The following is a 57,671-nucleotide window of genomic DNA, read 5'->3' as shown; positions in this document are numbered from 1 at the left end:
ATCCACTATTTCAAACCACGGTTTTCTGGTCGGTAAGTCTAAGAGTATGGTGAAAAGGCTTGTCGGAGCGACTAGTAAAAAGACCAAATCAAACACGCTGTATGTTGTGGATTTCGATATGGAGACATTACAGATGTCCAATTGGGTTGAAGTGTCAAAAGTGGAAGGAAAGTACTTTGACGATTTTCATAACTCTTGGGTTGGTTTCAAGTATTCGCTAGATTCTTCACACGTACTGGTTTCACATTTACTGCCAGAGGAAGAAAGAGTAGACGTGCAGTTCAGCGTTGTGGTTCTATCTGGAGACGACCTTTCTGTAAAGTGGCAGCAGAGCTTTGATCTTCATCAAAAAGGAGGGGCAATTCCATTGCTACAAGGGCGATCATTTGGAGAACAGTGGGTCGGCAAGCCTGATGCTACACATCTCAACTACGAATACATTACCACAGAAATGTGCATAGACAACTCAGGGGTGGTTTATACTTGGGCCCATTTCGATTTGGGTAGAGGGGTTGAAGTTGAGGAAAGGTTTCCAGTGAAAACACTGGTGATAAACCAAGATGGTATTACGATGTCTATAGTGAATCTTCAAAACGGCCATTACCTGCCTCGCAACGATTTTGGACTTGTTCAAAGACCAGAGGGCTGTCTTCTCATTGGAGGTTTACTCACCAAGGTAGAAGAAGAAAACTTGACCGCTGCGTCGATAGTAAATAAGTCAAATGAGCACGAGCTGACTGAGGCGGACGTTTCTCTTTTTCGAGGAAAAGTCACACATCGTGCCGATGGTTCTATGATTGTCCGAGTTTCGGACAGGGGAATGGTCTATTTGGGACGGGATTTGAAGAGAAGATGGAACATAGACCTTGGCTACCACCCTGGAATGTATTATGTCAATATGTACGTTTCAGGTGATAAATGCTACGCGGTATATCAAGATTTCGAGAAAAATGCAGGAGATATTTGGATCAATAGGGCGCCAGAAACATACGAGCCAGAAAGAGGAGATGTGGAGGTTGGTATGCTCGCTTCTTGGAGCATCTCAGATATTGAAGAAGGACAGCGAGAGGTAATGTATCCCTTACGTAAACTGGAGGGTTACGCTCCAAACTGGGTAAATTATATGACGCAGTTCGGGAGCAACTACTATCGTTATGTTAGAGAAGGGAACAAAAAAGGTCGGATTATTAAAGTGAAGTTCAAATAATTAACAACTACTAAGCTGCGACCCGCGAAGAAAGCTTTTCTGGACTATTTGCTCTCCGCTCGCAAACCCTCTCAAACGTCTCGCTGTACTTCTCGTGGTTGGTCCCCAGCAGGCCACTCTGCAAATTGAAGGTAGTAGTTGCGTATAGTTACTTAAAAGCCAAATGCTTTGCAATTAATTATATCGATGAATTGGTTACCTCAAGTTCGTCAGCGATCATAGGCGAGTCAGCTATGGCAGATCGTACTTCATTGATTGTCTCGGAAGCCTTTTTCAGCTCAAATTCCATATTTCCTATTTGAAAAGGTCGTTAATGGATCGTGGCAAATCGCTGGCTTTCAGCAACTGTTCAAATTCGCTGAGTCGACCCAGTACCAATACAATTTTCAGCAGCGATTCCAACGAGATCTTCCCTGAGGACTCGAACCTTTTGAGGCTGCCAAGCGACACTCCCGATTGGTCTGCCAGTTGTTGCTGGGTCAGGTTTTTCTGTGTACGGATCTTCCTACAGCGAGAAGCGAGGTCTTTCGCAACCTGAGAAGTTGAGCTGAACATGTAGCTAAAATATTAGCTAAATGTAGTCGAAAAAAGATTATTTGGCTAATATTTTAGCTGCTCGGTCATCTGTGCTTACAGAAACAATTCAATCAGCAAAAGAGATTTAAGCAATAGCTCTTTCTTCATTAAGAGCTTTGCCCGCACGCCTTTCACAGACTTCCTCAAACATCTCATCATACTTCTTGTGGTTGGTGCCCATTAGGCGGTCCCACACATTGAAGTAGAGGCTGTAGTTGCAGCTGAAATACTTGTGATGCATGTTATGATGCGTGCTGGTGTTGTGCCAAAACGTCCATTTGCTTTTGGTGAACCCTTTCGGCAACAGTTCAAATCCCAGATGGCCGAGCATGTTCAAGGTGAACTGATAGAGCGCCCACGTAAGAATGGCAATGGGATGCAAAGGCACCAGACAGACCATGATGGGAACATAGGCTATTTGAATGAACGCTTCGGTCGGGTGGAATGAAAATGCCGCCCACGGTGTCGGGTCGGTGCTTTTGTGATGCACCAGATGCACGTATTTGAAGATGGGTTTCCAATGCATCAATCGGTGCGTCCAATAGAACCAAGTATCATGCAGCACGATCAATAACACGATTGAAAAACCGAAATAGATACCACCGAACGCATCCATGTCCATGTAGATCTTGGTGAAATCGTGTTTCTTCAGATAAAGAAGAAAAACACTTACCATGGCGAAAACGGCCACCGAAGAAATGGAATACAGCACTTCTCTGCGCACATCCTTCAGCTTTGGGTATCGCTGCTGAATTTTCATTCTGAACGTTCGGTTCTTGAAAAGCAGGTAGAAGAGAACGTACGGCACACCAGCGAACAGGACGTATCGCATCATATCGCGCGAGAAGTTGTTGATGAACTTATCGATGTAGGCCTGCCATTCCATGCTTCAAAATTACAGGATCACCACTTCACTGCCACTTTTCCCATCGATTTTCGGTTTTCCACAAATTCGTGGGCCTCGGCCAATTGGTCGGCTTTGAATTCGGCACTGACCACAGGTTTTATCTCGCCAACCTTCCACAGGTCAACGACCGCCTTCATTGCGCGTGAAAGTGCTTCCGGCCGCTCGTCTGCCACATAAAGCATGTTCACCCCGATCATTCCTTTGGAGCCGAGCAAAAGCTGTATCGGACTGTATAACCCGAAGTTGGTGGCAAGTTTCAGAAGATTGATGGCTGCCAATCCTCCCGCAACCGACTCTGCGGTCCCATAACCGATAATTCTGCCTCCTTTTCCAAGTGCCTTGAACCCGTCTGAAAAGCTCTTGCCTCCCAACGAATCGAACACTACATCCAATCCGCGCTTACCGAGTTTCTCTTTTACCACCTTCGCAAAATCCTGCTTGCGGTAATTGATGGGAACATGCACGCCCTGCTCTTGAATGTACTTCAGTTTTTCTTCGGAGCCTGCGGTTCCGTAAATGGTGCAGCCTTTTCGTTTCAGCAATTGAACCAAAGCAGTTCCAACACCTCCAGCTGCGGCCTGAACCAACACATGATCTTCGGGAAAAACAGAAACACGTTCCTCTGCGCAATGGTAGGCTGTGCAATACTGAACGGCCAACGCCAATGCTTCGCCCAGAGGCATTTCTTCGGGTATCGGCTGAACAGCTCTTTCATCGGCCAACACATGTGTTGAATAACTTCCGAAACGTGTGAAGGCCAGAACACGTGTTCCTGCTTTAATGCGTTCATTTCCGATGGTACAATCATCCATGGTTCTTCCAACTGCCTCATAACCGACCACACAAGGCGTTGGTGGTGCATCTTGGTAGAGTCCTTTCCGCGCCATGATGTCTGCGAAGTTGATGCCGAAGCCCTCAACCTCTACGCGGATAAATCCAGTTTGCGGTTGAGGTATTTCCTCTTCGCGAAGCTGAAAGGCTGTTCTGGCCGAGCCGTGTTTGGTGATGTAATACGAGCGTTTCTTTTCCATGGGATGATGGTTTATTGGATGGTATCGGGTTGTAAGGTGGCAATAACTTCTGGCACAAGCAGTTTGGCAAATTGCCGATTGGCTTCGCCATTGAAATGCGACATGTCCACGAAATCTTCTTTTTTCCAAGGGTGATCGAGGACAGAAGACGCGAAGGCGGCTTCCGAACTGTCGGCAACGTCTTTCAGCGTTTGATTGTATGCGGCCATCATATCGTCAATCTGGTCGTTCGGAACGTATGGGATCCACCAACTATAGTTGCCTGTTTTCAGCACATCTTCCAACATGATCTGTGGCACAAACAGCACGTTGAGCTTTTGAACAGCGCAAAGCGCGGTAATGTTTTTCAGATTCCGTTTGTAGATAGCCTGTGCATGCTTGTCCACGCCATTGTGCTTCTGTATGCCGATGGTCAGTTCTTGCCCTGGACAGAATTCCAACACACCCATATTTTGAAAACCGATAAGCAGAAGCCGTATCGAAGCCAACATGGGTGCATTCTGAAGATGGCAAAGTCCCATTGAATTGAACATCGTTGGCGCGTGAAAATCGCTGTAGTCGGCTTTCAGATCGTGGACGTTCATATTTCGCAGATCGTTAAGGCCTACGTGATAAATGACAAGGTCGGCATCGAAATCAGAAAGCAGCAATGCCGTTTGGATGAGATTTTCGGCACTCGAGTAGCCTGGAACTCCCATATTGATGACCTCAAAGTCTGAACCCAACTGTTGCTGCAGTAGGTAAGGCCAGGTTTCCTCATTGTTCACACCGACTCCGTAGGTCGTGGAACCGCCCAATGTGACAATTCGGGTCTTGCCCGCAGGTTTCTTCAGGTCGAATTCCGCTCCGCGAAAACCGTGGCTGTTGTGCGCATAAAGCAGGCTGTCTCGCTGTAGGCGTGCGTTTGCAATTGGCGACCCCACCAAGTACGGGTGTTTCTCAAACAGATGTCGGTTCAGGTTGGTGTTGTCCAGATGGCTCCAATATCCCCACTTCCATTTGTAAACTATTGCGCTGGCGGCCTCGATTGTCATCAGCGTGATCAGGAACATCAGCGCGTATTGCGCCAATCGTTTCAATGCCCGTGAAAGTTTGGGAAGCTCCAAAATGGCCAGGAGCAGAAAAAGGATGCTTCCGCTCCAATAATAAAGGTGCAGAGCAGCGGTTTCTGTAGTTGCATCTAACCCGAAAACTGGCCGAACAAGTGGACAGAAGAAAACTGCCAGCGCAAAAAAGATGACAGCCATGAAAGGGAATCGTCTTTTACGTTGCGATGTCATGCCTCTTCGAAAATTGGTGCGGCTGATTTCAAGGACATAAAGCTAACGCATCTGCATCATTCTTTTCTTTGTGGCCATGCGCCTGCCGACCATCATTGTGCTTTTGCTGCTCTGCGTTCATTCAGGCTTTGCCCAGACCATTTCGGGGTTTGTGCGAGACAGTTTGACCAACGAACCGTTGGTGTTTGCGCATGTGGTTCTGAATGATGGCCCGCGCGGCACAACCACCGACCTCAACGGGTTTTTCAAGGTGGAAACGAATGGAAAGGTGACGCATGTTCGCATCAAATACATCGGGTATGAAATGCGGAACTTTCCAGTCGGGCATACTTCCGATACGCTGGTTTTCAAACTTCCGCGAAGCAATACGCAACTACAGGAAGTGACCGTTTATCCAGGTGAAAATCCTGCTGATCGGATCATTCGCCACGTAGTGGAAAACCGAAAGAAGAACGACCCCGGCAACCTTCCTTATTTCACCTACACGGCTTACGAGAAGACCATTTTCACGTTGGATGAGGACACGGCCGTGACCAATAAACGTAGCGCGGAAGACACCATGGTTGTGGCCATTCGCAAGCTGATGGACCGCCAGCACATCATGATGTCGGAGAACGTGTACGAGCGGAAATTTCGCAACGGCAAATACACCGATAACGTGGAGGCCACGCGGTTTTCGGGCATGAAGAATCCGCAGTTTGCCATGCTCATCAGCCAGATGCAATCGTTCAGTTTTTACAAGGATTATTTCTCGCTGGGCGAACAGGCGTATCTCGGACCGATCAGTCCGAACAGTTGGAACCGCTATTTCTTCAATATCGAAGACACGCTGATGGAGGCGCAGGACACGGTCATCATTCTGAGTTACCAACCAAAAAAGGGAAAGAAGTTCGATGCGCTGCGCGGAATGCTGCATGTGAACATGAGCGATTTTGCATTGATGAACGCCACCGCTACCGTGGTGGATGCGCAGGGCGTGGAGGTCAAGGTGCAACACAAATACGAGAAACTGAATGGCGAAACGTGGTTCCCCACGCAGTTGAATACCGACCTGAAAATGCTGGGACTTAACCTCGGTGGGTTTCACATCAAAGGTGTGAGTACCACTTTCAACAAGGACATTGACCTGACCGATAAGGTGCGTGCGGTTGACATAAGCAGCAACACGTTGGAGCTGCAAGCGATGGCGCACAAGAAGGATTCGGCCTTCTGGAATGCGGAACGCGAAACGCCTTTATCGGACAAGGAATTGCGCACCTATCATGTCATCGATAGCATCGGCAAGGAGATGAAACTCGACAGGCGCATCCGTTTGCTGATCGCGGCAGCAACAGGCCGTTTTCCAATTGGACCGGTTGAATTGGATCTCGATAAGATCATCGATTACAACGAGTATGAGGGATTCCGCTTGGGCGTGGGACTGCACACGGCTCCCAATCTGATAAAATGGGCCAATTTCGGGGCGTATGTGGCTTATGGTTTTCGAGACAAGGAAGCGAAATATGGAGGCGATGCGGTTTTTACACTTCACCAGAATCTCGGTCTTCAGCTTCGCGGAGCATATTACCATGATGTGCGCGAGATCGGTGCGCAGGAATTTCTGGTGGATGACGCGAAGGCGTTGAACCAGATGTACCGCGACCTTGTGGTGGAGCGCATGGATCTGATGAACGGTTGGAATGCTGGCGTGCGCATCAATCCGTTGCGCGGTTGGCATTTCGAGGCGCAGTTCCGCCATCAGGATGCACAGAGCAGGCACAATTACCGTTATGTTCCGGAGAATTCCACGGACAGCATTAACAAGTATCAGTTTGCGGAGGTGCGGGTCGGCTTCCGATTTGCGCCATTTGAGAAGAAGATGCGCTTGGGCGGAAGAGAAATTGTGCAGGATAGAGGCGCAGTCGTTCTTTGGGTTTCGGCCACCAAAGGGCTGAAAGGAATTCTGTCGTCCGATTACGATTACTGGAAAGCCGACCTCAAATTGCAAGGCAAATTCCGCATCCGAAAAGTCGGGATGGAGCATTGGCAACTCAGTGCAGGCTGGATCTCACAGGCGGTTCCATACTTGAAAATGTACACGCCTCAGTTCAACTTTCAGGATTTCTCGGTTTTCTCGCCCAACTCATTTCAGACCATGCGATCCAACGAGTTCCTGAACCAGTACCAAGTGGCATTGCATCAACGACACAATTTCGGGTCTGTCAAAACGGGCATCAACTGGATCCGTCCCGAATTCCATTGGGTCAACTCGTTCGGTATCGGTTGGCTCACAAAGCCACAGCTTCACACCGGACTCAAAATTCAGGACATGCACAAAGGTTTTTTTGAGACGGGAATCATGATCGAAGACCTGATAAAAGTGAACTTTCTCGGAATTGGTGGTGGCGTGTTTTACCGCTACGGAGCGTATTCATTTTCGAATCAATTTGACAATCTTGCGTTCAAACTCAGCATGAAGATCGGCTTCTGATGGCGAAGACATCGAAGATGGTAGGAAGAAAGGTGAGGTCACCAGAGAACGGTGGACGCAGGTTGGTGATCACAGACATTCACGGCTGCGCCATCACGTTCAAAAAACTGCTCGAAAAGGTCAAACTCACAAAAGACGACCAGTTGTTTCTGCTGGGCGATTTCATCAATCGCGGCCCGCGAAGTAAAGAGGTGATCGATCATGTGCTGCAATTGCAGGAAGACGGCTACAACGTTTTCCCGTTGATGGGAAACCATGAGGAAACCGTGTTGCATATTCTGCGCGAGCGGCCTGAACAATTGAAGTTGCTGCTCAGGTCGCGAAACTCGTTGGATCTTCTGAACAAGAACAAACGGATCCGAAAGCGCGTGTTCCGCTTTATCCGTTCGCTACCTTACTATTACGAATTGGATGATTTCTATCTGGTGCACGCAGGTTTCAATCTCAATATTGACAAACCGTTGACCGATACGCATGCTATGGCATGGATGCGCAACTTCAATTTGGCGAAGAAATTCAATAAGAGACGCGTCTTTTTCGGACACACACCCACCAAGTTTTCTAAGATAAAGGAAGCAGTTGCTGCGGGTGCAAAATCCATCTGTTTGGACAATGGCTGTTCGCACGCCTACCTCGGCAAGGAATATGGTCGGTTATTATGCTATGACCTTGATAGCGGGCAGCTTTTCAAACAAAGGAATATTGATTAGGCCTTACTGAAACGTGAATCCGACCGACAATAGAAAGCGGTGATATTTTTCTTGGAGTACCGCATTGACGAGCGTATTCCCATTTTCGTCCTGAATGGTCTGCTCAATGCGATTTCCGGCATTGACGAACTGGTAGCCGAGCGATGTGTTCAGCAGGGCGTGCCCGCCTAATTTGAAGGAAAGCCCGAGAGAAGGCTCCAGGAAAAAGCCATCCCATTTGTACCAATCGGGATCCAGCGCTTGGCTGGCTTCTTTGAAGGAGGCGAATTGGTAACCGCCCTTGAAATCGGCAAATGGCCGTATGCGACCGCGTGCAAAGTTGAGGCGCGATTGCCCGAAAACGGAAACCTGCTGTCCTTGCGGATTGTTGCCTTCCTGAGCCTGAAATGTGTACGCGGCTCCTGCTCCCATGTAAAATATTTCACCGATGAGGATTCCAAATGAACTGGCCAACCGCGGAGCAGGGATCTTGTAGCCGGCCACATTGGTTTCGGAAGTTCCACCATCAAACGAAGTGACCCTTGACGTTTTACCGATCTGAAAACCGGCCGTTATTTCCGTGATGTTATTGAAGCGCACGAGTTTAAACCCGCTTTTATCCTTCTTATCCTGAGCAAAGACAGCATTACTGACGAACGCTATCATTATGAGTATGACAAGTGATTTTTTCATTCTCGGATGTTTTTGGCAAAACCGCCAGATAGAACGATTTCCGGGTTTCGATATTATAAAGTTACGGAAAGCCAAAAACGGACAATGGGGACCAGAAGTCCCCATTGCGTTGTTCACAAGTGCCCGAGGTGGGAGTCGAACCCACACGCCTTGCGGCACACGCACCTGAAACGTGCGCGTCTACCAATTCCGCCACCAGGGCCTGCGGTGCAAAGGTAATGTTGTGGTTGATCCGATTTACAGCAAATAATAATCAGCGTATTACTTGGATAAAACCCTTTTTCGTGCCAGTTTCTCCAGAAACATCCAAGTAGTTTCCGACAAAATAATAGGTGCCTTCAGAAACACTGAGCCGCGTGTCCTGTGTGGTCCCGTCCCAAGCACCGTCAAGTGTTCTCCATTCGTAGATCAGTTTTCCGAACCGAGTGAATATTTGAACGTGTAATTGCGTAAGCCCATTCGCATCCAGTTTAAATACATCGTTGAATCCATCTCCGTTAGGTGTAATGATGTTGGTGGTGACCACGTTACAAATAACGGTTTCAACAACCGTTGTGTCCGAGTCGGAACACCCGAACTCGTTGGTAACAGTTACCCAGTAAACACCGGAATCTGAAACTGAAATGATCTCAGTCGTTTCATTGGTTGACCACAGTATTTGGTCGTAAGACTGGTTCAGTATCAGTTCTATCTCATCATTGAAACAAATGATCGTGTCGGGAATCAACTCTACATCGGGAACAGGAGCAATGGAGATGTCAATGGAAGTAGTGTCAGAAAAACACCCGTCCTGCCCGACCTGAAGTGAATAGACTCCTTGCTCGTTGGGCTGGATCGGATCGAATACCAATACACTTGTGTCTGAACTGAATCCGTTGGTTCCGGTCCAATGGAAGGTGAGACCTATCGTGTCGGATGCGTACAGAAGAACGGTGTCTTCAGGACAACCATTACCTGACATGATCAGATTTGGATTGTCGGGAATCGGAAGGATGTCTATTTCCAAGAGGTCTGATTGAACCATGCAGCCCGCAATATTGAGCGTGGCGTAAACACCTCCGTAAAGGCTTCCTTCCGAAACACTGTCTATCTGTAACTGCCCGTTGGTGGCGATTCCCAAGGTGTCTGACAATTCATCGAAAAAGACAACTGTTCCGATACCAGAAGGAGAAACGCTCAATTGAAGCTGGTCTCCTTCGCAAAGTGGAGTTACACCTGAGATATCCAGCGATTCAGGGGTCTGGGTCACGATGATCTGCCAGTTCATCGGAGGAGACAGGCATCCGAACGAACTTTCAAGTAGAAAGACGAATTCTGTGTCTGCGGATAGGATTTCTGATACGAAAGGAATGGCGATCGAATCCTGGATCAGTCCGTTGTCCAGCAAAAGTGTACCACTTGATATAAGATCCAGGATGGCAGTTTCTCCTTCGCAGATCGTGTCAGTAGGCAAGACCAGTGCGGAAGGTGGGGTTTCAAATTGTATCTGAAGGGTATCGGTACTTAAAACGCAGCCGTTGGTGTCGGTTACGGATGCCCATAATGCTTCATCGTCAACGATCAGAATGGAATCTAAGTTAGATTGAGAGGGGAGCCACGTAAGTTGGGAGAAAGAACCTGAAACATTCAGCCAAACCGAATCTCCGAGGCAGTTCAGAGAGTCGCCAGTCAAAAACAGAATGGAAAAATCGGAAGGAGCTACCATCTGAACAGTTTCGCTTACAGACTGTACTCCGCAAACGGGATGCTGTGCAAAAAGAGTGTAAGATCCAGAATCCGGTGCCATCAGACTTAGCATCGTTCCATTTACCAATGTTGAATCGGGCAGTCGCCAATAATAGCTGATGCTTTGGGTGGAGTCTGTACTCAGATTCAACGAATCCCCCGGGCAAAGTGTGGTAGACCCCGAAATTAGAGGTGGTTCCACCCCTTCGAACAAGTTGACGGAGGCGGTATCGAGTACGCTGAAGCACTCTCCGTTAAAATGGGCACCAAAGAACATGAGGTCAGCAGCAACAGAATCTGAAGAGATGGAAGGAAGGATACCGAGTGAATCCATCTGTTCGGTAAACCAGTAGGTAGGCTGCGCATTCGTCAGTGTATAGGAGGTGGCGCTCCCATTGAGGCATACGGTGGTGTCTGACAAGACCGGTGGGTCTGGGGCAGGAAGAACATCAACAAAAAGTGTATCTGAGTGTCCGATACATCCATCAAAGTTTTCTGCTGTAAGGAAATACATTCCAGATTGAGTGACCTCAATTTCCACGTCCTGCGATCCGTTATTCCACTCATACGAATAGTAACCCTGTGGAGCTTGAACCTCCAGCACTTCGCTGGCGCAGATGGTGTCATAACCCGCAATGTTCAGATCCACTTCCGGTGATACATCGATGACCGTAATTCCAAGTGTGTCTGTGATTCCGCAAAAGGTTGCCGTCACTTCGTAGTACCCGGCCTGATGGATCTCCTGTTCAAAGAGGCTGTCCACCAATGGCGAAGGCCAGTCTAAAATGGAACCCTCATTCGCAAATACGGTAAGCGTTACGGTCCCTCCCTCGCAAATGGTCTGCTGTGGTTCGGCTGACAAATACGGGGTATTGAACCCGCGAACCTCCACCTCATTCGATATGAGGAAGCATCCTCCGGGATTCACCATCTCGCAGAAATAAAAACCCGGAGTGGTGGCCCAGATGATCTGCGTGGAACCGACCACGGCATTGTTCGGACCGATCCATTGATAATTGCTTCCCGCAGGCGCGATCATCTGAACAGAATCTCCGGGACAAATGACACCGTTTGAAGGAATCATGGTGATGTCCGGAGCCTCGAGATTGCGAATAAGAAATGTATCCGACTTGCTGCACGTGCTTCCGGATGGCGTGAGCACAGATGCTGTCCATTGATAAGTTCCTGCGCTATTCGCAAGCACGGAACTCAACGTATCCGGGCTGATTATTCCAGGTCCTGCCCAATGATAGAAATCTCCCCCGCTGACCTCAATTTGAACCGTGTCTCCAGGACACATTCTGTGATTACCGGATTCCTGCGTACTGAAATGGGTTACATCGAGATAGAACTCATGATGAAGGATGTATGTGGAAGTGTCCGTATTGCAATGGTCCATAAGTTCCACATCAAGAATAACCCAGGTTGATTGTGTTGCAATGAAAGAGTTGCCCATCATCCAAGTATCAAGGTCACCGGGTTCATTCTCATACCAATCAAAATGCGTGAGGGATGAAGGAATGTTGGGAAAACTGATGCTCCAATCGGAGGAGAAATATGGCATGGAAAGCCCTACTGTTTGATAATGTGAGCTGTCGATGACCAAGTACTGAATCAGGTCTCCCTGACAAACGGTCAATGTGTCCGTTTGAGACAGACCGAGTGCACTTGTTCCGATGAGAATGTATGGATCAAGCGTGTCTTCATTGGCCCAATCATCAATGTGAACCAGAACATCGGTCGTGCTTTCACATCCCGCTGGCGATAGTTGATGAGCCGTGTAAAGACCCGATGTGGTAACGGTTGTATCTAAGAACGGATGTTGTATCTGACTTGATGACCAAGACCAACCATAGAGATTATTGACCGTGTCAATGCCACTCATTGTCAACTGAACGGTGTCTGGGAAGCAGACGAAGATCCTCTCTGGTGAGGCAGTCGTTGTGTTCACGATCACATCATCAGATATGAGTGGTGGGTCTGGTGTATCATCTACAATGACCACTACCGTGTCGGAGGACGAGTAACAGTTGTCATCCCGACTTACCTGAAGCCAATAGGCTCCGGTGCCAAGTCCCTCGATGGACGTCTCGGTGCTACCGGTGGACCATAAGAGGTCGTAGATAGGACCAATGAATCCATTTGTTCCCGAAACCGACTCATACTGGAGGTCGACAACTTCGCAGCTTTGAATCGTATCTGGGCAGCTGCCGTTAATGCATGGTGTAAGGAAGTCTCGGACACAGTTGTTGCCACTCCTGCTGAAATAGTCATAAGGCTCACGGCTAAGATCGACAGGTTTCGCGATGAGAATATCCTGATGACCAGTGCTTTCTATCGTAGCAAATGAGCCATAATCAGAGTCTGAACAATAGTTCATTGATGGTGGGTTGGGCAAGAAGAGCAATTGGTCCGTTGTCCAACCGGTCGGCAGAAAATTGCCTCCATCCGGAGCGTGGAAGTATTTTGAGAATGCACCTACAACTATCGGTTGTGACCCTTGAAGGACCATGTCCCAGGCCACATCGTCTCCAGGTCCACCGAACTGTCGCTCCCAATTCCGAGTTCCTGTTGCGGAATATTGTGTCACAAATACATCCCTACGATCGGCCGAGTAGAACACGCCATCGCCATACTGTTGGGAATACTCGTCCATGCGACACTTGAAATAGCCGGCCATGTAGGCATTCCCATTTGCATCCACATCTACAGCGCGCGAACTGACCTGTGTTTCGGATCCGTCATTCTCAAGCCACAGCACATCACCTTCGGTGTTCATTTTGGTTAGAAAGACCTTGCTCAGATATTGGGAGGTGGTAGTGGTAAGCGGTGTGGTGAAAATGGCAAGTTGACCGGTAAAATCTCCGGTTATGTACATCAACGAATCCTGATAGAAAACGATATCGTACGGAATGCACATGCTTGCGCTCATCTTACGCATCCAGAGCTCATCACCATCCGAATCGAACATCATGACAAAACCAGTATTGTACACTTGATTGGGATATGTGTTGGCCAACGTTAGTGTGTCTGAGAACTGCCCGATGAGCGCAATTTGGTTGCTTCCATTTACGGCCAGACCAGTTCCACGGTCATCATGGTCGGCTTGCCCATGTTTTGACCAAAGGACATTGCCATCAGTATCGTATTTCACCACGAAAATGTCGTATGATGGTTGGTTGTCTTCCGGGTCAATGACGGAACTGTACGTATCAGGACCTACGGTAATGGTTCCCTTGAAATTTCCGGTTATGATGGCATTTCCGGCCTGATCAACCGCCAGATCGTAAACGAAATCGTGGTCAACACCGCCAAATGTTCTTATCCAAATAAGGTTTCCGGTCGGGTCGAGCTTGGCAAGGAATACGTCTTGGGAACTGTTGTTCGAAACAAGTGTGGTTCCATCCACGGTCATTGTTCCTGAGAAGTAGCCGGACACGAAGATGTTGCCATTGGCATCGCGATCATTCGCGTAAGCTGCGTCACTTCCAGTTCCACCGAACTGTTTAACCCAACTAATATTCCCTTGCGAATTTGTTTGCGCAATAAACGCATCAATTTCTCCTACGGAATTTAAAATGGTACCATCGAAATCCACATTGTACGAGAAAAATCCGGAAACAAGGTAGTTTCCCTGATCATCCAATGTGATGTCCAGTGCTTCATCATTTCCAGCACCTCCAACCCCTTTCAACCAGTTCTGGCCAAGGGAATTAAAGAATAAAAACGACAGTAGAATGGTTAGTATTGGAGGTTTCATTTCCGCAGGTTTTATTCGAAATAAAGAGATCTATCAACATGATGCAAACAAAAGATCAGGACATTCTTACGTTTCTAACAGTCTAATATTGCTTGCGGTGTGGGTCATTTTGAAGGAATCGTTAAAAATGGGTTACCACATTTTGTTGATTGGGAGGGGCTAAATGGAAGGCCTACATTTGCCGAAAATTCAGCACCTACAACATGAAAAAACTTGTACTCATTCTTGCTTCAGCGATGTTTGCCGTTGGAGCCAATGCCCAAACACAGGATTGTTCCGACCTTTTCATTTCAGAATACGTGGTCGGTTCCTATAACAACCGAGCCCTTGAAATTTACAATCCTACCGATGCTGCCATCGACCTGAGTGGCTACAAAGTGGGCCGTTTCCGTGATGGCGCTGGAACACCGATGTTGCTTGGTCTTGCCGGGATGATTCAACCGTACAGCACTTACGTAGTGGTAGTTGATAAAAGAGACCCGAACGGAACAGGTTTCGAAGCACCGGTTGATATGGCATTGCAGGCTGTGGCCGATACGTTTGTGAATCCGGTCTACGTGCAGTCTGATTCTCCATTCTACTTTAACGGTGATGATGCGGTTCCGTTGACTAAAGCCGATGGAACAACCCTTGTCGACTTGATTGGAAAGATCGGTGAAGATCCAGGAACGGCTTGGAGTGATACTTCTGGTACTTGGTGGACAACCAATCATACATTGATCAGAAAACATACGGTATTGCATGGTGTGACCACGAACCCGTTAGAGTTCATGGTACAGACAGAATGGGATAGCCTTCCAGAAGACACATTCACGGAATTGGGATGGCACACGTGCGATTGCCAGACAATGGGCGTGAGCGAGGTCGATCAGAACAAATTCAATGTATATCCGAATCCATCGGCAGATAAGGACCTTATGGTATCTGCTGCGCAGGAATTGAACATGATTCAGGTGTACAACATTCTCGGACAGGAATCTCACCGTGTTTCCTTCAACGGAAAGAATACCACTACGCACAAACTCAAACTTCAGCACCTTTCAACAGGCGTTTACATCGTTCGTGTATCGCTTCGTAATGGAGCTGTGCTTTCGCGCAAGGTGATGCTCGGAAAATAGGCCGTTCCAGTACATGAGGAAGTTTCTTGGAGTCTTTTTATCGGCTTTCTTGGTCGTGGTTTCGACCTACGCTCAGAAGACGCGCATTTACGGTGTGGTGAAAGATGCGAATTCGGCCGAACCACTCATCTCTGCAAATGTGGTGTATGGAGAGGGGAAAGGCGTTGTCACGGATTTTGACGGGAACTATTCCTTTGATGTCCCGAATGGAGAATACACCATTCAGGTCACCTACATCGGTTACGAGAGCTTTTCGAAAACCGTAAAGGCAAATGGTGGTCAGTTGGAACTGAACTTCTCACTTTCAACCATGACGTTGAACGAGGTGAAAGTGGTGGCCGACATTGCCTTGGATAGGGAAACACCTGTTGCATTCACGAATATCGATCCGATCAAGATCAAGGAGGAAGTTTCCTCTCAACCGCTTCCTATGCTGCTCAACAGCACCCCAGGCGTTTACGCTACGCAGCAAGGTGGTGGAGCGGGTGATGCACGTGTGACCATTCGCGGTTTCTCGCAGCGCAACATTTCGGTGCAGATAGATGGTGTGCCGATGAATGATATGGAAAGCGGTTGGGTATATTGGAGCAACTGGTTCGGGTTGGATGGTGTGACACAGCGTATTCAGGTACAACGTGGTTTGGGCGCCAGTAAACTGGCCATTCCTTCTGTTGGGGGAAGTATGAATATTCTTACTACCGGAATCACGTCTAAGCGTTCCACCGAAATTTCCGCAACGGTTGGGAATAATGGTCTGATCCGAACGAATGTGAGCTTCAATTCGGGTCGTTTGGAGAAAGGCTGGGGTGTGACCGCTGCCTTTGCTTATGATCATCAGAACGGTTGGGTGCAAGGAACCTATGCAAGCCGCTACTTCTATTTTCTGAAGATTCAGAAACAGATCGGGAACCACACCTTTAGCATTTCGGGAATGGGCGCGCCACAAACGCGCGGTCAGCGCAGTTATATGCAGCCTGTATTTCTCTACGATAGAGCTTATGCCGAGAAGATCGGTGTGGATCTGAACAGTGCCTCGGTCACCTCTTATCCGCTTTTTGGCAACTATGGGTTGCGTTACAATCAGCAATGGGGAAATCTGATTCGCAATCGATACGACCCAAATGCGCAATCTCAATTGCAGAGCGTGGCGGAGAATTTTTACCACAAACCGATTTTCAGCCTGAAGCATTTCTGGGCTAAGGACAAATGGGCCGTTTCCAACATTCTTTATGGTTCTTTCGGAAAAGGAGGTGGAACTCAACTGCGCGGAAATGGCGGACTGTTCGATCCTTACGGTCAGTATGACCTCTCAGGACTTTATCAGGAGAATATTACAGGAACCGTTTTTGTACCACCTTATGATACAACGGAGGTCAACGATACCAGTCAGTACAAATCGCGGAATTACATTCTGGCGAACATGAATAACCATTATTGGTATGGTCTGCTTTCCACCGTTGACCACAAGTTCAATGATTCGTGGGATCTGGCGGCCGGTGTCGATTTCCGCTCATTCTGGGTAGAGCATTACAGCACGCCTTACGACCTTTTGGGTGGCGATTACGCGGTGATCAATTCCACTACGCAGCAGAACAGCCTTTTCGACCCGAATGATAACGTGAAGCGGGTGGGAGACGTGGCCGGATATCGTGCCAACACCAATGTTTACACGGCCGGTGTTTTTGCGCAGGTGGAATATTCGAAGAAGAAGTTTTCCGGGTTTGTTAGCGTTTCGGGTGGCAACAACTGGTATCGCAGATCGGACCAGTACCGTAAACGCGACCTTGTGCTGAGCGACACCACCATGCGCCAGGTGCTTGGCATTAACGACACCATCGTTTACAACGGAAAAACCTACACGGCCAATAGCAAAGAGGCGCGCACCGCTACCACCGATTGGGTTCAATTTCAGGGCGGAACGGCCAAGTTGGGACTCAACTATAACATCACCGACCACATGAACATCTTTGCTAACGGTGGGGTGTTCTTCCGTCCTCCGTATATCGCGGATGTGTATGCAGGAACCTCCTTCAACTTGGTGCGGGGAATCAAAACCATGGTCACTTGGGGTGTTGAGTTGGGTTATTCCATCAAATACCCGCGTTGGGCGGCCAACATCAATCTCTACAGAACAACTTGGGAAAACCGTCCTGTGAGTACAAGTGTTTCCATTGGAGGAACACAGACAACCATCAACGTACCGAATATTGGCTCCGTGCACCAAGGAATTGAGGTGGACGCGGTTTATAAAACGCCTTGGTTCTTCGATGTGGAAGGGCTTGTTTCGTACGGAGATTGGCGGTGGAAAGGCAAGGCGTTGGCTTATTTCTATCAGCAAGGCTCGAACAATCCTGTCGATTCCATTGATGTAGATGCAGATGGTGTACATATCGGTGATGCGGCTCAGTTTCAAGTGGCAGGAAGCATCAAGATCAAGCCTGTAAAAGATGCCTACATCAAAGGTCAGATCACTTATTTCGGAAACTATTATTCTAATTTCAATCCGTTGGACCTTCAAGGCGATAACCGAGGCCGGGATTCATGGAAAGTGCCAGCCTATTACTTGTTCGATGTGCATGCAGGCTGGACCATCAAACTCAAAAAAATGGATGTTTTCATCCGCGCCAGCGTGCTGAATGTCCTCAATACGATCTATATATCCGATGCGCAGAACAATGCGGTTTCCGGTTCTCAGAATTTCGATGCCACCTCGGCACAGGTTTTCATGGGGCAGGGAAGACGCTGGACGGCTACGGTCGGGGTCAAATTTTAAAAACATGAACATGAAGAATATTTTAACCACCGCTGCCGGACTTCTATTGGTCGGTACAGTTTTCGGTCAGGCTGTGTTGCCCACCGGATGGAACTTTGATGACCCTACACCCACAGGTTGGGTGGAAAGCTTGGACAACAATCCGGGTCTCACACGGTACGTGAACGGACAATCGGGCGCAGCCTGCAAATTGGATGGCGACCATGAGTATGTGCTGGTGAATTTCAGTGATGTGTGCGGAAGCGTTTCATACTACATCAAAGGACAAGGAACGGCCACCAATGACGTGTTCTCCATTCAGGAATCGGTGGATGGGAACACGTGGACAGACCTTCGTGTACTGAACCAGTCTGATATTGATGCTACGGTGAATGCTTACGTGCAGTTTACGGATATGCCGAACGCAGCAAGCCGTTTCATCCGTTGGTATTTCACCAATAAGCAGACAGGCAGAAACATTGCATTGGATGAGATCGATCTGGAGCCGCAAGTGGCCACAGCCGCGCAAGAGATCGCCATCAATGTTGCGGGAACTCCTGTTGTGAACAACTCGACCTACATAATTGGAAATGTGGCCACTACTACATTTACAATTGAGAATGTGAATTTGGCTGGAGGTGACACACTTCATGTTTCAGACATTCAGGTTTCGGGTCCGAATGCTTCGGAATTCACGGTTTCCGGGGTTTCTGCTCCATTTGGGATAGGCGCACAGGCTTCGCAGAACGTTGACATCAATTTCAGTACAGCTCAGATGGGTTCGCGTTTCGCAACACTTACCATCACCAACGATGACGCGAACGGAGATGAGACCTCTTACATGATCGATCTCTACGGGATCGGGGGAGATTATGCAACTGAGCCAACTGCTCAGCCGACCAACTTTTCATTTACCAACGTTACTTCGTACAAGTACGATGTATCGTTTGATGACGCTACTTCTGTTCCTGAGAAATACATCGTACTGCGCAACATTGGAAGCGCGGTCCCCGATGTTCCCGTTGATGGCCAAACGTATGTGAAAGGCGATTACATCAACGGTTCGCAGGTGGTTTATGTGGGCGATGCAGGTTCTTTCAGACCAAAATATGTGGTGGCAGGAACCGACTATCATTTTGCTGCTTTCTCCGTCAATGGCCCTTCTGGTTACGAGAACTATCTGACCGCTTCCCCGTTGATCGGAAACATCACTTCCAGCGGCTCCATGGTCGGCAATTATTACGATGGCATTGATGCGAATGCGACCACTTTCCTCACGGATCTTCAGACCAAACTCGGACAGAATTACAACCAGATCTACTACAGCAATTACGCGCCTGTAATGCTGGAAAAATTCGCTTCACGCGATACAACAGGCGGACAGACGGTGATCACGGGCGTTTACTCAGGTTACCAATATCTGTACACGGGTCCGTTCTTCTTCGATGTCTTGAGCCGCGAGCACTCTTGGTGCCACAGTTGGATGCCAACCTATCCTGACGACCAGGGAATGGAATACTCCGATCTGCACAATCTTTTCCCGGTACATCAGAACAGCGCCAACGCGGTGCGTAGCAATTACCCGCTGGGTGTGGTTGTCAACGAGGTCAGTTCATTCATGGGTGCCAAATATGGTGATGATGCGAACGGCAATCGGGTTTATGAGCCGCGCGATCAGCACAAAGGAGATGCCGCTCGCGCCATTTTCTACATGGCAGCCAAGTGGAATGGCACAGGTGGAACGTGGGAATTCCCGAATCCGATCGATTTCCTCATTTCGTATGGGCAGGATCAGGATGTGCTGAAGCAATGGCATTGGCAAGATCCACCGGATGCGTGGGAAATTGCCCGCAACGACTTCGTTGAAAGTGAGCAGGGCGATAGAAACCCGTTTGTTGATAGCGTGAACTGGGTGTGCTACATCGATTTTGAGAACTTCACGTACATCGGAGAGCAGACCACACCTTGCACGGTTACACCAGAGGGAATTGCGGAAGCGCTTGAAGGCGATTTCTCCATTTCACCGAACCCGACCAACGGCATTGCAGCGCTGAATCTTAATCTGAAAGAAGCGCAACAACTCTCCATTGATGTGATGGACATTACAGGAAGAACGGTCGCTACGAGAACACGAAATTTTAACGTGGGCGTTTCACGCGAAATGTTCGATCTGACCAGCTTGGATGCAGGTGTTTACCACGTGATTTTGCGCGTAGCAAATGGAAGAACTGCGTTGAAAGTTGTATTGCAGTAGTTCGAGCTTGATGCATCAAGCCCGAACGTAAGTTTATTTAAGGATTGAGAAAGCCGCTGCCCAAGATTGAGCAGCGGTTTTTTCAATCTATGAAGTCTTTAACGGCATGCACAAACCCTTTCGGGTCTTCTGCGTGTACCCAATGTCCCGTGTTCAGATGTTTGAATATCGTGTTCGGAAAAAGGGATAGGATCTCTGGTTTATCGGCTTCCTGCACATACTTCGAATGTGTTCCATATAGAAAAAGCGTTTCCACTTCCGAGCCCTTCAGAATGGGCAGCCCCATTTCTTCAATGTCGTTGGCCAGCACATCCAAATTGAATCGCCAAGCGTAATGTGCAGAACCATCATCCGTTTTTTTTCGGTAGATGTTCTTCAGTAGAAATTGGATCACGCTTTCATGCTCGTTCAAGAGGTTTTTCAGTTCTTCTTCGGCCTCGCTCCGCGATGAAATGTTTTCAACGTCAAGTGCCTGCATGGCGCGGATAATAAGGTCGTGATGCACGGGATACTGTTTCACGCCCATGTCAACCACCACCAGTTTTTCAAGCAGATCGGCATGGTCGGCAGCAAACGTCATGGCTGTTTTTCCGCCCATGGAATGCCCGAGCAGGACGGCATCCTTCAATCCGTGCTGCTGGAAGAACTCGAACAGGTCGTCTGCCATTTCCTCGTATGTGTGCGTGTCAGTATGAGGCGATTGTCCGTGGTTCCGTTGATCCACCAGGTAAACATGATGCCTGTCGGCAAACGCTTTGGCCAACGAGAACCAATTATCCAACGAACCAAAAAGCCCGTGCAGGATCACCAGCGGTTTCCCTTCTCCGTAATCCTTAAAATTCAATTGCATGGCTTGTGGTTGTAGATGCGAGTATTTATTTGGAGAATTGACCCCCTCGGCCTTCGGCCACTCCCCCTTTCCTGGGGGAGAGTTGGTGCGCGTTCCCAACCTCAGTTTGGCGAGGCGGTTCCCCTTCTGGAAAGGAGAGGTTAGGGGAGGTTACGCTCAAGCAGTTCTTATACATTTTCACCGTGTTGCTCAGCCCGTAGTAGATGGCATCGGAAATGAGCGCATGTCCTATCGAAACTTCCAACAGGTTCGGAATGTTCGCTGCAAAGTATGCGAGGTTTTCCAAGCTCAGGTCGTGTCCTGCATTGATACCGAGGCCGACCTCGTTGGCAACTTGGGCAGCTTCTACAAATGGAGCAATGGCTGACTTTGGGTCAGAAGGATAGCCAACAGCATAACTTTCTGTGTAGAGTTCAATTCTGTCGGTTCCAGTTTCTTTCGCTGCGCGGATCATTTGGGCATCTGTCTCAATGAAAATGGAAGAACGGATTCCAGCATCTGTCAGCTGCGCGATGATGTCTTGCAAGAACGATCGGTTTTTAATGGTGTCCCAACCCGCGTTGGAGGTCAGAGCGCCTGGCGGATCGGGAACAAGCGTTACCTGTGTCGGTTTCACATCAAGCACCAATTGCATAAACTTCCCGTTCGGGTAACCCTCAATATTGAACTCTGTGTGGACGACAGGTTTCAGGTCGTACACGTCCTGATAGCGGATGTGCCGCTCGTCTGGTCGCGGATGGACCGTAATGCCATCAGCACCGAACCGTTGCGCTTTGATGGCGGCTTCCACCACACTCGGATTGGTGCCGCCTCGGCTGTTGCGCAAGGTGGCGATCTTGTTGATATTCACGCTCAGTTTGGTGCCCTTCATCGAAAGAAATTGCATTTATTGCCACCAAAAGTAGAGTTAGGCCAACAAATTGATGTTGACCAAATGCCGCAAAGGATAACAAAACCGTAATACTTTGCGTTTACTTTGCAAGCGAACTCAAGCAAATGTTAGCACGAGAACTCATATCGAAGATCGTCCCACCACTCAGACCCAATGATGAGGTGGCGCGTGCCTTGGCATGGATGGATGAGTTCAAGGTTTCGCATTTACCAGTTGTCGATGGACATCAGTTTCTCGGACTTATCAGCGAAGACAACATTCTCGATGGTGAGAAGGAAGATACCGTTATTGCTTCCAAGGATGCGTTCAACCGTGCGTACGTGCTCGAATCGGAACACATCTACTACGTGATACGGAAATTGGCTGCCACCGATCTTTCGGTTGTGGCCGTGCTCGATGCCAACGAGCAATATCTGGGCTGCATCACCCTTGCCGATGTGGTCACCAAGTTCGATGAGTTGGCCGTGATCAACCAGCCTGGCGGCATCATTGTTCTCAACCTCAACAAGAACGATTATTCGTTGGCGCAGGTGGCGCATGTGGTCGAATCGAACAATGCCAAGATCCTCAGCAGCTACGTTTTCGAGCGTCCTGAAACAGGAAAATTGGAGCTTACGCTGAAGGTGAACCGTGAGGAAGTAAGCGCCATTGTGCAAAGCCTTACGCGACATGATTACGATGTGATTGCCTATTTCCAAGAAAGTACGCATCTTGAAGACCTTAAAGGCCGCTATGACGAATTGATGCGGTACATCAATATCTAAGTGGCGCATACGTACTTCCGTTTACTTTTTTTACCCGCTTTATTGTTTCATCTGGCCACGGTGGCGCAGGAACGCGTAACCATTGGTTCGGTGGCGTTTGAGGGCAATAAGATCACAAAGGAGCGCATTCTGCTTCGCGAAATGACCTTCAAGGAAGGAGAGACCATTCCGAGAGACAGCGTTGCCTACCATTTGCACCGATCGCGCAGCAATGTTTGGAATCTGGAGCTCTTCAACTTTGTGGACATTGACACCTGTTGGTTCGGTAGGGATCGGATGGATGTGGTGGTGCGTGTAACCGAACGCTGGTATGTTTGGCCCGTTCCGTTCGTTGAGTTTGCCGATAGGAATTTCCGTGCTTGGTGGGAGAACAAACGATGGGACCGTCTCGACTTCGGAACCCATATTTTCTGGCACAACTTTCTGGGACTGAATCAGGATCTCGTGTTCCAGCTGCGTTTCGGGTTCAATAACCGCTATCAGCTTCGCTATGAGATTCCGTACCTCGACAAGGCGCAGAAGTGGGGCATCGAGTTCAAGGCGGGTTACGAGCAGAACCATCAGGTGGCCTACATGGCAGAGGGTAACAAACGTCTGTTCTACAAGGATAACAGTCGCCACATCCGCAAAGAGGTATATGCATCCATTACGCCACGTTGGCGCCCCAATCTCTATAACGTCCACAAGTTGGAGATCATGTACACCAACTCGTGGGTGGCCGACACGGTGGCCAAATTGCAGCCACAATATTTTGGGGCGGGAGAACACTTGAGCAGGTTCTTTTCCATTGAGTACAACGTGAAACGGAACATGACAGATTTCAGCGTTTACCCGCTCAAAGGCTATCGGTTCGAATTCACCTTACGGAAAGACGGGTTCCATATTCTCGATAGCCCAATTGACATGTGGACATTGGAGGCGGAGTACAGCAAATACTGGCAGCTGCACAAACGCTGGTATTTTGCGCACGGGCAGAAGATCAAGCTGTCCTCAACCAATCAGCAACCGTACTACCTACAGCAAGGGCTCGGTTATGAGGAGGATTTTGTCCGTGGATATGAACTTTACGTGATCGATGGTCAGCAATATGGGCTGCTCAAGACCAGTCTGCGCTGGGCCGCCCTGCCATTCCGCAAAGTGCGGTTGAAATTCCTGAAATCGAACAAATTCAATACGCTGCCGTTGGCCTTCTATCTCAACCTGAACTACGACATGGGTTACGTGATCGACACACAGTTCAATAAAGGCAATCCGTTGGCGGGAAGTTTGCTTCTCGGTGGCGGCATCGGAATCGACATGGTCACGTTTTACGACATTGCCTGGCGATTTGAATATTCCGTGAACAAAAACCTGCAGCACGGTTTTTTTGTACATTTCACCAAGCACATTTAGCCTATGCGAATTGCAGTACACGGCAGGTTGCGGTATGAGACCGATCGGCCGCGCTTAGAAGCCATCCTCCAGAAATTGATCACCAAGTTCGAATCGGTGTCATTTACACAGGATCTTGCCACGCTTGGCGGCATTAGGGCAGAGCAGATCATCGGAGGAGACCGATTCCGAAAAGGTGAGTTCGATGTCTTGGTAAGCATCGGTGGCGATGGAACCATTTTGGAATCTGTACTGAAAGTAGGCCGCTCAGAAATTCCCATTTTGGGAGTGAACGCAGGCAGATTGGGATTTTTGGCCAGCACCCCGTTCGAAGAGTTCGGTCAGGCATTGGACAGACTTGCCGATGGCGACTTTCAGGTGGATGATCGCACGTTGGTGCAGGCCGATACGAATTCAGCTCTTTTCGGAACCGACAATTATGCGCTGAATGAGGTAAGCGTGCATAAAAGTGCTACCTCTTCCATGTTGGTCGTAAACGCTTATTTGGATGATTTCTTCCTGAACACGTATTGGGCAGATGGCCTCATTATCTCAACACCTACAGGATCTACGGGTTATTCGTTGAGCACTGGAGGCCCGATCGTTGCTCCAGGAACCAGCAATTTCATCATAACGCCCATTGCCCCGCACAATCTCAATGTGCGCCCGTTGGTGATAAGCGACCATCGGAAGATCACGCTCAAGGTAGATACCTCCGAACCCAATTTTTTGGCTTCGCTGGATTCGCGATCGGAAATAGTCAGTTCTGATGTGGAAATACGCGTTACGAAAGCCGATTTTAAGGTCGGGCTGGTCCGCTTTGGGCCGAACGATTATTTCGACACACTTCGCAGCAAATTGATGTGGGGTCACGACAGACGTAATTGAAACTCAGTTGTTTCTGCACGTTCCGTGATTATATAGCTATATTTGCATCCTTACACGAGAAGTGCTGGTTTTCTCATGCGTCCAAAGTTTTTTCTTCTTGTACTGATTGTTCTGCCAACGTTGGTCAATGCCCAGCGTTGGAAGCGTCAGCGCTATGAGTGGGTTGCAGGTCTTGGAGCAACGCAGTTCCTTGGCGACCTGGGAGGTCGTAACCAGATTGGTTCCGACTGGTTCTTTGACCTTGATGCGGCTTCTACGCGCTATGTGGCCAATGTCGGATTCAGATACAAGATCTCGCAGTACGTATCTGCAAAAACGGGCTTCAGTTTTGGTGAGCTTTCTGGTAACGACAAGTACACGCAGGAACCGTTCCGTCACAACAGAAATCTCAGTTTCCGCTCACCTATCGTTGAGTGGGCCACACAGATGGAGGTCTCGTGGATGCGCGAATCCATCGGTAGCCGTTACAAGATCAGGCGTGTACGCGGTAGAGGAAGAAAAGGCAGTCAAGTGTATGTTTACGGATTTGCTGGCGTTTCTCTGCTTTACATGAACCCAATGGCCAAGTACGATGGCAAGTGGTACTCGCTGCGAAAGTTGCACACCGAAGGCCAAGGCTTTGTTCCATCTCGCAAGGTTTATTCAAATTGGCAATTTGCCATTCCTTTCGGTGTGGGGATGAAGTATGCGCTGGATAAAAAGAGCAGCATCGGTTTGGAGTACGGTCTTCGTAAAACATTCACCGACTACATGGATGACGTAAGTACAACGTATGTTTATTCTCAATGGGCACCGAATGCGGCAAGCATCAAATCGGCCATGGGGTATGATAATGTGGCTGCAGCGCTTGCAGACCCGTCTTTAAGTAGGGTTCCAGACAATGTCGATTCGTTTCAAGGAGCATGTTCCGTATGTCCAGGGCAACAACGTGGGGATCCAAGCGATCTGGACTCATACATGTTCTTGATGATAACATATCAAAGAAAGATCCGCACAACAAGAAAGGGACTTCCGAAGTTCTAATGTGCTGAGGAGAGAAGTAATGAAAAGGGTAGTTGTTCTTGTTCTTTTACTGACGGTAGGGTTTTCGCAGTTAAAAGCACAGTATTCGGAGGTTGGCGTGATGGGAGGGGTTTCATACTATATGGGCGACCTGAACCCAAGCACACCATTCAAGAAAGTGCTTCCTGCGGGAGGATTGTTCTACCGATACAATTTCAACGACAGATTTTCGATGCGGGGCACGTTCACTACGGGTTACCTGATGGGCGATGATTCCAAATCGAAAGTGGCCGCACAGCGGGAAAGGAATCTCCGTTTCGAATCCTGGGTGTTCGAGTTTGCCATCACGGGCGAGTTCAACTTCTTCAAATACGCTCCAGGAGACATGGAGCATCCGATCACCCCATTCCTGTTCGGGGGCATTGCGCTGTTCAAGTTCAATCCACGGGCGCAGGCCAAAGATGGGAATATGTACGATCTGCAACCGCTGGGCACCGAAGGACAGGGAACCACCTATTATCCTACCCGAAAAAAATACTCACTTACCAATGGGGCAATTCCTTTTGGTCTGGGTGTAAAGGCAAATCTTTCAAAACGACTTTCGGTTGGTTTGGAATGGGGAATGCGCTACACCTTTACCGATTATTTGGATGATGTGAGTGGAACGTATGCCGATCCAGACGTAATAAAATCCGAGCGCGGACCGATCGCTTACGAGCTTGCCAATCGTTCTGACCTGACGGACGAGCAGTTGACAGGTAGGCAGCGCGGCAACTCGAAAACCAACGATTGGTATTCGTTTGCGCTCGTTACTGTTTCTATTAATATCGAGGCACGACCGCAGAAATGTCCCGCCTATCAATAAGTCTCGTTCAGTAGAGTACATTTGCATCGCCTTTCGGGGCGATTTTCATTTTATAGATGGCCATAGACAAACGCATAGACCCGACCAGACTGCCAAAACACGTGGCGGTTATCATGGACGGTAATGGTCGTTGGGCCAAGCAGCGCGGTAAACTCCGCACCTTTGGGCACAACAAAGGCGTGAAGGCTGTTCGGGAAACGGTGGAATGTGCCGCAGAAATGGGAATCGGGTACTTGACGCTTTACGCTTTCTCTACAGAAAACTGGAGCCGACCACAGGTGGAGGTGAACGCGTTGATGACCCTGTTGGTGAAAACCATCAATAAGGAAACAAAGACATTGATGGACAACGACATTCGCCTGAATGCCATCGGAGACATGGAATCGCTGCCCAAAGGTTGCTACCGCGAGTTGTTGGAGGCCATTGAAAAGACCAAGGACAATAAGCGCATGACCTTGACGTTGGCGCTGAGCTATTCATCCAAATGGGAATTGGTGAGAGCGATAAAGGCCATTGCAAAAAATGTTAAATCAGGGAAATTGGATGCGGATGCAATTGATGAATCGACCATCGATGAGCATCTTTGCACGCTTGGAATCCCAGACCCTGAACTACTTATTCGTACCAGTGGAGAGCAGCGGATCTCCAATTTCCTGTTGTGGCAGATCGCCTATGCCGAACTCTATTTTACCGACAAACTCTGGCCTGATTTTGACAGGACAGATTTTGAAAAGGCGATAATCGACTATCAAGGACGAGAAAGAAGATTTGGAAAGATCAGTGAGCAGGTCAGCGCTTAAGGGCATTTATACAATGCTTCTGTTGCTTGCGGTGCTGGTTTTAACCTCAGTTCCGTCAAAGGCACAGAACGGTAACACCCCAATTGTCATTGGTGGGCAGGATACGAAGATCGATTATTCGGCCCCGAAGCCTTACACCATTGGAGATATAACCGTTTCGGGCACCAAGTATCTCGATAAAAAGGTACTGATTCTGCTTTCTGGCCTGACCAAGGGTCAGACGGTCCAAGTGCCTGGTGAAGACATTACCGAGGCCATTCACAAGCTGTGGGATCAAGGACTTTTCAGCGACATTAATATTACCGCCACCAAGATCGATGGAGAAACGATCTACTTGGACATCTGGTTGCAGGAACGCCCCCGATTGAGCAAATATGCGCTGAAAGGCGTGAAAAAGGGAGATGCGAATGACATCCGCGATGCGATCAGGCTCATCAAAGGAAAAGTGGTGAACGACAACCTGATCGTATCCACCGAGAACATCATCAAAGACCACTACATAGACAAGGGCTATCTGAATGTGGAAGTGGTGACGGAAACGGAGCCTGATACCATGCTTCCGAACAGCGTGGTTCTCAACTTCAAGGTGAACAGACACAAAAAGGTGAAGATCGGGAAGATCATTTTCCGAGGGAACGAGGAAGTGAAGACAGGAAAGTTGATCCGTGCCATGAAGGAGACCAAGCAGCGACAATGGTATCGGGTATGGAAAGCCTCCAAGTTTTTGGAAGCAGAATACGAGGCCGATAAGAAGGCGGTTATTGCCAAATACAACCAGATGGGCTATCGCGATGCGCGCATCCTCAGCGATACGATCTACAACAACAAGGATGGTTCCATCAACGTGGAGATCAACATGGAGGAAGGTCGCAAATACTACTTCCGAAACATCACGTGGACAGGAAACACGAAATATCCATCAGAACTGTTGGACAAGATCCTCGGCATTAAGAAGGGCGATGTTTACGATCAGGCGAGGTTGGAGGCCAACCTGCTGATGAACCCGAACGGACGTGATGTGAGTTCGCTCTATTTGGATGACGGTTACCTGTTCTTCAATGTAGATCCTGTGGAGGTTTTGGTGGTGAATGACAGTATCGATCTGGAGATGCGCATCCGCGAGGGCAAGCAGGCCACCATCAATAAGGTGACCGTTGTCGGCAACACCAAGACCAACGACCACGTGATCATGCGGGAGATTCGTACCAAGCCTGGTCAGTTGTTCAGCCGTGCAGATATTATCCGTTCACAGCGCGAACTTTCGCAGTTGGGCTACTTCAATAACGAGACACTTGGCGTGGAACCGAAACCGAATCCTGTGGATGGAACCGTGGATATCGTTTACACCGTGGAAGAGAAACCTTCCGACCAGATCGAGCTCTCAGGTGGTTGGGGTGCTGGCCGTATTGTGGGAACCTTGGGTGTGAAATTCAACAACTTCTCGCTGCGCAACATGGCCAAGAAAAGCGCTTGGAGACCATTGCCTTCGGGTGATGGACAGCAGTTGAGTGTGAGGGCGCAATCGAACGGTCTTTACTTCCAATCGTACAATTTCTCCTTTATGGAGCCATGGTTGGGCGGAAAGAAGCCGAATGCATTGAGTATTTCAGCCTACCATTCGGTGCAGTCCAATGGTATTCAGAAGGGGCAGGACAACCGTCAGGCCATCCGAATTACGGGTGTAACGGTTGGGCTGGGGCAGCGGTTGAAGTGGCCAGATGACTATTTCCTCATTCAGCAGCAGATCAGCTACCAGAACTATCAGCTGGAGAATTATCAGTTGATCTCTGGTTTCAACAACGGAAACTCAAATACCGTGAGTTATACACTTACCGTGTCGAGAAATTCTGTTGGCGACCCGATCTTCCCAACGTATGGTTCCACCATTACTGGAAGTGTGGAAATAACCCCACCATTCTCACTCTTCAGGAACATTGACTTTGAGACGGCAACGGCATCCGAACGTTACAAGCTCATCGAATACCACAAATGGAAGTTTGATGTGAGGTGGTACCTCGGTTTGGCAAAGAATTTGGTGTTGGCCACCAAGTTGCAGTATGGATTCCTTGGACTTTACAACAGAAAACTCGGCATTTCGCCATTCGAACGCTTCTACCTCGGTGGTAGCGGACTTAGCGGTTACTCATTGGACGGGCGAGAGATATTTGCCCTACGTGGTTACGACAACAACTCACTCTCACCAAGTTTCGGAGGAACCATCTTTACGAAGTATAGTGCAGAACTCCGTTACCGAATCTCTCCCAATCCGCAGGCAACCATCTATGTGTTGGCGTTTGCCGAGGCTGGAGATTCATGGCTCAACTTCGGACAGTTCAAACCTTTCCAACTCAAGAAATCAGCTGGGGTTGGAGTTCGTATCTTCCTGCCCATGTTCGGGCTATTGGGACTGGATTACGGTTGGAGGTTTGATAACGTACCCGGATATCCGAACATGGCACCGGGGCAATTCCATTTCTCTATCGGACAGAACTTTTAATCTATCATAGCATGAAAAGAGCATTTTTAACACTTGTCGTTTTCGGGTTCGTCCTTTCGGCCAATGCGCAACGCTTCGGCTACGTGGATACCGATTACATTCTCGAAAGTATTCCAGAGTACCAACAGAAACAGCAGGAACTCAACGAGATCTCGGTGCAATGGCAGTCGGAGATCGAGAAGATGTACGCGGAGATCGACCGCATGTACAAGGATTTTCAGGCCGAGCAGATCCTGCTTACCGATGACATGAAGCGCAAGCGCGAAGAGCAGATCATTGAGAAGGAGAAGGAGGCCAAGGAGAAGCAGAAGCAGCGTTTCGGTTATCAGGGCGACCTGTTCCAGAAGCGTCAGGAGTTCACCAAGCCTATTCAGGACAAGGTCTATAACGCCATCAAGCAGATAGCGGATGCCAGAGGCTATGCCGTTATCTTTGATAAGGCCGGTACTCTGACCATGCTTTACACCTCAGATAAATACGATCTGAGTGAAGATGTGCTTGACGAACTGGGCTATTCCGTCAAGACAGAGAAGAAGTAAATTATAGCTATTTTCGCGCCCCGTAAAACACAGAATATGAAAAAGTTAGTAGTGATAATTGCAGCGTTGGCATTTGCATTTCCAACGTTTGCCCAGCAGAAGTTCGGACACATCGATTCGGCTGCATTGTTGGAGCTGATGCCAGAAAAGGCACAGGCCGAAAAAGACCTCGAAGAGTTCGCCAAGGAATTCCAAACTGCATTGGAGGCCATGGCCAAAGAATACGAAGGAAAAGTGCAAACATTCCAAGCGGGAGAGAAGGACATGATCCCTACCGTGCGTAACACCAAAATGCGTGAGATCGCGGATCTTGAAAGAAGGATCCAAGAGTTCCAGCAGCAGGCGCAGGACGAGATCTCCAAGAAAGAGCAGGAGGTTCTTACTCCAGTTATCGACAAGGCGCGTAAGGCCATTGACGAAGTGGCCGAGGCCAAAGGATACACCTACGTGTTCGATAGCTCATTGGGCGTATTGCTGTTCCACAAGGATACAGACGACCTGATGGCCGATGTAAAGACCAAGTTGGGTCTCTGAGAACCTCAGAACATTTGAGCATATTTAGACCCGTCTTTTCAGGCGGGTCTTTTTTTGCCCGCACGTTCAGATCGGAGGTCATGCTGAACTTGTTTCAGCATCTGGTAATAGACCCTGAAACAAGTTCAGGGTGACGTGTTTAAACAGACAAATGGACAACCACCCCATAGGCATATTCGATTCGGGCTACGGAGGCCTTACCGTGCTGCGCGAAGTAGCGGCCCTTCTTCCGCAGTACGATTACCTCTATCTGGGCGATAACGCACGCTCTCCGTATGGAACGCGCTCGTTTCAGACCGTGTACGAATACACGCGGGAATGCGTCTTCAAACTGTTCGATGCGGGGTGTCCGCTGGTCATATTGGCGTGCAATACGGCCTCGGCCAAAGCGTTGCGAACCATCCAACAGAAAGACCTTCCCAAAATGGACCCCAAACTGCGCGTGCTGGGGGTCATCCGCCCAACGGCAGAGGTCATTGGCAACTACTCCACCTCAGGCAAAGTGGGTGTGCTTGGCACATCGGGCACCGTCCTTTCAGAATCCTATCCTATCGAGATTGCCAAGACCTTCCCGCAGGTGGAGGTGTACCAGCAGGCATGCCCCATGTGGGTGCCGCTTATCGAGAATAACGAGCACCATGGCGCAGGTGCCGACTTCTTTGTGAAGGAATACGTGGACCAACTGATGCAACAGGCACCCGACATCGACAGCATTCTGCTCGGGTGTACGCACTATCCGCTACTGACGGACAAGATCCAACAGCACCTCCCACCGCAGGTGCGCGTCATCTCGCAGGGAGAAATTGTGGCCGAAAGCCTGAAAGACTACCTGCACCGCCACCCCGAAATGGACCAACTGTGGAGCAAGAACGGCACCCGCAGGTTCCTCACCACCGATGACACCGCCAATTTCGATGCGCATGCCTCCATCTTCTTCGGCAGCGAGGTGCGGTCGGAGCACTGCACCATTCCGCATGTTTCTTAGGAAATCTATGAGGAGAATTGGTGTCTGACAGTGATGATCATTTGGCAAAAGGAAGAATAGCTGAACTGGTTTATGGATAACTTTAAACCGTGAGGGGAATATTAGAATACCTGTACTGCAAGTATTACCATTTCCAAGGGAATATTGGTAATGCGATTGTTGCGCCTTTTGGCGCAATAATGTTCATTGGATTAACTTGTTATGTCTATTGCATTTCAATTTTGTTGTTTCTGACAATCCTTTTCCCTAAGAATAATCTGATAGCTAATAGTCGGTTTATTGCGTGGTTTTCTATTGGACCTTCCTTTGTTTTGATTGCTGTTTTGTACTTTCTCTTGATTCGCAAAGGAAAGTACAAGGAGGTGTTGAAGAGGGGCAATGCTAAATACAAAAGCAGTTTTGGAGCGATTTTATTCGCTTTGGCAGCATTTATTCTGTTTAACGCTGGGTGGATATTGAAGATGTTGCAAAACCAAGGCCGGTTTTGATGATTCTTGTGGTCTTAGTGCGCTGGGTCATCCTGAGTGTCCGCCTCAAGCGGACGTATCGAAGGATGTTGTGCGGGAGGCATCAACTCGACTATTTCCCCTCATGCTTCCGTTCCCCTCCATGGTTCGATACACTCCTCCCTTCGGTCGGATCACTCACCATGACCCCCACCGCGATGGCACGGGGGGGGTCATCCTGAGTGCAGCGAAGCACTGTGACGAACGGATGGTGCGTTGGGTCATCCTGAGTGTTGCGAAGCAACGTATCGAAGGATGCGCGCAGGCGTTGCAATTCCATACCTTTAATCATCATCAGGTCCACCATGGTCAGATTCTTCTATGTCTATATTCTTGAGTGTGCTGATGGAAGCTACTATACGGGTATTACCAATGACGTTGACAGGCGTATCGCACAACATCAGGCAGGAAACGACCCAAGGGCCTACACTTGGAACAAACGCCCCGTCAAACTGGTCTATCACCAGCAATTTTTAGATGCCAATGATGCCATAGCATTTGAAAAACGGGTAAAAGGTTGGAATCGGAAGAAGAAACTGGCTTTGATAGAAGGTCGGTTCGGTGACCTGCCGGGTCTTGCGAAGAAAGATTTTGGTAAAGGTTCTTGAAGGTGCGCTGGGTCATCCTGAGTGTCCGCCTCAAGCGGACGTATCGAAGGATGGTATGTTGGAGGCATCAACTCGACTATTTCCCCTCATGCTTCCGTTCCCTTCCATGGTTCGATACGATCCTCCCTTCGGTCGGATCACTCACCATGACCCACCCGCGATGGCACGGAGCGGGGTCATCCTGAGTGTCCGCCTCAAGCGGACGTATCGAAGGATGGTATGTTGGAGGCATCAACTCGACTATTTCCCTCATGCTTCCGTTCCCTTCCATGGTTCGATACACTCCTCCCTTCGGTCGGATCACTCACCATGACCCCCACCGCGATGACACGGGGGGGGGTCATCCTGAGTGCAGCGAAGCACTGTGACGAACGGATGGTGCGTTGGGTCATCCTGAGTGTTGCGAAGCAACGTATCGAAGGATGCAGGTTGGGGCCACACTGCGTGTCCGCCTCAAGCGGACGTATCAAAGGATTGCGGGAAGCGCCTCCCCCCTCGCGCAATCCGATGACCATCAAGGCGCGGGCGGTGCATCACCGAACGAGAACAACAGGTCGTTCACCTCGCCCAACAGGATGGGCTGATCGGGAAAATCCGCAGCACCGTCCGGGTTCTCCAAATGCACATCCAACGTTTCCGGAAGGGAGCTGTCCGTCCACGACACCTCCCCGGCCACATCCGTCACTTTCAGGTCCAAGGCCGTGTTGGTAAGCGTTATCGTTACATTCTCTATCGGAGTGCCGTCCGTTCTCTGCACCCGAATGTTCACCGTGGTAACGGTGGCACCACCGCCTTGCGATGGGTACAGTTGGTACTGCTTCAACCTTTCCGCATCATTGGCCCATACCACCGCAGCGCAGGTGTTGATGGTCTGCATGTGCCCCCACACCACGTTGAGCAGGGCAATGCGGTCGTGCGAGCTGACCGACCGCCCCGATTTGGCGGCCTCCTGTAGGCGGTTCTTCAGTTTTATCTCATCAGAGAGCGTTTCAAGCATGTCAATTTCCGCCTGCGTGTAGCCCTTGGCAAGCAGGTCGGGCTTGTAGCTGGCCCCATCGGCCTTGGCATGGGCCAGTTCCAATGCCTCCTGTAGTTTAAGGGTGTTGTTGTAGGCCTCTTCCCAACCATCCTGCCCAAACACCCGCTGGCGTGCCACATCCTTGGGCCAGGCCAGTTTGGCGTAGAGGCCAAGGGTCTGCAGGGCCGCGTAGCCCTGCCGCATGGCCGAGCCCACATCGGCCGTCAGCACCTTGATGTCCAGCACCACGCTGTCATCGGTCGGGAATGCGTCCGCATCGTTAATGTCGTTCTGAAATGCCGTGAGCCACACCGCATCCATCCAAGGGAAACGGGCCACGAAATCGGCCTGTTCCGCATTCAAGGCGTCATAGAACAGCTCAGAGCGTTCCAGCATGTCATCGTCTGCCATGCCATACGCCCGTTTAATTGCTTTTGCCATTGTGTAAAGGGTTTAGAGTTTCTGTGGAGGTCAAAACTATTGCTGGCAACAGGTGCCCGCAACGGCATAGTGGGCCACGGGCGGCAAGCAACGGACAATGTGGGCCTTGCTGCGGCAGGTGGCGCCTTAGCAGCTCCTTTCGGCTCCCCGAAGCGGTCTGCCATGGCAACAGAACGACCTGCCATGGAAACAAAGCGGAATGCCATGGAAACAAAGCGGTCTGCAACGGAACATTACGGCATTACTACGGAATATAGCGGAATGAAAAAGCAATGAAACGGAATTACCAGGCGACCTGATGGCAATGCAAAGCAACCGAAAAGCATTGCAAAGCAAGCTGTTGGCAATGCAAAGCAATAGAACGGTCTATTACGCCTCGTTCCGCACTATTATAGCATATAACCGTTGTGTAATTGAAAATATGTGAATACATTGTGTAAATAAACAGGAACAGAAATACCGTAACACGTTCAACCTACAATACCAACAAATGAGATTAGGACCGATAGACCCGAAGGATGCCGACCGCATTGGCAAACTACCACCCGGCAGAAAACACTGGGTGGTAAAGCTCATGGACAACATGAAGGTGGGAGACACCATACGGATTTACCGTGCAGAATGGAACCGCCTTGGTAAAACGCCCAACATCTACGTCATCAAAGAGAACAAGAAGGGCGAGAAGAAATTCGTTTTGACCGAGGCGGCCGATGGCAGCGGCTGGTTTATAGACAGGGTGGAGTAATTTTAGGGCATGACGACCTCAACCATAGCCCCTGGCCTTCTTATTCATTACAATGAGGGCTACAGATTCGGCTTCAACGGTAAGGAAATGGATAATGAGATGTACGCCTCATCCGGGAACAGCTATGACTACGGGTTCAGGATATATAATCCGCGGTTAGGGAGGTTTTTGAGCGTAGATCCCCTGACCAACTCTTACCCATGGTATACACCGTATCAATACGCGGCTAATAGACCGATTGCATGTATTGATATGGATGGATTGGAGGATCGCAATTATTTGAACGACCTAATAAAGGAAGGAACTCAAATACTTCTTCAAAAAGCATGGGATGTTGGCACAGATGTGGCTTATAATGCAACTATATCACTTGCAAAAGATGCCAAGGATTATACTGAGAAAAAAGTTAAAGAGCAAACAATCGTGGTGGATGTTTCATGGTCAAAACCAATACACCCTAAACTTTCCAAAAGTATTTCTCCGGAAGTTCAAGTGACTGCGGGGGTTTCGTTTCTTCGAAACATTGGTGGAGATAAGAAAAAAGGCGGAGTATTGCCCCATATAGGTCTGGGAGTAGGGTTGAATGTTGGGTCTTCAGGTTCAGATGCTGTTCCGACAGTTTCTTTGGGTCTGGTAGGGGGTAATTTTAATGAAGCTGGCGATTACAGAGGGGCATTTGCAGATTATAGTGCCGATATTTCTGGATTTGGTGGGGCCTACTGCTACTGGCCAGGTGGTGCAGATGCAAAGTCTATTACATTTAATGCTGGTGATTTGGCAGCAATGATTGCAAGTGAAGGAGTTCCAAATGCAAGTTTTGCCGGAAGGTTAGATTATTATTTTATCATTCCGCAAGAAGAAGGGGATCCGTCATTTAAGCAGCAGTTTAATGAATTCAAGGAGTTAGCAAAAAAGGTGTGGCACGGTGAAAGCAAGGAATTCGACAAGGTTATGGATGACGCGTTTGGAAAAATGATGGAGACTCTTAAGGAAACGGAAACAGACACCAAAAAGAATTGAGTCTCGTTTTATAATATAGTGAAAAATGAAGCACATTGCAGTATTAATTTGCATTTCCATTGCGTTTATGGTCCTTCAACAATCATCAACTCTTATATCTGATACTGATGATGAAAACCTGTTGTTGCTTGCGGATTTCATGATTGCATTGATAATTGGAATTCTTGTTGTTATAAAGTGGCGGGGATTCAGGGATAATAAGTTGGTTGTACTTTCTTTTTTTACTCTTTTTTTAAGCTCTCTCGTTGCATTCACTTACTTTCTGAATTATAAGTTCGGTGATTTGGACATTAGTCAAGCGAAAGTCATAGGGAAAACAATTTCTGTTTTCCCTAAGGATAAAAGCATTAGAACATACATTTTGAAACTCGACTCAGATAGGTGCGAATCGTATATCGTCAGCAAAGAAGAGTATGAAAACCTGAAGGTTAACGATGTTGTAGAAGTGAGCGTTTATGACGGACTATTTGGATTCCCCATTATTGTTGGCGTGCAATCAAGGAAGCCTATAGATTCTGAAAGATGATCTTTTTTGACCACTGCACATAGCAAGAAGGTATTTGAAAAAAGTGTTCCATATAAGGAACATCGGGTTCAGGTTCCAGTATTTCCAAAGAACTGTTGGTCTCTAAGGTTTAACGGTTTCCTTGGTCATCCGTTTTCCGTATCAGATGCACTTGTTGCAGGTATTTTTCCTGTTGTATTCCAGCCTTTTGGCCCTGGCCTTCTGCAATTGCCGCTTTGTTTCTGCCGTATTGATGGTAATTCCGTTCAAAGCCTCAAAGGGAATGAGTCCACCAATGGCGTTGTGAGGTCTGATATTGTTGATGTCATTTATGATGCCTTCAAGGCTATCTGGTAGTTGTTTCGGGTCATCGGTTCCCATCGGTCTCAGGTAGCCGTTCTTGATCAGGTTGTTTACCGATTCCACCATGGAGTTGGAGAAGTCGATCTCCTTTTGAGCAATGAGCTTTCTGATAGTTCCTCCCGAGTGTTTTATCAGGTCATCCACTTCAAGGTTATTGTTCTCAGAACCACCGTCAACCATCAGTCGGACATCATTCGGTCTGTAATTTTCCAATGCTTCAACAAGCATGGTTCTGACCGTTGTTCCAAACAGCCTTTCCTGCAATTTCCAGTTGAGAATGTATCTTGAATAATTGTCCATCAAAAGATGGAGGTAGCGCTTTTGCCCGTTCATTTTTAGAATGGTCACATCCGTGTGCCACAGGTCGTGTGGTCTTTCTGCCCTCAGCCCTTTCTTGGGAGGAGGCTTTTTGTATTTGACACGTTTGATGCCTAAAAGCCTGACATATCTGTAGAATGTGGAAAGACACATGCTCACGGTTTTTTCCCGCAAGCCATGATGGAAGATGGACGAAAGTGGCCAATACTGAAACCGCTCATCGGTTACCAGTTTTCTAATAGCCGCCACCTCTGGGTGGGATAACTGATATGGTCTGATACGGTTGCACCACCCGAAATAACTGTGGTTGCATTTCACTTTGGTTTCCAGTAGCCAATTCTGAAAGGTGGTTCTGGATATTCCGAGCGCTCTGACCGCCTTGGCGATACCGATCGAAGACCGAACTCGCTGAACAACATCTACCAGTTCCTCGCGAGCATGGAAAACAGCATTTTCAGTTCTTTTCCTTTCCGAACAATTGATCTGCAAGTGCATAGGATTCTGAGATAGGCGGAGAATGTTCGTTTTGCCACTCGGTGTTCATTGAACTGCTTTAGGAGTTCCAACTGTTCCTTGGCAATATCATTCAGGACATGACCTTCATATTTCGAAGCGCATTCATTTTTCCATCGATGGATGTTGGTTCTTGGAACGGAGGCCAGAAGCTCTTGGGGAATGCTGTTCTCAAGCTCAAGCCTGATAAGGTGTTTCAGGGCGGTGTCATAGGATCTACGGTTCTTCATCGGTAACAAGCTGATTTTCATGACTCACATTTGCAATGTGGCAGTTTGAAAATCGGTTATGAAGTATTTGCCGAGTACTTTTTTCAACAGAATTAACAACTCGTGTCAAATTGTTGATAACTGCACATTGCTTGTAGAGAAGGCAATCCCTACATTGGTCTGTCCAAACTCATTGTGCAAATGGACAGAAAACTCAAAGCCTTCACTCTCACCGAACTGGTCGTTGCCTTCCTTATTCTGGGTATTCTTATCCTATTGGCCTACCCGGACCTGATGTCATTGGTCACCAAGGCCAAAAGCACCGAGGCCCAGCTGCAGTTGAATCACTTGCACATGCTGGAAAAGAACTATTTCTATGCGCATTCCAAATACACAAGCGACCTCGGTGAGATCGGTTTCGAACAGCAGAAGCTGGTTACCGAAGATGGTGCGGCCAACTACATTATTGAAGTGACCGAGGCGGGTGATGCGGGCTATGTGGCAACGGCCACCTCCATCACCGATTTCGATCAGGATGGCACCTTCAATGTGTGGCAGATCGACCAGGACAAGAAACTCAAAGAGACCGTAAAGGACTGACCGCGCAATGTCAGTCGTTCAAGGCATCATGTGGCTACTCATGGCGGCAGCATCCATTACCATTGCATATCAGGATCTTCGCGAACGCGCCATCAGCTGGTGGACGGTACTTCTGCTGGTGGTGGCAGCCGTAATGCTTCCAACACTCTCTGTTGGATTCAAGCCTGCGTTTACAACATGGAGTATCAATGTACTCATTCTGGTGTTTCAGTTTGGGCTTGTTGCCGTCATGTTCGCACTTGGTAGGCGAAAATGGAATTTCTTTGACCATCTGATCGGTTGGGGAGATATTCTGTTCCTACTGGCACTTTCGGCATTGTTTTCCACATCTGCTTTTCTGGTGTTTTACTGCACTTCGTTGGTGTTGACGCTTATTGGTTTTGGCACGTACCGCCTTTTTTCACGGAAAGAAGGCGTGACCATTCCATTGGCAGGTGCCATTTCCATTTGTCTGATGGCGTTTGTGCCAGCCTTGTATTATTTGGGCTATGAACCCTGGGATGAACTTCCCCTTTACCAATGGCTACCATGAGTGTGGAAGTGAAAGACATTCAGATCAATCCGAAGCTGCAACAACTACTTACAGCTGATCAGGCCATGCGGTTGGGAGCGGTTCCGTTCCGAGAAGAAGATGGTGTTTTAAGCACATACGTTTCCACCGAGAAGCTGCAACCGTCACATGCAGATGAACTGGAACTCATCACAGGTAAACGAGTGACGTTGGTTCCGATAGCGCATGTGCAGGTAGAGCGGGTACTGACGCGGTTTTACAGACAGTCTGGCCCGAAGGAGAAGACCTACCACTTTTCGGAAGACCGGGATGTGCTTCAGGACATGTTGAAGGAGGCCAAGGATATGAATGCCTCTGATATTCATTTCGAGGTGTATGAGGAAAGGGCGCGCATCCGGTTTCGCATAGATGGACACTTGATGGAGCGCTATGCGGTACCTGTTACCGAATACCCTTCGTTAATCAACCGAATTAAGATCAAAGCCAATCTGGATATTGCAGAGAAGCGACTGCCGCAGGACGGCCGTATCATGGTGAACACAGATCAGTACAGTTTCGACATCCGTGTTTCCATTGTTCCCACTCTGCATGGGGAAAAGGCGGTACTTCGTCTGTTGAGCAAGGATGCTACGGACATTCAGATAGACCGTCTCGGTTTTGAACAAAGTCAGCTCAAAACTTATTTAGAGAGCGCCCGGAAGCCGCACGGTATCATTCTCATCAGCGGACCAACAGGTTCGGGAAAGACCACCACACTTTACGCCACGCTCAAAATCCTGAATGAGGAGAGTCGCAACGTGCTGACCATTGAGGATCCGATCGAATACACGCTTGAAGGCATCAATCAGGTTCAGTTGAACGAACGCATCGGCTTGGATTTCTCTAAAGCACTGCGGACATTCCTCCGTCAGGACCCGGATGTGATCATGCTTGGGGAGATCCGTGACGCGGAAACTGCAAAGATGGCGGTCCGGGCTGCGCTCACAGGTCACTTGGTACTATCCACGGTGCATACGAATTCCGCTTGGGGAACGGTCAGCCGTCTGGTGGACATGGGTGTTCCTTCCTACCTCATTGCCGGAACCTTGAACCTTTCCGTGGCGCAGCGACTGGTTCGGAAACTCTGTCCGAAGTGCAAGGGACCGGCACAGATCGAAGAAGGCCAACTGCCCGGAGAATTCGGCAAGCGGTATGTGGGAATGGATCACTTCGAGCCGATCGGTTGCGAAAGCTGTTTTTACACAGGCTACAGCGGCCGGAAAGCCCTTTATGAGGTCATTCCCATGGACCATGACCTTGCTGCCGAGGTGCGTATCGGTAACATGGAGGTGAGAGACCTTCTTCAGCAGCGGGCAATACGTTCCATTCCCGATCAGGCGATGAGCCTGCTGCAATTGGGAGAGACCTCCGTGGATGAGGTCTATTCACTCTTACTTAACGTTTAATAATTGACCGTGATCAGAACAAGAATCATCATAATCATCTGTGTTTTCCTCACGCTGAATTCATTCGGGCAGGACCGCATCCGTTCCATCGAGAACCATCTCAAGAGCATGGTGGCCGACAACCCAGGATTGGAAGCAACCGTGGACGTATCGGTAAGTGAAGTGCCGATCCAGGAATTCGTAAGGGCCATTGCCATGACCAATGGGTTGAACATCAGCGTGGCCCCAGACCTGAAGATCACGGTGGTCAACACTTTTACGAATGTCTCGGTGGTGGATGTACTGGTCTTTCTGTGCAAGGAATACAACCTGAAGATCGAGTTCGTGGGAAACATCATGTCGATCACGGCATTTGAACCACCTCCCACGGAACCGAAAAAGTACGTTCCGAAGAAGCTGGATATCAGCTATGACGGAAAAAAGGGCGAACTCAGCTACAATCTCAAGAACGACAGTCTTTTCCTTGTGGCCAAGGAGATCACCCGCATATCAGACCGCAATGTGGTACTGGCACCAGAACTGACGGATAAAATGGTCTCGGGATTCGTGCAGAAGCTGGCCTTCGCGGACGCGATGGACAAGTTGGCCTTTTCGAACGGACTTTCGGTGGAATCAGGGGAGGATGGTTCGTTTATGTTGGTAGCAGCTGAAAAGGACAATGCGGATGCTGGTCAGAAGAACAGTAATCGTAGAAACAACCGTTCGAAAAAAGGGGCCAAGGACCTGCCTGCGGGCATGTACATCGAACTTTCTCCGGATTCGCTGCTGACGGTTGACGGGGTCGGTGTGAAAGGCGGAGAGATCATCAAAGCCGTTTCGAATGAGTTGGGTAAGAACTACTATCTGTTCTCCGAGATGCAGGAGGCCACTACACTTCAAGTAGAGAATGTGACCTATGAACAGTTTCTCAGTTACCTGCTCAACGGCACCGATATGACCTTTAAGAAGGAGGGAAGCATTTACCTGATCGGTAAACGAAACTTGGAGGGGCTCAGAGAGACAAGCATTGTCAAGCTGCAGAACCGTACAGTCGAGAAGATCGATGAGTACATCCCTTCAGACATGAAACAGGGCGTGACGCTGAAGATCCATTTGGAGACCAACAGCATCATTCTTAGTGGGTCTCGGCCGCAGATACGGGAAATCGAAGCATTTCTGAAGGATATGGACCAGGTGGTACCGATGGTGATGATCGAGGTCATCATTGTCGATGTCAACCGTACACGAACAGATGAGGCTGGTATTGATATGGGACTGGGCCAGGCACCGGCAACAACTGGAGGAACGCTGCTGTCGGGATTGGACTTCACCCTCAATTCAAGTTCAGTCAATAACGTTCTGGCAGCACTTAGCGGGCTTGGCACCTTCAACCTCGGTAAGGTCACCCCGAATTTTTATGTCAGTCTGAAGGCTTTGGAGAGTCAGGGCTATCTCCGCTCGCGCTCCAAACCAATGCTTTCAACGTTGAACGGCAATAAGGCCACCATGACCATTGGAAATCAGGAATATTACCTCGAAACCACGAACAACATCATCGGTTCTCAGAACCCTCAGAATGCCGTTACACAGAACTATAAATCGGTGAATGCCGCTTTGACCTTGAATATCGTACCTATTGTTTCAGGAGACGGTCAGGTGACCATGGACATCAGCGTAACGCAGTCCGATTTCACCTCAAGAATTTCCCCTTCTGCCCCTCCTGGACAGGTGACCCGTGATTTCCGTTCTCTTATCCGAGTGAAAGACCAGGAAATGATCATGCTTGGTGGGCTTGAGGAAAAGAGCATCAATGACACAGGTAAGGGATGGCCATTGCTATCACGCATTCCTGTGCTGAAATGGCTGTTCAGTACACGGTCACGGAAGAAGGATAAAACACAACTGAACATCTTCATCAAACCGACCATTGTATTCTGATCATGTTGGACAGGGTCAGATCGAAATGGAACCGCTGGGTCTGGGGAACACGCTTTCAAGCGGTTCACCTGCACTTGCTTGAGGGAGAACAGGTTTCCGTGACGGGACTGGTACTTGAGCGGAAAAAGGATGAGATCATCATTTCGGACAGTTTTCCTACCGGGAATTCACTTGAGGAACTGAAAAGATTCGTTCAGAAAGACGTTCCTACGGCATTGGTCATCACAGGGAAAGGGGTCATTTCCAAGCGGTTGCCAAGAACAAAAGGTGGAGAACAGGAACAAGTAAAACAGATGCTTGCCGAATATGGAAGTACACCTGTTTTTCACGCTGTTTCGATTCAGGAAAACTGGATACATATCAGCGTTCTCCGTTCAGAGGTCTTACAGGATTTGTTGCAGGAGTTGGAAGAGCAGAGCATAAATCCTGTCCAAATTCAAGTGGGAGTTCCGGCCATTTGGGATGTATTGCGATTTACGGAAAGTGCAGATGCTGAGGTGTATACCGGTATTTACAGGGTCGGTTATGATGCGTTGGGAGTTGCCTCCATGGAATTGGACGACCACCCATCGGAGAAGTACTCGGTTGTAGGAGATGCGGTCGATGGGATGTATCTGATACCATATGCTGCGATCCTTTCCATGCTGTCAGCCGCAGAGAAAGGTGTGCCACCACCCAAGGAAACGTCCGGTCAGTGGGAGGCGGTCTACTATGGAAGTGCTTTCAAGAAGGTCGGTATGGCCGGGGTCGGTGTTCTGTTCGTTCTTCTTCTCACCAATACCTTGCTGTTCACACATTTCCATGAGCGCAAACTTGAATTGGAAACCGCCATGGTGGAATATCGCGGGAAGCTGGATGAAGTGGAATCCTTGAAAAAGGAACTGGAACGAAAGAAGCATGTCGCATCTGTTTCCGGCACGGGAACCAATGGAAAATTCGCCTATTACGCTGACAGGCTGGGGGCAACGGTTCCTTCTGCAATTCGATTGACACGCATGACGTTGAACCCGATCATGAAGCGTGACCGCTTGGGGGAACGGATGGAGGTCAGGAGCAATCTGGTTGAGATTGAAGGTGTCTGCAAGGAAAGTGAGGAACTTAATGGTTGGATGCGAACGCTTGATACCCTTGATGTTGTGAAAGAACTTCAGATCGAGGGGTTTGAGAAAAAGGAAGGGAACGATAGGAACGAGTTTGAACTGGCAATCAAATTGGACGATTGATGTTTTCAAGTTTAGGCCATAAACGGAAGTTTCAGTTGCTTGTCGGCCTGTTGGTGCTTTCTCCGTTCATCATCTATTCCATCGCCATTTCAGATACGGTCGAAGCAGCCATGGCCTGTTCTGAACTCGGAGGGCAGTATGAGCAGATCGACCAGGTGGATGAACGGCTGATGTCGCTGCGGTCACAGGTCCAAAAGGCCGTGTTGGAGCTGGGAATGGTGGAGGGAGACGCATCCGCGTTCCAATCAGGCCTCCTGTCTGCGGTCAGTCGGTACGCTAAGGAGGTCGGATTGGAATTGGTGGATTTTTCGGGGTCAGAGATATTTGTCGAGGACGGAATGCGCATGGAAACGATTCCCGTAACTGTTGAAGGGGGGTTCGGTGCAACCATATGTTTGATTCATTACCTTGAAACGGAGGCCAAAGTTGGACGGCTGATATCCACCGAATTCAAATTGGTGAAAGCGGGAAGAACCAAGAAAGAAGCATTGAGAACGACCATTCATGTACAGAACATAAGCAAAGGACAATGAAACGCAGTCATATCATTTGGATCTTCTTACTTCTCCTGATCATTGGGGTCGGTTGTGATGACCTCATAGAAAAGGATCTTTCGGGTAGCTCGGTCACGTTGGTAGCCCCGTCAGATGGCGTTGTCACAGAGATAAGTGTCCAGACATTCTGGTGGAATGAAGTGGACGGTGCGCTCAAATATGAGCTTCAGGTCGTGTCAGGCCGTTTCGATTCCATTCTGCAATTGGTCGTGGACACCAATGTGACCGGAAACCAGTTTCAGCAAACGCTATGGGCCGGACAGTTCGAGTGGAGGGTACGGGCGGTGAACGGGTCAAGTGAGAGTGCCTATACCACCTATTCCCTGACCGTTGATACATCGTCCAGTCTGACCGGTCAGACCGTTGTCCTTGAGTCTCCCGCCAACGGAAGTTATAGCAACAGCCTCACTCAGGATTTTTCATGGCAGGATCTTTCGGTGGCCGAGAGTTACCGTTTTCAGGTAAGTGATGATGGATTCAGTTCTGGAGCAAATGTGCTTGACACGACCGTTTTGACCAACAGCGTAAGTGTAACGTTCAATCAGGATATCCAGTATTCTTGGAGAGTAAGGGCTGAAACCGGATCCTCGGTATCCACCTATTCCTCCATTTGGAGTGTGGATGTGGATACCACATCACCGGGAACGGTAACGCTGTGGTTGCCGGCAGATAATGCCACCTTCCAGTCGCAGACGTTCGAGTTTGCCTGGCAGACCCTTACAGATGCGGGGTCCCCTCTGACAGATTCCCTTTTTGTGTATTCGGATTCGCTGGTCACGCTTTTCAGGTCGTATGAAGGTGTCCAAGGAAGCGTGACCGATTCGGTGGCTGCTGGAACCTATTATTGGAGGGTCAGGACATCGGATGAGGCGGGGAATGTCGGTGATTATTCAGAGGCTCGAAGATTTCTGGTGTTTTGATGAAGGACAAGAAAACATTGGTGGTACTGATCCCGGCATTGATCATTGTTTGGGGAATGATCATCTATCGGCTGGTGGAGACCTTCAGCGAAGATGACCCTACCGTGGAAATTTTTGCCCGAACCGAAGCCCCCGTTGAGTCGGAACACATCACTTATGCACTTCAGCTTGACTATCCCGATCCATTTTTGAAGGCCGAGATCAGAAAGGCGGTGGTGAAGGATGTGAAAAAATCCTCTACAAAGCCTCAGAAAAAACCTGTGCAGCGGAAGGTCAGGGAGACTCCCGCTCCCAAACTGCGATACAATGGTCGTGTTGAGAACAGGACCTCGAATGAGGAAAGGCACCTCATCTCCATCAACGGCAATCCGCATATCGTGGCACTGAATGAGCTGGTGGATGAGGTCACGCTGCAAAAGGTATTCACCGACTCCGTTCAGTTCCGTTGGAACAAGGAGACCATATATGTGAAAAGATGAATGACTTTAAGATACTTCGTGCGATTGTTTGGCTGTTTCCGATATTTCTCGTGTTCAATGGCTTTGCCCAAAAAGACCCTTCAAAGGTCAAAACCCAGAATATCACCATCAATTCGAGTGAAGGGAAAAAACAGTTCCGGACCACGAATGACCTTACTCCGAACGTCAGGCCGAAGGTCAGCCGGTGGTATTACTGGTATCATCCGCATGAACTGCATGTGACGGCCGGTAATTTTTCTGGCCGTTTGTTGGATGGCGACTACGATTCTTTTTACCCAGATGGATCCCTGAAGGAAAAGGGCGAGTTCAAAAAGGGACTCAAACATGGGGAATGGATGATGTGGTATGAGAATGGGCAATTGAAAGAAGTGGCCGAGTTCCGAAAGGGTGAGAAACACGGAGATTATACTTCCTATGATCCGAAAGGGAATGTGATGATACAGGGGGTTTTCAAACGAGGGACCTATGCCGGGCTCAAGAAATCGGCTTGGAAACAGTTTGTGGACTTCATCACATTCAAAAAGATGAGAAACCCACAGGATGCGCTTTGATGCACGGGGACGGTTGTCGGCAAGTGCGTTGGCCTATGCTGTTCTCATCTCCTTGGTTCTCACATTGATAACATTGGCACTGATGATGGCATTCCAACTGCACAGCAGCCGTATAGCTGACATTACAGACATGCATCGTTCGGTGAGGAATGCCGAGTCAGGGCTGTTGTTATTGCTATCCGACCCAACGGTAGCATCCACGTCCGTTCTGCACAAAGACCTTTATGGGGACCGGGCAGATTCTGTCAGATTGGAACGTAGGACATGGGGTGCTTTTCAGGTTTTAAGGAGTACTGCAACCTGTGGCATTCAAACGGCTGATTTGATGGTGCTTGCGGGAAGTATGGTGAATGATTCAGTTCCCTCATTGATCCTTGCCGACAAGGGGAAACCATTGTCGCTGTGCGGGGAAACCCGAATATCCGGAGATTGCTTGCTGCCGAAATCCGGGGTGAAACGGGCTTATATCGAAGGCAAGAACTATGTTGGAAGGGAATTGATCTACGGCCGTCAACTTCAGTCGCCCTCCAGCATTGGTCAAGTCCAGGTCCCAGATTTTTCAGACCACATTAGTTCAAATTTGGAAACGATCGATTTCGAAGATCTGGATGTCCTGACCGTTGAACGGTCTTTTTCAACCCCTTCTTTGTTGATCGGTTCTTCTGAACCGATGCTGCTGAATGGCGTCAATTGGTCCGGAAACATCTTGGTGCGATCGGATACGGAGATCATTATCGGTTGGAACAGTCATTTGAGCCGCTGTATGGTCAGTGCTCCCAAGGTCACCATCGAATCCGGTTTTGAGGGAGACCTGCAAGTGTACGGGGATTCGGTCATCGTGGAACCGAATGTCCGGTTGGACTATCCTTCCGGAATTTACATCTCTGAGATAAAAAATGCGGTGGTAAGCATTGGCGAGGATTGTACGGTTTTGGGTCAGATTCTCGTATCCAGCATGGAGGCTCCACTTGTAAGCATTGGGTCGAATTCGGGGATTTATGGTGAAGTGGTCAATCCCGGTATCACGGAATTGAAGGGAAAGGTGTACGGGCAGTTACAAACGGGCGGTTTTGTACTTCGCACACCTTCCGCCACCTATGAGAATCATCTGTTGGATGTGGTCATTGGCATGGAACACCTTCCCCGACCTTTCGTCTCGTATATTCGGGCTAATGGTAACCTGTCACAGATAACCCGATTGCAATGAAACTGAAGGCATCCGGTCTATTGGAAACAACTGCTGCGCTGAGCATACTCGCCTTTGTGATAGCTGCATCCCTGTTTCAGATAGGGCGGTTGGCATCCTGGTCACGGACAGACATGGGTGCGGTCTATCTTGCAGTCAATCAAGTGGAGAACACACGCCTGTCACAACCAATGGAGATCGCTGAGGGAACTTACATGGTTGAACGCCAGGTCACATCTTACTCACAGGGTCTGGATGTACTGACGATTGTAGCGCGAGACCGAGGGGGAAGAGTTCTTTTGAAGGTCCGCAAACTCATCAGACATGAAGACGAACGGTAAGCTAAGGGCATTCACATTGGTGGAAATGATGGTCTCCATGCTGATCGTCACCGTGGTGCTTATGATGGCCGCATACGGATTCCGTACCGTAACGGAAGTGTCCCGGAGAATCCGGTCAGAGCTTGAACGCTCAGAGTCCAATTATTTGATACTATCGAATGTGGAACAGCAGTTTAAACGGAACCGGGTTTTGACCAAACATTTCAATGATATTCAATTGGATGATGTGCTTTTTGAATTTGGGGTTGAAACGACCCTTCGTAGACAGGAAGGTAGAATTGATACGTTTCCTTCGGTCATCTCCGAACCAAAATTGATCGAGGAGAAAAGTGAAGCGGAAGGACTGATCAGTGAGCTGGTATTTCAAGCAGACTCGACCGTATTTGTGCTAAAAGGTTCCGGAGACCTTGCACTTTGGATGAATGAACGGACACGCAATGGCCAAGATTGACCTTGGAGGACATATAGAAAAGAGCACGGAGATTCCTTGGTCACAGAGACTGAGTGAACTTCTTAATCGGGACTTTCAACTGTTCGGTTCCAAAACCCTTTCAGATTCGGATAAAGAGACCTTTTATTCCGATCTTCATGTGCTGGTGTCCTCCGGACTCGATCTTCGCTCCGCGTTGGAACTGATGGTTGAGGAAGGGGGAAATGAAAAGACCAGGAATGTGCTGGCATCCGTGAAAAAGGGTGTTTTTGCTGGAAGACCGCTTTCCAGCGTGCTGATGGACTCCGAGGGGTTTTCGGAGTATGAGGTCCATACGTTGAAGATCGGGGAGGAAACAGGTTCTTTAGCTGTAGTACTGGCCGATCTTGCCAAGGACTATTCGGATCGGATACGACTAAAACGGGAACTGATCTCCGCATTCAGCTATCCGGTAATGGTGACCGTTATCGCCTTTGGGGCGGTAACATTCATGTTGGTCTTCGTTGTGCCGATATTCACGGATTTTTTCAGCCGCATGGGGCGTGAACTTCCGTGGTTGACACGGCAGGTCATCGGCTTCTCGGATGCGCTTGTTGCCAACTGGTGGTTGGTGTTTCTCGCAATTGTTGGAGCTGTCCTTCCAATCGTTATTTGGAGGGAAAAGGATTGGTTCAAGGATTATCGTGACCGTCTTCTGTTGCGTATTCCGATTCTTGGGGACATCCTGAAAGCCTCCAAACTGGCACGGTTCACAGGGTCGATGGCGTTCATGTTGGGAACAAATGTGAACCTTCTCCGTTCGATGAACCTCGCTGCCGACATTACCGAGTTCAGTCCGATCATTAAGGCCGTAGGTCAGATTGAAAAGGGGCTCATCCGCGGGGAGTCCATTACCGACCTGATGCGCAGCTCACCGATCTTTGATCCACGGTTCGTGGCCATGGTTAAGGTAGGAGAGGAAGTGAACCGCTTGGGTGAGGTGTTTCAACACATGTCCGGTCAGTACAGTGAACAGGTACAGCGTAAGACCAAACTTCTCAGCACATTCATCGAACCCATCATGATCGGCTTTCTTGGTGTCTTGGTCGGAATCATTCTGGTGTCCATGTATCTGCCTCTTTTCCAGATGAATTCTGCGTTTTGATAAGAGTCTCATTGTAACCCGAAAACCGACTTTCTTGTCCTATTGTAATGGGATTTTCAAGTGAAGCAAGTACTGGAAATACCTCCGTAACCTCTCTCCTTGGTGATGCGACTCCAACCTATTTGTTGTACACCAGATCCTGTTGGGCTGTCCTACTCAGATGTTCCACATCCTTCCAAAAACGGTTCGATATTTCTCCGGTTGGCTCCACCCGACCGGACACTACCAATTTATCAGGCAGTGTCCGGTTTTTTTTGGCAGAAACCCGCGTCAATAGCCAGACACAGAAGGAGGGCCGAGTTGATCCAAGCGGTTCGACATTTCAATTGTTTCAGAGGAAGCTGAAGTAAGATTCCATCGGTATGCAGTAGCATTGGAGTTGGTGTTTTGGGCTTGGACAGGTCAGTTCCAACTACCTTGAGCATTCCCCAAAGTTCTTATACCAACACGTCTTGGGTGGGTTGCATATACACCACATTTGGGTTTCCTTTGCTACACGATTCCTAATCCTATGAAAAAGATCTTCACCCTTTTATCGTTCCTGCTGGTGGCGGGTTCGGTAAGTTCTCAGGTCATGAACGAGGTTCAGGGTACTGCCGCAGGTACCAGCATCACCACGGGTGATTTCAACTCCATCTATGGTGATTCGGCAGGGTATAGGTTAACTTCCGGTATTGGACATACCATTATTGGTGCAGGTGCAGGAATGAGCTTGACAACATCTGGAAATTCGACCGTTTGGCATTACACCGATCTTACCGGTTATACATATCCTCCAGCTGCTGGGAATATTTTCATTGGACAGGGCGCAGGATATAAGACCAGTTCAGGATTGAGCAACGTCTTTATTGGGACACTCTCCGGATGGAGCAACACCTATGGGTCAAACAACACATTCATTGGGACGCATTCAGGTGAAAGCAGCACCACAGCGTCTAATAATACTTGTATCGGTTTTTCCTCAGGACACAAGAATACTTATGGGAGTTCAAATACGTTCATAGGTTCCAGATCGGGGTCTCAAAACACTACTGGGAATGCTAATTCCTTCATGGGATATTATGCGGGTTGGAACAACACAACAGGTTACCAGAATACATTTATCGGCAGATACGCGGGAAATGACAATACCACCGGATATTGGAATACAGCTTTGGGAGATTCAGCAGGCATCGATTGCAGCATCGGTATTCGGAACACATTTTTAGGCCATGCCACTGGTGCGGCTACCGAGTATGCCGATCATAACACATTTGTTGGGGATTACGCAGGTTGGGACAACAACCGGCTGAACAATACGGATGATTCGAACGGTAATACCTACGTGGGATGTGAAACAGGTTTTACCAACCGCGTAGGAGAATACAACGTATTAATGGGCTACAAGGCCGATTTTCAATCCCCTGGCAGTCGCTCCACCGGACAGGCAAAAACGGCCAACAACTACAACATCGGTATCGGTTACAAGGCAACTATCGGAGCAACCAAGAACCATGCAGTTATCATCGGTGCCTCCAGCTACATCTCGGCCGATCAGGTGGTGGGTGTTGGCGATAGTGTCCAGGTAACTGGAACTCAGAGCGTGGCCATCGGGCCAAGTTCATCGGTAAGCAACAGCAATTCGGTTGCCATAGGATATAATGCTACTACATCATCAAATAATCAGATCGTTTTAGGAAACAGTAGCATTCAGAAGATTGGCGGCTATGTAAACTGGACGGCACTGTCTGATAAGCGTCTGAAGGAGAATGTGCAGGAAGATGTCATCGGTCTGGAATTCATCACCCGCCTGCGCCCTGTAACCTACAACTACGATGTAGACGCCATTGAGGCGTTTAGTGGAAGGGCTGTCTCCGAATCTCTTAGAGAAGCGGCCGATGCGAAGGAACAGATCCGGTATTCGGGTTTTCTGGCGCAGGATGTGTTGGAGGCTGCCCGTTCGGTCAACTTCGATTTCAGCGGTGTGGACATGCCACAGAACGAGTGCGACCCGTACGGTCTGCGTTATGCAGAATTCGTGGTGCCATTGGTCAAGGCCACCCAAGAACTGAACGAGAAGGTACAGGCGCAACAAAAGGTCATCGACACCCAGCAGGCCATGCTGCAACGGTACGAGAATATGTTCCAAGCGCTCAGTTCAAAACTGGACATTCCCATGTCAGAGCTGGATCCGGAACTGAAGGTTGAAATGGTAGTGACCGAATAAGGTGGATCGGATCCCTTCTTTGAAATGTCCCTTCTGGGAATGAAGAGGCATTCGGAAAGAGCCACCATTCATTCCACAAAATAAGATTCCGCCTTTTTTATGGCTTTGTGAGCTACTTCAATTCCGATTTTGCGAGCCGGTATGTCATCGCAAGGAGGATGTATTCCACCGTGAATGCGAGACAGGCATGTCTCGGCTGCCGCGTCATGGTACTTGGCCCATTGAAGCGTCACATCTTCGGTCGGGCCGTTTTCAAATTCCAAAAACTCATTTTTCTTGGCCGTGAATGTGTGCAAGCCTCCAGGGAAAAACGGACTTCCCGTAATTTGGGTCAGCACTTCTGCACCGCATGGAGAAAAGGTTGAGTGGCCCGAAACATAGCCGGCAAACGTTGGTGTAGCAAACGAATAGCGCTGATACGGCCACCAGTTCTCTCCCAATATCCAACCAACTCCTGCCGATTCTTCAAATGGATCATTGACCACATCGGGTCCACGCCAAGCAAGGATTTTAATGGCATTCAGGTTTTCTAAATTCTCTCCTACCAAAGGGTCATCGTTTTTTACAAGTTCAATGTGTCCTTTTACCAACGGAATTCCGTGTGGGTGGTAGTTCGGCAGAAGTGAATCTGATGATTGGCCTTTACCAGCCATGTAACGAATGGCCGTGAATGGCCTGACATAATCGTAGTACCCTTTGATTCCCCAGCATGCAATTCCTGCATCGTGCATGGCACCCGCCATGGTGAAGTAGGCCTTTATATCCCAGTCGAGTTGAGACAATGATTCTCCCTTTCCTTGCCACTTTCGTTCAAAATTCGGGTCGTAGCTGGTCATGCTCAGCAGGTCTATCCAATGGCCAGGCGGGGAGTATGTGTTGATGGCATCTACCCAGTATTCAGCAATCACCCGTAGATAATCTGCCCGCAGAACGACATTCTCCTCGTATGGTTTACCCGTGAATGGGTTTTTCTCAATGGGTTTCGTTTTCAGCACACCACCTTGCTCCACATTGTAGAATTGGTCAAAATCGTCAAACGAATTTGGAAGTGCCGTTACGGAACCAATGGAGCCTGGTGAAATATCTATCCTCACCGAATCTGCCGGGTCAAGAAGACCAGACCAAATGGCATTGAGTGTAAATCCCCATTTATAATTTTTTGAAGATGAGGCATTTGGGTCATCGGTAATAAGAGGGGGAGAACCAGGGTCCAGATAGACCTTCCATTCTCCGTCCCGCTCCTTGATGACCATATCTTCCTCGGTCAAGGAAAATGGAACTACATTTCCCCATTCGGGGGTTGTGAAAACAGTTTGGTCTGCAACGAAAAGGTAGTTCCAGAAAGGAAGTGTCTTATCAGACCCTTTTTCCTTTACGTATTCATTCACATCAAGAGGTTGCCAGCGGTTGGGATTTCTCAATGAACCGACCCCGCGTTTGCTGGGGTCCATGGTGCCGTTGACGGGTTGATACTGTTGAGGCTCATATCCATTGCCCTCTCCAGATCCATCCTGCTGTCCGAACTCAAATATGATCGCTCCAATATAATTTCCCAAGGCTGATGGTGAACCATTGGAATAGTCCGTAGAACGGTCGCTCAAGTTCACATTATTGGCATCGCAAATCTCATGGAAGCGATCGAAGGTTCTGTTCTTTGAGCCATACAATCCGAACCGGAGTTCCAGAAATCGGTACGCTGCGTAGCAAATAGTGACCTTCTGCGCACTGTCAATGTTTGTACCGGAATATTCAAATCCATCGAAATCGACATGGAACTCACCGACCGTGTTGCCCAGGAAATACGGTTTGGCATCTGGTTCATAAACCGCCCAAGCATCATACATGGCTGCCGTAAGGTGGAACAGGTTTCTGGCATGAACGGTCGGCCCTTGGCCGTCCTGTTTCACTGCGTGCAAAGCAGCGTCTATCCATTGTCTGGCTACGGTCAGTTCACTCTTTTCGTGCTTTTTGGGTTGTACCAAAGCAGATTGACAATGCAGCGAATTCGCAACTAACATCATCAGAAATAGAAGTTTGGAGAACGTTGGTCTCAACAAACGTTGGGGGACTCTCATAAACCTTGTAAAGTTTGCTCAAAAGTAGTTGAACCATCTGATTCGATTGTCAACCTGGTACAATGGTTTAGGTTTGTAAGATGCGGAAGGTGCTCAAACTTAGTTTGTACTTTATTGTTCTGCTCATTTTGCAGGAGATATTGTTCCGCGTGTGCTTCCCAATCCCTGAGCTGAGCAACTTCGACCGAGGCTTCTATACCGAAAAGGACGAGAAACTCGCCAAAGGTTATGTGAGAAACCGAAGCTATTACTGGGAAAGTTCTGTTGACACCAGTCACAAGTTTGTACATCATTATAATAGGTACGGCTTTCGGGATAAGGAATGGAAGGTTGAAAAAGGCGCGGACAAACCCCGCGTCCTATTCATTGGAGACAGCTACGTGGAAAGCGTCATGTCCGACAGCACGATGACGGAATACTTCCATAATATGGCCAATTCCGATGCTGTAGAAGTGATGAATGCGGGAATGCTCGGGATTGGGTTCACTCGCTACCTGAGGTTACTGACGGATATGGTTCCAATTTTCCGACCTGATGTTGTGGTGATGGTCGTTTATGCAAATGATTTCATGGATGATAAGATCACCGTTCCAACGAATTATGCCACACCCATCTATTATGAATGGTGGAAACCTCGGGTCGTAGAATTACTTGAGCAATGGAAACGCGGAACACCTGTACCTTTCCGTTGGGGTGTCGAAGCCAAACCCTTGTTTGCCAAGGCAGGCGAGAATGGTTTTGTTTGGAATGGGGCGTTGGATAAAATGGAAGTCCATGCTGAACCCTTTCTGGCTGATGCGATGAAAGCGGGGACTTTCAATCACCATCGCCTCAATGAGATTAAACGGGAAGCCCTGTATCTGAAAAAACAGCACGATCTTCGCTTACCGATGGATTACTTTAGATTCTACGCTGCCAAGTTTCAATTCGAGCCCTTGGTGGTTTACATTCCATCACGCAACCAGATAACTGATCATTACCTGCAATATGAGTTTCAGCTTTGCAAGACCTGTGATAGCAGACTGAGCTTGACAGACTCCATTTACAATCAGAATCAGGTTCAATTGGAAAAGGTCTGCGCAGATTACAATCTTCCTTTTGTCAACCTTTCAAACGTCATCCGAGCAGAAGAAAACCGTGGCAATCACCTCTACTGGAATTATGACGGACATCTGAATGAAAAAGGAACCGAACTGGTTGCTGAAGAGATTTATCAGTTTTTCGTCCACACGGGTCAAGATTGAGCACCATGGTTTCAGGATAACCGTTTGTAAGAAAGCCATCATCGCATGGAAATCGGAAGCTCATTTTGGCGTGCTCTTGAACTGAGATCTGATGAAAGGCTCCAGCGCATCTGCAATTATTCGATGCGCGTGTTCGTTCGGATGAGCATCAAATCGGTTTACGACCACACTTTCTGAAGATTCACTCTCGAATACGGGTAGCAGATTCAAATAGGGAACCTCGCTGTCGTGCCAGAACAAGACCAACGAATCGTGAACGGATTGGAACTGATAATCTTCCAGTTGATGCAAAAACGGAATGGTGGCCACAACCAAATGACCTCCGTTTTCCTCAACCAGCGCTTTCAGTTGTTTTAGAACAGACTTCTGTTGCTTCCAGGTTTCTCCGCTATATCTGTCTTTCAGAAAAGCGTAGTAGTTGGTGACATTCGGATTCCGATTTGCCATGATCCTGAAAACCAAGGTGTTAACCAGATAACTCTCGCGCTCGATGTAATTCAGGTTCCTATCGAACTCAGCCATCTCCCTGTAAACTTCCTGAGCTTCAGGAATCAGATAGGAAATGTCATTAAGACAATAGGTGAGCATAACAAAATCAGGTTCGTAACCCTCAGATAGGATTTTTCTGAACCTTTCCAGTTCATCAATGGTCTCAAAGCCATTTGTTCCCAAAACATGAACCTCTGTGTTTGGAAACCGCACCTTCAACAGATTGCCAAAGCGGTCATTCACATCTTTCACGCCATGTCCAGCGGTGAACGAATCTCCAATAATGGTCAGTCTGCGCTTCCCTGAACCAATTAGATAATTGTAATCCACGTTGTCACGAACGCCCATGTTGTTTTTCTCGTAATGCCGCATTGCCCACCTTCGGGTTGTCTTGTTCAAGGCGAAACTGTCAGTGGTGTCCACGAAAAACCGATAGTAGGTTTCCCCCGCAAGAAATATGGTGGAGGTCAGAAACAGCAGGAACACAGCATTCCAGATCACTAAGCCAGTTTTCGATGATCGGAGCCAAGCGCCCTGCGTCTTCAGCCCGATAAGGACGAAGAGCAACAGGATTGGAAAACTCATAACAAGCAGAAAGAAAAGGTTGAGGTCATTCATCGGATCCTCCGCGAAATTAGCGCTGAATTGGGAAACCGATTTTTAGTGGTGTTTGAACTTGAAACAACATCTACCATATCGATGGTCCGAACTTCAAGCCTTAAAATTTTGTTAAAATTAGTTTGGGTTTTATAAAGATAGTCTCAAACTCAAGGGCTATTTTTGGGGACTTCACGAACCACCATATCCAACATCATGAGGAGGTCTTTACTGCTTGCCGTAGCTCTTTTTGTTTCAACATTCGTCTTTGCACAATCACCTGCTCTGATCAATTATCAGGGCGTGGCCCGAGATAATTCTGGCAATATTTTGGCGAATCAGCCGATCGGTCTCAAGATCGATATTCGCCAGACCACTTCTTCAGGAATAATCGTTTACGAAGAAACCCATGCTGTTTCCACCAACACCTTTGGATTGTTCAACATTCATATTGGTGCTGGTTCAATTGTCACGGGGACCATTTCTGCTATTGATTGGTCTGCTGGTCCGTACTACATTGAAGTTAGCTTAGATCCAACAGGTGGTACATCTTACACTTCCATGGGTGTTTCTCAGATGCTTAGTGTGCCTTATGCCTTATATGCTGAAACTGCAGGTGGTGGCAGTCAAGGGGCCACAGGTCCAACAGGCCCAACGGGTGCATCCGGAACCAACGGAGTAGACGGAGCGACAGGCCCAACTGGAGCAGCCGGAACCAACGGAGTAGACGGAGCGACAGGTCCAACAGGCCCAACTGGAGCAGCCGGAACCAACGGAGTAGACGGAGCGACAGGCCCGACAGGCCCAACGGGTGCAGCTGGAACCAACGGAGTAGACGGGGCGACAGGTCCGACAGGCCCAACTGGAGCAGCCGGAACCAACGGAGTAGACGGAGCGACAGGCCCGACAGGCCCAACGGGAGCCGCGGGAACGAACGGAGTAGACGGAGCTACAGGCCCGACAGGACCGGCAGGTGCGGCAGGAAGCAATGGAGTTGACGGAGCGACAGGTCCAACGGGCCCAACGGGCGCAGCTGGAACCAACGGAGTAGACGGAGCGACAGG

At 48.7% G+C, this 57,671-nt stretch carries 51 protein-coding genes and 1 tRNA gene (1 of these 52 running past the window's edge); 38 read left to right on the top strand and 14 right to left on the bottom strand.

What is annotated here, in order from left to right:
- Nucleotides 1–1,207 carry the 3' portion of a hypothetical protein gene (locus tag GC178_01995; GenBank protein ID MBI1286325.1) on the top strand. It extends 278 nt beyond the left edge of the window, so 1,207 of the gene's 1,485 nt are visible here — the last part of the coding sequence; its start codon lies beyond the left edge, outside the window; the stop codon is at nucleotides 1,205–1,207.
- 294 nt (nucleotides 1,208–1,501) lie between these two features.
- Here GC178_01995 and GC178_01990 read toward each other — a convergent pair whose 3' ends face one another.
- The 4 genes from GC178_01990 to GC178_01975 form a co-directional block, all read right to left on the bottom strand.
- The gene (locus GC178_01990) at nucleotides 1,502–1,762 is read right to left on the bottom strand and encodes a helix-turn-helix domain-containing protein (protein ID MBI1286324.1); all 261 of its coding nucleotides are present in this window, start codon (nucleotides 1,760–1,762) and stop codon (nucleotides 1,502–1,504) included.
- Between the two features lie 106 nt (nucleotides 1,763–1,868).
- On the bottom strand, nucleotides 1,869–2,669 hold the full coding sequence (locus tag GC178_01985; GenBank protein ID MBI1286323.1) for a sterol desaturase: 801 nt from the start codon (nucleotides 2,667–2,669) through the stop codon (nucleotides 1,869–1,871).
- Nucleotides 2,670–2,686: 17 nt separating this feature from the next.
- Nucleotides 2,687–3,721 (bottom strand): zinc-binding dehydrogenase, encoded by a 1,035-nt coding sequence (locus tag GC178_01980; protein ID MBI1286322.1) that lies wholly within the window; start codon nucleotides 3,719–3,721, stop codon nucleotides 2,687–2,689.
- An 11-nt stretch (nucleotides 3,722–3,732) separates the two neighbouring features.
- Nucleotides 3,733–5,001 (bottom strand): hypothetical protein, encoded by a 1,269-nt coding sequence (locus GC178_01975; GenBank protein ID MBI1286321.1) that lies wholly within the window; start codon nucleotides 4,999–5,001, stop codon nucleotides 3,733–3,735.
- 76 nt (nucleotides 5,002–5,077) lie between these two features.
- Between GC178_01975 and GC178_01970 the strand changes: the two genes are divergently transcribed.
- Nucleotides 5,078–7,471: a hypothetical protein gene (locus GC178_01970; protein ID MBI1286320.1), complete on the top strand. Its 2,394-nt coding sequence runs from the start codon at nucleotides 5,078–5,080 to the stop codon at nucleotides 7,469–7,471.
- A complete protein-coding gene (locus GC178_01965; protein MBI1286319.1) occupies nucleotides 7,471–8,181 on the top strand; it encodes a serine/threonine protein phosphatase in 711 nt (236 codons plus the stop codon). The genes GC178_01970 and GC178_01965 overlap by 1 nt, the downstream gene beginning before the upstream one ends.
- 3 nt (nucleotides 8,182–8,184) lie before the next feature.
- On the opposite strand, the gene GC178_01960 is transcribed toward GC178_01965, so the two are convergent.
- The 3 genes from GC178_01960 to GC178_01950 form a co-directional block, all read right to left on the bottom strand.
- Nucleotides 8,185–8,853, bottom strand: a complete 669-nt coding sequence (locus tag GC178_01960) for a hypothetical protein (GenBank protein ID MBI1286318.1) — start codon at nucleotides 8,851–8,853, stop codon at nucleotides 8,185–8,187.
- Between the two features lie 120 nt (nucleotides 8,854–8,973).
- A tRNA-Leu gene (locus GC178_01955) sits at nucleotides 8,974–9,055 on the bottom strand.
- Nucleotides 9,056–9,106: 51 nt separating this feature from the next.
- The gene (locus GC178_01950; protein MBI1286317.1) at nucleotides 9,107–14,338 is read right to left on the bottom strand and encodes a T9SS type B sorting domain-containing protein; all 5,232 of its coding nucleotides are present in this window, start codon (nucleotides 14,336–14,338) and stop codon (nucleotides 9,107–9,109) included.
- 203 nt (nucleotides 14,339–14,541) lie between these two features.
- On the opposite strand from GC178_01950, the gene GC178_01945 reads away from it, so the two are divergent.
- From GC178_01945 to GC178_01935, 3 genes are read left to right on the top strand one after another with little or no spacing between them, the layout of a single operon-like run.
- A complete protein-coding gene (locus GC178_01945) occupies nucleotides 14,542–15,456 on the top strand; it encodes a T9SS type A sorting domain-containing protein (GenBank protein ID MBI1286316.1) in 915 nt (304 codons plus the stop codon).
- A gap of 13 nt (nucleotides 15,457–15,469) precedes the next feature.
- Nucleotides 15,470–18,229, top strand: a complete 2,760-nt coding sequence (locus GC178_01940) for a TonB-dependent receptor plug domain-containing protein (protein ID MBI1286315.1) — start codon at nucleotides 15,470–15,472, stop codon at nucleotides 18,227–18,229.
- On the top strand, nucleotides 18,093–20,462 hold the full coding sequence (locus GC178_01935) for a T9SS type A sorting domain-containing protein (GenBank protein ID MBI1286314.1): 2,370 nt from the start codon (nucleotides 18,093–18,095) through the stop codon (nucleotides 20,460–20,462). Before GC178_01940 ends, GC178_01935 begins: the two co-directional genes overlap by 137 nt.
- A gap of 82 nt (nucleotides 20,463–20,544) precedes the next feature.
- Here GC178_01935 and GC178_01930 read toward each other — a convergent pair whose 3' ends face one another.
- Together GC178_01930 and GC178_01925 are read right to left on the bottom strand one after the other, a co-directional pair.
- Nucleotides 20,545–21,312, bottom strand: coding sequence for an alpha/beta fold hydrolase (locus GC178_01930; protein ID MBI1286313.1), 768 nt, complete (start codon nucleotides 21,310–21,312; stop codon nucleotides 20,545–20,547).
- Nucleotides 21,313–21,337: 25 nt separating this feature from the next.
- Nucleotides 21,338–22,183 (bottom strand): pyridoxine 5'-phosphate synthase, encoded by an 846-nt coding sequence (locus GC178_01925; GenBank protein MBI1286312.1) that lies wholly within the window; start codon nucleotides 22,181–22,183, stop codon nucleotides 21,338–21,340.
- Between the two features lie 125 nt (nucleotides 22,184–22,308).
- Between GC178_01925 and GC178_01920 the strand changes: the two genes are divergently transcribed.
- From GC178_01920 to GC178_01870, 11 genes are all read left to right on the top strand, one after another.
- On the top strand, nucleotides 22,309–22,968 hold the full coding sequence (locus GC178_01920; GenBank protein MBI1286311.1) for a CBS domain-containing protein: 660 nt from the start codon (nucleotides 22,309–22,311) through the stop codon (nucleotides 22,966–22,968).
- Nucleotides 22,969–24,360: a hypothetical protein gene (locus tag GC178_01915; GenBank protein ID MBI1286310.1), complete on the top strand. Its 1,392-nt coding sequence runs from the start codon at nucleotides 22,969–22,971 to the stop codon at nucleotides 24,358–24,360.
- A 3-nt stretch (nucleotides 24,361–24,363) separates the two neighbouring features.
- Nucleotides 24,364–25,227 carry an NAD kinase gene (locus GC178_01910; protein ID MBI1286309.1) on the top strand — a complete coding sequence of 288 codons (864 nt, stop codon included), beginning with the start codon at nucleotides 24,364–24,366 and terminating at the stop codon, nucleotides 25,225–25,227.
- 75 nt (nucleotides 25,228–25,302) lie between these two features.
- The gene (locus GC178_01905) at nucleotides 25,303–26,250 is read left to right on the top strand and encodes an outer membrane beta-barrel protein (protein MBI1286308.1); all 948 of its coding nucleotides are present in this window, start codon (nucleotides 25,303–25,305) and stop codon (nucleotides 26,248–26,250) included.
- A gap of 19 nt (nucleotides 26,251–26,269) precedes the next feature.
- Nucleotides 26,270–27,094, top strand: coding sequence for an outer membrane beta-barrel protein (locus tag GC178_01900; protein MBI1286307.1), 825 nt, complete (start codon nucleotides 26,270–26,272; stop codon nucleotides 27,092–27,094).
- A gap of 56 nt (nucleotides 27,095–27,150) precedes the next feature.
- The gene (locus GC178_01895; protein ID MBI1286306.1) at nucleotides 27,151–27,894 is read left to right on the top strand and encodes an isoprenyl transferase; all 744 of its coding nucleotides are present in this window, start codon (nucleotides 27,151–27,153) and stop codon (nucleotides 27,892–27,894) included.
- A gap of 13 nt (nucleotides 27,895–27,907) precedes the next feature.
- The gene (gene bamA / locus GC178_01890) at nucleotides 27,908–30,391 is read left to right on the top strand and encodes an outer membrane protein assembly factor BamA (protein ID MBI1286305.1); all 2,484 of its coding nucleotides are present in this window, start codon (nucleotides 27,908–27,910) and stop codon (nucleotides 30,389–30,391) included.
- Between the two features lie 11 nt (nucleotides 30,392–30,402).
- The gene (locus GC178_01885) at nucleotides 30,403–30,930 is read left to right on the top strand and encodes an OmpH family outer membrane protein (GenBank protein ID MBI1286304.1); all 528 of its coding nucleotides are present in this window, start codon (nucleotides 30,403–30,405) and stop codon (nucleotides 30,928–30,930) included.
- Between the two features lie 36 nt (nucleotides 30,931–30,966).
- Nucleotides 30,967–31,464 carry an OmpH family outer membrane protein gene (locus GC178_01880; GenBank protein MBI1286303.1) on the top strand — a complete coding sequence of 166 codons (498 nt, stop codon included), beginning with the start codon at nucleotides 30,967–30,969 and terminating at the stop codon, nucleotides 31,462–31,464.
- 151 nt (nucleotides 31,465–31,615) lie between these two features.
- Nucleotides 31,616–32,449, top strand: coding sequence for a glutamate racemase (gene murI / locus GC178_01875; protein ID MBI1286302.1), 834 nt, complete (start codon nucleotides 31,616–31,618; stop codon nucleotides 32,447–32,449).
- Nucleotides 32,450–32,538: 89 nt separating this feature from the next.
- Entirely contained in the window at nucleotides 32,539–32,937 is a 399-nt protein-coding gene (locus tag GC178_01870) for a hypothetical protein (GenBank protein MBI1286301.1), read from the top strand.
- Nucleotides 32,938–33,028: 91 nt separating this feature from the next.
- Here the strand turns inward: GC178_01870 and GC178_01865 are convergent, their stop codons facing one another.
- Nucleotides 33,029–33,250 carry a hypothetical protein gene (locus GC178_01865; protein MBI1286300.1) on the bottom strand — a complete coding sequence of 74 codons (222 nt, stop codon included), beginning with the start codon at nucleotides 33,248–33,250 and terminating at the stop codon, nucleotides 33,029–33,031.
- A gap of 10 nt (nucleotides 33,251–33,260) precedes the next feature.
- Here GC178_01865 and GC178_01860 point away from each other — a divergent pair, with 10 nt between their 5' ends.
- Nucleotides 33,261–33,563, top strand: coding sequence for a GIY-YIG nuclease family protein (locus tag GC178_01860; GenBank protein MBI1286299.1), 303 nt, complete (start codon nucleotides 33,261–33,263; stop codon nucleotides 33,561–33,563).
- 514 nt (nucleotides 33,564–34,077) lie between these two features.
- On the opposite strand, the gene GC178_01855 is transcribed toward GC178_01860, so the two are convergent.
- Complete coding sequence (locus tag GC178_01855; GenBank protein ID MBI1286298.1) at nucleotides 34,078–35,022, bottom strand: hypothetical protein; 945 nt, start codon at nucleotides 35,020–35,022, stop codon at nucleotides 34,078–34,080.
- 39 nt (nucleotides 35,023–35,061) lie between these two features.
- Here GC178_01855 and GC178_01850 point away from each other — a divergent pair, with 39 nt between their 5' ends.
- The 4 genes from GC178_01850 to GC178_01835 all read left to right on the top strand — a co-directional run bounded on the left by GC178_01850 (nucleotide 35,062) and on the right by GC178_01835 (nucleotide 37,313).
- The gene (locus GC178_01850) at nucleotides 35,062–35,298 is read left to right on the top strand and encodes a hypothetical protein (protein ID MBI1286297.1); all 237 of its coding nucleotides are present in this window, start codon (nucleotides 35,062–35,064) and stop codon (nucleotides 35,296–35,298) included.
- A gap of 214 nt (nucleotides 35,299–35,512) precedes the next feature.
- Entirely contained in the window at nucleotides 35,513–35,767 is a 255-nt protein-coding gene (locus GC178_01845) for a hypothetical protein (GenBank protein ID MBI1286296.1), read from the top strand.
- A 9-nt stretch (nucleotides 35,768–35,776) separates the two neighbouring features.
- Nucleotides 35,777–36,787: a hypothetical protein gene (locus tag GC178_01840; protein ID MBI1286295.1), complete on the top strand. Its 1,011-nt coding sequence runs from the start codon at nucleotides 35,777–35,779 to the stop codon at nucleotides 36,785–36,787.
- Nucleotides 36,788–36,812: 25 nt separating this feature from the next.
- Nucleotides 36,813–37,313 (top strand): hypothetical protein, encoded by a 501-nt coding sequence (locus tag GC178_01835; protein MBI1286294.1) that lies wholly within the window; start codon nucleotides 36,813–36,815, stop codon nucleotides 37,311–37,313.
- Nucleotides 37,314–37,454: 141 nt separating this feature from the next.
- On the opposite strand, the gene GC178_01830 is transcribed toward GC178_01835, so the two are convergent.
- Nucleotides 37,455–38,468 (bottom strand): DDE-type integrase/transposase/recombinase, encoded by a 1,014-nt coding sequence (locus tag GC178_01830; protein MBI1286293.1) that lies wholly within the window; start codon nucleotides 38,466–38,468, stop codon nucleotides 37,455–37,457.
- Nucleotides 38,469–38,896: 428 nt separating this feature from the next.
- On the opposite strand from GC178_01830, the gene GC178_01825 reads away from it, so the two are divergent.
- From GC178_01825 to GC178_01760, 14 genes are all read left to right on the top strand, one after another.
- Entirely contained in the window at nucleotides 38,897–39,295 is a 399-nt protein-coding gene (locus GC178_01825; GenBank protein ID MBI1286292.1) for a prepilin-type N-terminal cleavage/methylation domain-containing protein, read from the top strand.
- 7 nt (nucleotides 39,296–39,302) lie between these two features.
- Complete coding sequence (locus GC178_01820) at nucleotides 39,303–39,827, top strand: hypothetical protein (protein MBI1286291.1); 525 nt, start codon at nucleotides 39,303–39,305, stop codon at nucleotides 39,825–39,827.
- Nucleotides 39,824–41,251: a type II/IV secretion system protein gene (locus GC178_01815; GenBank protein ID MBI1286290.1), complete on the top strand. Its 1,428-nt coding sequence runs from the start codon at nucleotides 39,824–39,826 to the stop codon at nucleotides 41,249–41,251. Before GC178_01820 ends, GC178_01815 begins: the two co-directional genes overlap by 4 nt.
- Before the next feature lie 9 nt (nucleotides 41,252–41,260).
- Entirely contained in the window at nucleotides 41,261–43,168 is a 1,908-nt protein-coding gene (locus GC178_01810) for a general secretion pathway protein GspD (GenBank protein MBI1286289.1), read from the top strand.
- 2 nt (nucleotides 43,169–43,170) lie between these two features.
- The gene (locus GC178_01805; protein ID MBI1286288.1) at nucleotides 43,171–44,391 is read left to right on the top strand and encodes a hypothetical protein; all 1,221 of its coding nucleotides are present in this window, start codon (nucleotides 43,171–43,173) and stop codon (nucleotides 44,389–44,391) included.
- Nucleotides 44,391–44,924 carry a hypothetical protein gene (locus tag GC178_01800; GenBank protein ID MBI1286287.1) on the top strand — a complete coding sequence of 178 codons (534 nt, stop codon included), beginning with the start codon at nucleotides 44,391–44,393 and terminating at the stop codon, nucleotides 44,922–44,924. The genes GC178_01805 and GC178_01800 overlap by 1 nt, the downstream gene beginning before the upstream one ends.
- Nucleotides 44,921–45,865, top strand: a complete 945-nt coding sequence (locus GC178_01795; protein ID MBI1286286.1) for a hypothetical protein — start codon at nucleotides 44,921–44,923, stop codon at nucleotides 45,863–45,865. The genes GC178_01800 and GC178_01795 overlap by 4 nt, the downstream gene beginning before the upstream one ends.
- A complete protein-coding gene (locus tag GC178_01790; protein ID MBI1286285.1) occupies nucleotides 45,865–46,344 on the top strand; it encodes a hypothetical protein in 480 nt (159 codons plus the stop codon). The genes GC178_01795 and GC178_01790 overlap by 1 nt, the downstream gene beginning before the upstream one ends.
- The gene (locus GC178_01785; GenBank protein MBI1286284.1) at nucleotides 46,341–46,895 is read left to right on the top strand and encodes a hypothetical protein; all 555 of its coding nucleotides are present in this window, start codon (nucleotides 46,341–46,343) and stop codon (nucleotides 46,893–46,895) included. Before GC178_01790 ends, GC178_01785 begins: the two co-directional genes overlap by 4 nt.
- The gene (locus tag GC178_01780) at nucleotides 46,885–48,102 is read left to right on the top strand and encodes a hypothetical protein (protein ID MBI1286283.1); all 1,218 of its coding nucleotides are present in this window, start codon (nucleotides 46,885–46,887) and stop codon (nucleotides 48,100–48,102) included. Before GC178_01785 ends, GC178_01780 begins: the two co-directional genes overlap by 11 nt.
- Entirely contained in the window at nucleotides 48,099–48,422 is a 324-nt protein-coding gene (locus GC178_01775; protein ID MBI1286282.1) for a hypothetical protein, read from the top strand. Before GC178_01780 ends, GC178_01775 begins: the two co-directional genes overlap by 4 nt.
- Nucleotides 48,406–48,873, top strand: a complete 468-nt coding sequence (locus GC178_01770) for a prepilin-type N-terminal cleavage/methylation domain-containing protein (GenBank protein ID MBI1286281.1) — start codon at nucleotides 48,406–48,408, stop codon at nucleotides 48,871–48,873. Before GC178_01775 ends, GC178_01770 begins: the two co-directional genes overlap by 17 nt.
- Entirely contained in the window at nucleotides 48,845–49,996 is a 1,152-nt protein-coding gene (locus GC178_01765; protein ID MBI1286280.1) for a hypothetical protein, read from the top strand. The genes GC178_01770 and GC178_01765 overlap by 29 nt, the downstream gene beginning before the upstream one ends.
- Nucleotides 49,997–50,507: 511 nt before the next feature.
- Nucleotides 50,508–52,202, top strand: a complete 1,695-nt coding sequence (locus tag GC178_01760) for a hypothetical protein (protein MBI1286279.1) — start codon at nucleotides 50,508–50,510, stop codon at nucleotides 52,200–52,202.
- A gap of 68 nt (nucleotides 52,203–52,270) precedes the next feature.
- Here GC178_01760 and GC178_01755 read toward each other — a convergent pair whose 3' ends face one another.
- Nucleotides 52,271–54,223 (bottom strand): hypothetical protein, encoded by a 1,953-nt coding sequence (locus GC178_01755; GenBank protein ID MBI1286278.1) that lies wholly within the window; start codon nucleotides 54,221–54,223, stop codon nucleotides 52,271–52,273.
- A 143-nt stretch (nucleotides 54,224–54,366) separates the two neighbouring features.
- Here GC178_01755 and GC178_01750 point away from each other — a divergent pair, with 143 nt between their 5' ends.
- Entirely contained in the window at nucleotides 54,367–55,521 is a 1,155-nt protein-coding gene (locus GC178_01750) for a hypothetical protein (protein ID MBI1286277.1), read from the top strand.
- Between the two features lie 60 nt (nucleotides 55,522–55,581).
- Here the strand turns inward: GC178_01750 and GC178_01745 are convergent, their stop codons facing one another.
- Nucleotides 55,582–56,628, bottom strand: a complete 1,047-nt coding sequence (locus GC178_01745; protein MBI1286276.1) for a hypothetical protein — start codon at nucleotides 56,626–56,628, stop codon at nucleotides 55,582–55,584.
- Between the two features lie 555 nt (nucleotides 56,629–57,183).
- Between GC178_01745 and GC178_01740 the strand changes: the two genes are divergently transcribed.
- On the top strand, nucleotides 57,184–57,671 hold a 488-nt coding region (locus tag GC178_01740), incomplete at its 3' end, for a spore surface glycoprotein BclB (protein ID MBI1286275.1).

This window comes from Flavobacteriales bacterium (assembly GCA_016124845.1).
In the GTDB taxonomy this organism is placed as follows: Bacteria; Bacteroidota; Bacteroidia; order UBA10329; family UBA10329; genus UBA10329.
This window is presented reverse-complemented; position numbering and strand designations above follow the sequence as displayed.

Excerpts from the sequence above, each read along its gene's own strand:
- GC178_01990 (MBI1286324.1), bottom strand. The coding sequence starts at position 1,762 with ATGTTCAGCTCAACTTCTCAGGTTGCGAAAGACCTCGCTTCTCGCTGT.
- GC178_01985 (MBI1286323.1), bottom strand. The coding sequence starts at position 2,669 with ATGGAATGGCAGGCCTACATCGATAAGTTCATCAACAACTTCTCGCGC.
- GC178_01980 (MBI1286322.1), bottom strand. The coding sequence starts at position 3,721 with ATGGAAAAGAAACGCTCGTATTACATCACCAAACACGGCTCGGCCAGA.
- GC178_01975 (MBI1286321.1), bottom strand. The coding sequence starts at position 5,001 with ATGACATCGCAACGTAAAAGACGATTCCCTTTCATGGCTGTCATCTTT.
- GC178_01970 (MBI1286320.1), top strand. The coding sequence starts at position 5,078 with ATGCGCCTGCCGACCATCATTGTGCTTTTGCTGCTCTGCGTTCATTCA.
- GC178_01965 (MBI1286319.1), top strand. The coding sequence starts at position 7,471 with ATGGCGAAGACATCGAAGATGGTAGGAAGAAAGGTGAGGTCACCAGAG.
- GC178_01960 (MBI1286318.1), bottom strand. The coding sequence starts at position 8,853 with ATGAAAAAATCACTTGTCATACTCATAATGATAGCGTTCGTCAGTAAT.
- GC178_01950 (MBI1286317.1), bottom strand. The coding sequence starts at position 14,338 with ATGAAACCTCCAATACTAACCATTCTACTGTCGTTTTTATTCTTTAAT.
- GC178_01945 (MBI1286316.1), top strand. The coding sequence starts at position 14,542 with ATGAAAAAACTTGTACTCATTCTTGCTTCAGCGATGTTTGCCGTTGGA.
- GC178_01940 (MBI1286315.1), top strand. The coding sequence starts at position 15,470 with ATGAGGAAGTTTCTTGGAGTCTTTTTATCGGCTTTCTTGGTCGTGGTT.
- GC178_01935 (MBI1286314.1), top strand. The coding sequence starts at position 18,093 with ATGTCCTCAATACGATCTATATATCCGATGCGCAGAACAATGCGGTTT.
- GC178_01930 (MBI1286313.1), bottom strand. The coding sequence starts at position 21,312 with ATGCAATTGAATTTTAAGGATTACGGAGAAGGGAAACCGCTGGTGATC.
- GC178_01925 (MBI1286312.1), bottom strand. The coding sequence starts at position 22,183 with ATGAAGGGCACCAAACTGAGCGTGAATATCAACAAGATCGCCACCTTG.
- GC178_01920 (MBI1286311.1), top strand. The coding sequence starts at position 22,309 with ATGTTAGCACGAGAACTCATATCGAAGATCGTCCCACCACTCAGACCC.
- GC178_01910 (MBI1286309.1), top strand. The coding sequence starts at position 24,364 with ATGCGAATTGCAGTACACGGCAGGTTGCGGTATGAGACCGATCGGCCG.
- GC178_01905 (MBI1286308.1), top strand. The coding sequence starts at position 25,303 with ATGCGTCCAAAGTTTTTTCTTCTTGTACTGATTGTTCTGCCAACGTTG.
- GC178_01900 (MBI1286307.1), top strand. The coding sequence starts at position 26,270 with ATGAAAAGGGTAGTTGTTCTTGTTCTTTTACTGACGGTAGGGTTTTCG.
- GC178_01895 (MBI1286306.1), top strand. The coding sequence starts at position 27,151 with ATGGCCATAGACAAACGCATAGACCCGACCAGACTGCCAAAACACGTG.
- bamA (MBI1286305.1), top strand. The coding sequence starts at position 27,908 with ATGCTTCTGTTGCTTGCGGTGCTGGTTTTAACCTCAGTTCCGTCAAAG.
- GC178_01885 (MBI1286304.1), top strand. The coding sequence starts at position 30,403 with ATGAAAAGAGCATTTTTAACACTTGTCGTTTTCGGGTTCGTCCTTTCG.
- GC178_01880 (MBI1286303.1), top strand. The coding sequence starts at position 30,967 with ATGAAAAAGTTAGTAGTGATAATTGCAGCGTTGGCATTTGCATTTCCA.
- murI (MBI1286302.1), top strand. The coding sequence starts at position 31,616 with ATGGACAACCACCCCATAGGCATATTCGATTCGGGCTACGGAGGCCTT.
- GC178_01865 (MBI1286300.1), bottom strand. The coding sequence starts at position 33,250 with ATGATGATTAAAGGTATGGAATTGCAACGCCTGCGCGCATCCTTCGAT.
- GC178_01860 (MBI1286299.1), top strand. The coding sequence starts at position 33,261 with ATGGTCAGATTCTTCTATGTCTATATTCTTGAGTGTGCTGATGGAAGC.
- GC178_01855 (MBI1286298.1), bottom strand. The coding sequence starts at position 35,022 with ATGGCAAAAGCAATTAAACGGGCGTATGGCATGGCAGACGATGACATG.
- GC178_01845 (MBI1286296.1), top strand. The coding sequence starts at position 35,513 with ATGAGATTAGGACCGATAGACCCGAAGGATGCCGACCGCATTGGCAAA.
- GC178_01840 (MBI1286295.1), top strand. The coding sequence starts at position 35,777 with ATGACGACCTCAACCATAGCCCCTGGCCTTCTTATTCATTACAATGAG.
- GC178_01835 (MBI1286294.1), top strand. The coding sequence starts at position 36,813 with ATGAAGCACATTGCAGTATTAATTTGCATTTCCATTGCGTTTATGGTC.
- GC178_01830 (MBI1286293.1), bottom strand. The coding sequence starts at position 38,468 with ATGCACTTGCAGATCAATTGTTCGGAAAGGAAAAGAACTGAAAATGCT.
- GC178_01825 (MBI1286292.1), top strand. The coding sequence starts at position 38,897 with ATGGACAGAAAACTCAAAGCCTTCACTCTCACCGAACTGGTCGTTGCC.
- GC178_01820 (MBI1286291.1), top strand. The coding sequence starts at position 39,303 with ATGTCAGTCGTTCAAGGCATCATGTGGCTACTCATGGCGGCAGCATCC.
- GC178_01815 (MBI1286290.1), top strand. The coding sequence starts at position 39,824 with ATGAGTGTGGAAGTGAAAGACATTCAGATCAATCCGAAGCTGCAACAA.
- GC178_01805 (MBI1286288.1), top strand. The coding sequence starts at position 43,171 with ATGTTGGACAGGGTCAGATCGAAATGGAACCGCTGGGTCTGGGGAACA.
- GC178_01800 (MBI1286287.1), top strand. The coding sequence starts at position 44,391 with ATGTTTTCAAGTTTAGGCCATAAACGGAAGTTTCAGTTGCTTGTCGGC.
- GC178_01795 (MBI1286286.1), top strand. The coding sequence starts at position 44,921 with ATGAAACGCAGTCATATCATTTGGATCTTCTTACTTCTCCTGATCATT.
- GC178_01790 (MBI1286285.1), top strand. The coding sequence starts at position 45,865 with ATGAAGGACAAGAAAACATTGGTGGTACTGATCCCGGCATTGATCATT.
- GC178_01785 (MBI1286284.1), top strand. The coding sequence starts at position 46,341 with ATGAATGACTTTAAGATACTTCGTGCGATTGTTTGGCTGTTTCCGATA.
- GC178_01780 (MBI1286283.1), top strand. The coding sequence starts at position 46,885 with ATGCGCTTTGATGCACGGGGACGGTTGTCGGCAAGTGCGTTGGCCTAT.
- GC178_01775 (MBI1286282.1), top strand. The coding sequence starts at position 48,099 with ATGAAACTGAAGGCATCCGGTCTATTGGAAACAACTGCTGCGCTGAGC.
- GC178_01770 (MBI1286281.1), top strand. The coding sequence starts at position 48,406 with ATGAAGACGAACGGTAAGCTAAGGGCATTCACATTGGTGGAAATGATG.
- GC178_01765 (MBI1286280.1), top strand. The coding sequence starts at position 48,845 with ATGAACGGACACGCAATGGCCAAGATTGACCTTGGAGGACATATAGAA.
- GC178_01760 (MBI1286279.1), top strand. The coding sequence starts at position 50,508 with ATGAAAAAGATCTTCACCCTTTTATCGTTCCTGCTGGTGGCGGGTTCG.
- GC178_01755 (MBI1286278.1), bottom strand. The coding sequence starts at position 54,223 with ATGATGTTAGTTGCGAATTCGCTGCATTGTCAATCTGCTTTGGTACAA.
- GC178_01745 (MBI1286276.1), bottom strand. The coding sequence starts at position 56,628 with ATGAATGACCTCAACCTTTTCTTTCTGCTTGTTATGAGTTTTCCAATC.